This window comes from Rhizobium sophoriradicis (genome assembly GCF_025200795.1).
Lineage (GTDB): Bacteria > Pseudomonadota > Alphaproteobacteria > Rhizobiales > Rhizobiaceae > Rhizobium > Rhizobium sophoriradicis.
The window spans coordinates 342,126-397,405 of sequence record NZ_CP104155.1; the positions used below are offsets into that span (position 1 = coordinate 342,126).

General features: G+C 60.8%; 55 protein-coding genes and 2 pseudogenes (2 of these 57 cut by a window edge). 24 read left to right on the top strand and 33 right to left on the bottom strand.

Annotated features, from left to right (window positions below; genetic code table 11):
- Nucleotides 1–1,427: the 3' portion of an aspartate ammonia-lyase gene (gene aspA / locus N2597_RS30175; protein ID WP_183598120.1), read on the top strand. 1 nt of this gene lie to the left of the window's left edge; only the last 1,427 of its 1,428 coding nucleotides appear in the window; only part of the start codon is in view: it crosses the left edge, with 2 bases visible at nucleotides 1–2; its stop codon occupies nucleotides 1,425–1,427.
- A gap of 46 nt (nucleotides 1,428–1,473) precedes the next feature.
- On the opposite strand, the gene N2597_RS30180 is transcribed toward aspA, so the two are convergent.
- Entirely contained in the window at nucleotides 1,474–2,403 is a 930-nt protein-coding gene (locus N2597_RS30180) for a TauD/TfdA dioxygenase family protein (protein WP_096763553.1), read from the bottom strand.
- Between the two features lie 298 nt (nucleotides 2,404–2,701).
- On the opposite strand from N2597_RS30180, the gene N2597_RS30185 reads away from it, so the two are divergent.
- Nucleotides 2,702–3,109: a carboxymuconolactone decarboxylase family protein gene (locus N2597_RS30185; RefSeq protein WP_096763554.1), complete on the top strand. Its 408-nt coding sequence runs from the start codon at nucleotides 2,702–2,704 to the stop codon at nucleotides 3,107–3,109.
- Between the two features lie 97 nt (nucleotides 3,110–3,206).
- On the opposite strand, the gene N2597_RS30190 is transcribed toward N2597_RS30185, so the two are convergent.
- Nucleotides 3,207–4,430 (bottom strand): MFS transporter, encoded by a 1,224-nt coding sequence (locus N2597_RS30190; RefSeq protein WP_183598122.1) that lies wholly within the window; start codon nucleotides 4,428–4,430, stop codon nucleotides 3,207–3,209.
- A 121-nt stretch (nucleotides 4,431–4,551) separates the two neighbouring features.
- On the opposite strand from N2597_RS30190, the gene N2597_RS30195 reads away from it, so the two are divergent.
- Nucleotides 4,552–5,148, top strand: a complete 597-nt coding sequence (locus N2597_RS30195; protein WP_183598125.1) for a TetR/AcrR family transcriptional regulator — start codon at nucleotides 4,552–4,554, stop codon at nucleotides 5,146–5,148.
- A gap of 529 nt (nucleotides 5,149–5,677) precedes the next feature.
- Nucleotides 5,678–6,862, top strand: coding sequence for a thiolase family protein (locus N2597_RS30200; protein ID WP_183598127.1), 1,185 nt, complete (start codon nucleotides 5,678–5,680; stop codon nucleotides 6,860–6,862).
- Nucleotides 6,863–7,066: 204 nt separating this feature from the next.
- Here N2597_RS30200 and N2597_RS30205 read toward each other — a convergent pair whose 3' ends face one another.
- A complete protein-coding gene (locus N2597_RS30205) occupies nucleotides 7,067–8,209 on the bottom strand; it encodes an AraC family transcriptional regulator (RefSeq protein WP_096763557.1) in 1,143 nt (380 codons plus the stop codon).
- 521 nt (nucleotides 8,210–8,730) lie between these two features.
- On the opposite strand from N2597_RS30205, the gene N2597_RS30210 reads away from it, so the two are divergent.
- The 3 genes from N2597_RS30210 (at nucleotide 8,731) to N2597_RS30220 (ending at nucleotide 12,538) form a co-directional block, all read left to right on the top strand.
- On the top strand, nucleotides 8,731–8,931 hold the full coding sequence (locus tag N2597_RS30210) for a hypothetical protein (protein WP_010041391.1): 201 nt from the start codon (nucleotides 8,731–8,733) through the stop codon (nucleotides 8,929–8,931).
- A 398-nt stretch (nucleotides 8,932–9,329) separates the two neighbouring features.
- Nucleotides 9,330–10,562, top strand: a complete 1,233-nt coding sequence (locus tag N2597_RS30215) for an HlyD family secretion protein (protein WP_040141265.1) — start codon at nucleotides 9,330–9,332, stop codon at nucleotides 10,560–10,562.
- Nucleotides 10,544–12,538, top strand: coding sequence for a glycosyltransferase (locus N2597_RS30220; RefSeq protein WP_040111533.1), 1,995 nt, complete (start codon nucleotides 10,544–10,546; stop codon nucleotides 12,536–12,538). Before N2597_RS30215 ends, N2597_RS30220 begins: the two co-directional genes overlap by 19 nt.
- Before the next feature lie 29 nt (nucleotides 12,539–12,567).
- Here the strand turns inward: N2597_RS30220 and N2597_RS30225 are convergent, their stop codons facing one another.
- From N2597_RS30225 to N2597_RS30310, 18 genes are all read right to left on the bottom strand, one after another.
- Nucleotides 12,568–13,728 carry an amidase family protein gene (locus N2597_RS30225; RefSeq protein ID WP_183598129.1) on the bottom strand — a complete coding sequence of 387 codons (1,161 nt, stop codon included), beginning with the start codon at nucleotides 13,726–13,728 and terminating at the stop codon, nucleotides 12,568–12,570.
- A 13-nt stretch (nucleotides 13,729–13,741) separates the two neighbouring features.
- Nucleotides 13,742–14,449, bottom strand: a complete 708-nt coding sequence (locus N2597_RS30230) for an ABC transporter ATP-binding protein (RefSeq protein ID WP_077989622.1) — start codon at nucleotides 14,447–14,449, stop codon at nucleotides 13,742–13,744.
- On the bottom strand, nucleotides 14,442–16,205 hold the full coding sequence (locus tag N2597_RS30235; RefSeq protein WP_183598131.1) for a branched-chain amino acid ABC transporter ATP-binding protein/permease: 1,764 nt from the start codon (nucleotides 16,203–16,205) through the stop codon (nucleotides 14,442–14,444). Before N2597_RS30235 ends, N2597_RS30230 begins: the two co-directional genes overlap by 8 nt.
- Complete coding sequence (locus N2597_RS30240; RefSeq protein WP_077989620.1) at nucleotides 16,192–17,025, bottom strand: branched-chain amino acid ABC transporter permease; 834 nt, start codon at nucleotides 17,023–17,025, stop codon at nucleotides 16,192–16,194. The genes N2597_RS30235 and N2597_RS30240 overlap by 14 nt, the downstream gene beginning before the upstream one ends.
- 50 nt (nucleotides 17,026–17,075) lie before the next feature.
- Nucleotides 17,076–18,224 carry a substrate-binding protein gene (locus N2597_RS30245; protein ID WP_183598133.1) on the bottom strand — a complete coding sequence of 383 codons (1,149 nt, stop codon included), beginning with the start codon at nucleotides 18,222–18,224 and terminating at the stop codon, nucleotides 17,076–17,078.
- 29 nt (nucleotides 18,225–18,253) lie between these two features.
- Entirely contained in the window at nucleotides 18,254–19,099 is an 846-nt protein-coding gene (locus N2597_RS30250) for a nitrilase family protein (RefSeq protein WP_183598135.1), read from the bottom strand.
- A gap of 188 nt (nucleotides 19,100–19,287) precedes the next feature.
- Entirely contained in the window at nucleotides 19,288–19,911 is a 624-nt protein-coding gene (locus tag N2597_RS30255; protein ID WP_077989617.1) for an ANTAR domain-containing response regulator, read from the bottom strand.
- Nucleotide 19,912: 1 nt separating this feature from the next.
- Complete coding sequence (locus N2597_RS30260; protein WP_077989770.1) at nucleotides 19,913–21,046, bottom strand: transporter substrate-binding domain-containing protein; 1,134 nt, start codon at nucleotides 21,044–21,046, stop codon at nucleotides 19,913–19,915.
- A gap of 259 nt (nucleotides 21,047–21,305) precedes the next feature.
- On the bottom strand, nucleotides 21,306–22,199 hold the full coding sequence (locus tag N2597_RS30265) for an amidohydrolase family protein (protein ID WP_077989616.1): 894 nt from the start codon (nucleotides 22,197–22,199) through the stop codon (nucleotides 21,306–21,308).
- Between the two features lie 65 nt (nucleotides 22,200–22,264).
- A complete protein-coding gene (locus N2597_RS30270) occupies nucleotides 22,265–23,242 on the bottom strand; it encodes a substrate-binding domain-containing protein (RefSeq protein WP_183598137.1) in 978 nt (325 codons plus the stop codon).
- Between the two features lie 40 nt (nucleotides 23,243–23,282).
- Complete coding sequence (locus N2597_RS30275) at nucleotides 23,283–24,293, bottom strand: ABC transporter permease (RefSeq protein ID WP_077989615.1); 1,011 nt, start codon at nucleotides 24,291–24,293, stop codon at nucleotides 23,283–23,285.
- The gene (locus N2597_RS30280) at nucleotides 24,290–25,792 is read right to left on the bottom strand and encodes a sugar ABC transporter ATP-binding protein (protein WP_183598139.1); all 1,503 of its coding nucleotides are present in this window, start codon (nucleotides 25,790–25,792) and stop codon (nucleotides 24,290–24,292) included. Before N2597_RS30280 ends, N2597_RS30275 begins: the two co-directional genes overlap by 4 nt.
- Nucleotides 25,793–25,802: 10 nt before the next feature.
- Nucleotides 25,803–27,062, bottom strand: coding sequence for a TRAP transporter large permease subunit (locus tag N2597_RS30285; protein WP_183598141.1), 1,260 nt, complete (start codon nucleotides 27,060–27,062; stop codon nucleotides 25,803–25,805).
- Nucleotides 27,059–27,589, bottom strand: coding sequence for a TRAP transporter small permease (locus N2597_RS30290; protein WP_037113449.1), 531 nt, complete (start codon nucleotides 27,587–27,589; stop codon nucleotides 27,059–27,061). Before N2597_RS30290 ends, N2597_RS30285 begins: the two co-directional genes overlap by 4 nt.
- Before the next feature lie 26 nt (nucleotides 27,590–27,615).
- Nucleotides 27,616–28,623 (bottom strand): TRAP transporter substrate-binding protein, encoded by a 1,008-nt coding sequence (locus N2597_RS30295; RefSeq protein ID WP_183598143.1) that lies wholly within the window; start codon nucleotides 28,621–28,623, stop codon nucleotides 27,616–27,618.
- Between the two features lie 59 nt (nucleotides 28,624–28,682).
- Nucleotides 28,683–29,720, bottom strand: a complete 1,038-nt coding sequence (locus N2597_RS30300) for a transketolase family protein (RefSeq protein WP_183598145.1) — start codon at nucleotides 29,718–29,720, stop codon at nucleotides 28,683–28,685.
- The gene (locus N2597_RS30305; protein WP_183598147.1) at nucleotides 29,717–30,556 is read right to left on the bottom strand and encodes a transketolase; all 840 of its coding nucleotides are present in this window, start codon (nucleotides 30,554–30,556) and stop codon (nucleotides 29,717–29,719) included. Before N2597_RS30305 ends, N2597_RS30300 begins: the two co-directional genes overlap by 4 nt.
- Nucleotides 30,557–30,579: 23 nt before the next feature.
- Nucleotides 30,580–31,341, bottom strand: coding sequence for an SDR family NAD(P)-dependent oxidoreductase (locus N2597_RS30310; protein WP_183598149.1), 762 nt, complete (start codon nucleotides 31,339–31,341; stop codon nucleotides 30,580–30,582).
- A gap of 140 nt (nucleotides 31,342–31,481) precedes the next feature.
- Between N2597_RS30310 and N2597_RS30315 the strand changes: the two genes are divergently transcribed.
- Nucleotides 31,482–32,354, top strand: coding sequence for a LysR substrate-binding domain-containing protein (locus tag N2597_RS30315; protein ID WP_040111550.1), 873 nt, complete (start codon nucleotides 31,482–31,484; stop codon nucleotides 32,352–32,354).
- Between the two features lie 56 nt (nucleotides 32,355–32,410).
- Here N2597_RS30315 and N2597_RS30320 read toward each other — a convergent pair whose 3' ends face one another.
- Nucleotides 32,411–33,007, bottom strand: coding sequence for a TetR/AcrR family transcriptional regulator (locus N2597_RS30320; RefSeq protein ID WP_040141290.1), 597 nt, complete (start codon nucleotides 33,005–33,007; stop codon nucleotides 32,411–32,413).
- 104 nt (nucleotides 33,008–33,111) lie between these two features.
- On the opposite strand from N2597_RS30320, the gene N2597_RS30325 reads away from it, so the two are divergent.
- A complete protein-coding gene (locus N2597_RS30325) occupies nucleotides 33,112–34,158 on the top strand; it encodes a saccharopine dehydrogenase family protein (RefSeq protein WP_183598151.1) in 1,047 nt (348 codons plus the stop codon).
- 181 nt (nucleotides 34,159–34,339) lie between these two features.
- On the opposite strand, the gene N2597_RS30330 is transcribed toward N2597_RS30325, so the two are convergent.
- The 3 genes from N2597_RS30330 to N2597_RS30340 all read right to left on the bottom strand — a co-directional run bounded on the left by N2597_RS30330 (nucleotide 34,340) and on the right by N2597_RS30340 (nucleotide 35,833).
- Nucleotides 34,340–34,564: a hypothetical protein gene (locus tag N2597_RS30330; protein WP_010058730.1), complete on the bottom strand. Its 225-nt coding sequence runs from the start codon at nucleotides 34,562–34,564 to the stop codon at nucleotides 34,340–34,342.
- A gap of 249 nt (nucleotides 34,565–34,813) precedes the next feature.
- The gene (locus N2597_RS30335) at nucleotides 34,814–35,626 is read right to left on the bottom strand and encodes a pirin family protein (protein ID WP_183598153.1); all 813 of its coding nucleotides are present in this window, start codon (nucleotides 35,624–35,626) and stop codon (nucleotides 34,814–34,816) included.
- A gap of 75 nt (nucleotides 35,627–35,701) precedes the next feature.
- The gene (locus N2597_RS30340) at nucleotides 35,702–35,833 is read right to left on the bottom strand and encodes a hypothetical protein (RefSeq protein ID WP_280954334.1); all 132 of its coding nucleotides are present in this window, start codon (nucleotides 35,831–35,833) and stop codon (nucleotides 35,702–35,704) included.
- Here N2597_RS30340 and N2597_RS30345 point away from each other — a divergent pair.
- Nucleotides 35,832–36,317, top strand: a complete 486-nt coding sequence (locus tag N2597_RS30345) for a DMT family transporter (RefSeq protein WP_096771407.1) — start codon at nucleotides 35,832–35,834, stop codon at nucleotides 36,315–36,317. The two genes, N2597_RS30340 and N2597_RS30345, sit on opposite strands and share 2 nt — an antisense overlap.
- Nucleotides 36,314–36,754: a DMT family transporter gene (locus N2597_RS30350; protein ID WP_183598155.1), complete on the top strand. Its 441-nt coding sequence runs from the start codon at nucleotides 36,314–36,316 to the stop codon at nucleotides 36,752–36,754. The genes N2597_RS30345 and N2597_RS30350 overlap by 4 nt, the downstream gene beginning before the upstream one ends.
- 76 nt (nucleotides 36,755–36,830) lie before the next feature.
- Here N2597_RS30350 and yghX read toward each other — a convergent pair whose 3' ends face one another.
- Nucleotides 36,831–37,718, bottom strand: a complete 888-nt coding sequence (yghX, locus tag N2597_RS30355) for a YghX family hydrolase (protein ID WP_040111554.1) — start codon at nucleotides 37,716–37,718, stop codon at nucleotides 36,831–36,833.
- A 330-nt stretch (nucleotides 37,719–38,048) separates the two neighbouring features.
- Between yghX and N2597_RS30360 the strand changes: the two genes are divergently transcribed.
- The 5 genes from N2597_RS30360 to N2597_RS30380 all read left to right on the top strand — a co-directional run bounded on the left by N2597_RS30360 (nucleotide 38,049) and on the right by N2597_RS30380 (nucleotide 43,461).
- Nucleotides 38,049–39,206 carry a Gfo/Idh/MocA family protein gene (locus tag N2597_RS30360; protein WP_096771362.1) on the top strand — a complete coding sequence of 386 codons (1,158 nt, stop codon included), beginning with the start codon at nucleotides 38,049–38,051 and terminating at the stop codon, nucleotides 39,204–39,206.
- Nucleotides 39,207–39,219: 13 nt separating this feature from the next.
- Complete coding sequence (locus N2597_RS30365) at nucleotides 39,220–40,104, top strand: carbohydrate ABC transporter permease (protein WP_040141293.1); 885 nt, start codon at nucleotides 39,220–39,222, stop codon at nucleotides 40,102–40,104.
- Complete coding sequence (locus N2597_RS30370; RefSeq protein ID WP_183598157.1) at nucleotides 40,101–40,958, top strand: carbohydrate ABC transporter permease; 858 nt, start codon at nucleotides 40,101–40,103, stop codon at nucleotides 40,956–40,958. Before N2597_RS30365 ends, N2597_RS30370 begins: the two co-directional genes overlap by 4 nt.
- A 73-nt stretch (nucleotides 40,959–41,031) precedes the next feature.
- A complete protein-coding gene (locus N2597_RS30375; protein ID WP_183598198.1) occupies nucleotides 41,032–42,237 on the top strand; it encodes an ABC transporter substrate-binding protein in 1,206 nt (401 codons plus the stop codon).
- Nucleotides 42,238–42,327: 90 nt separating this feature from the next.
- On the top strand, nucleotides 42,328–43,461 hold the full coding sequence (locus tag N2597_RS30380; RefSeq protein WP_183598159.1) for an ABC transporter ATP-binding protein: 1,134 nt from the start codon (nucleotides 42,328–42,330) through the stop codon (nucleotides 43,459–43,461).
- Between the two features lie 176 nt (nucleotides 43,462–43,637).
- Here the strand turns inward: N2597_RS30380 and N2597_RS30385 are convergent, their stop codons facing one another.
- Nucleotides 43,638–44,222, bottom strand: a complete 585-nt coding sequence (locus N2597_RS30385) for a helix-turn-helix domain-containing protein (protein ID WP_183598161.1) — start codon at nucleotides 44,220–44,222, stop codon at nucleotides 43,638–43,640.
- A gap of 161 nt (nucleotides 44,223–44,383) precedes the next feature.
- On the opposite strand from N2597_RS30385, the gene N2597_RS30390 reads away from it, so the two are divergent.
- From N2597_RS30390 to N2597_RS30405, 4 genes are read left to right on the top strand one after another with little or no spacing between them, the layout of a single operon-like run.
- The gene (locus tag N2597_RS30390) at nucleotides 44,384–44,869 is read left to right on the top strand and encodes a fasciclin domain-containing protein (protein WP_009990021.1); all 486 of its coding nucleotides are present in this window, start codon (nucleotides 44,384–44,386) and stop codon (nucleotides 44,867–44,869) included.
- A 26-nt stretch (nucleotides 44,870–44,895) separates the two neighbouring features.
- Nucleotides 44,896–45,120, top strand: a complete 225-nt coding sequence (locus tag N2597_RS30395) for a DUF378 domain-containing protein (protein ID WP_009990023.1) — start codon at nucleotides 44,896–44,898, stop codon at nucleotides 45,118–45,120.
- Nucleotides 45,121–45,180: 60 nt separating this feature from the next.
- The gene (locus tag N2597_RS30400) at nucleotides 45,181–45,669 is read left to right on the top strand and encodes a TspO/MBR family protein (RefSeq protein WP_096763577.1); all 489 of its coding nucleotides are present in this window, start codon (nucleotides 45,181–45,183) and stop codon (nucleotides 45,667–45,669) included.
- Nucleotides 45,666–46,175, top strand: a complete 510-nt coding sequence (locus N2597_RS30405) for a hypothetical protein (protein WP_183598163.1) — start codon at nucleotides 45,666–45,668, stop codon at nucleotides 46,173–46,175. Before N2597_RS30400 ends, N2597_RS30405 begins: the two co-directional genes overlap by 4 nt.
- A gap of 230 nt (nucleotides 46,176–46,405) precedes the next feature.
- Here the strand turns inward: N2597_RS30405 and N2597_RS30410 are convergent, their stop codons facing one another.
- On the bottom strand, nucleotides 46,406–47,302 hold the full coding sequence (locus N2597_RS30410; RefSeq protein ID WP_183598165.1) for a LysR family transcriptional regulator: 897 nt from the start codon (nucleotides 47,300–47,302) through the stop codon (nucleotides 46,406–46,408).
- A 134-nt stretch (nucleotides 47,303–47,436) separates the two neighbouring features.
- On the opposite strand from N2597_RS30410, the gene N2597_RS30415 reads away from it, so the two are divergent.
- On the top strand, nucleotides 47,437–48,423 hold the full coding sequence (locus N2597_RS30415) for an MBL fold metallo-hydrolase (RefSeq protein WP_096763580.1): 987 nt from the start codon (nucleotides 47,437–47,439) through the stop codon (nucleotides 48,421–48,423).
- A 204-nt stretch (nucleotides 48,424–48,627) separates the two neighbouring features.
- Here the strand turns inward: N2597_RS30415 and N2597_RS30420 are convergent.
- A pseudogene (locus N2597_RS30420) lies at nucleotides 48,628–49,026 on the bottom strand (aldo/keto reductase); the annotation flags it as partial.
- A gap of 32 nt (nucleotides 49,027–49,058) precedes the next feature.
- Between N2597_RS30420 and N2597_RS30425 the strand changes: the two are divergent.
- Nucleotides 49,059–49,392 (top strand): annotated as a pseudogene (locus N2597_RS30425) (helix-turn-helix domain-containing protein); the annotation flags it as partial.
- Nucleotides 49,393–49,435: 43 nt separating this feature from the next.
- On the opposite strand, the gene N2597_RS30430 reads toward N2597_RS30425, so the two are convergent.
- Complete coding sequence (locus tag N2597_RS30430) at nucleotides 49,436–50,335, bottom strand: AraC family transcriptional regulator (protein ID WP_183598167.1); 900 nt, start codon at nucleotides 50,333–50,335, stop codon at nucleotides 49,436–49,438.
- A 169-nt stretch (nucleotides 50,336–50,504) separates the two neighbouring features.
- Between N2597_RS30430 and N2597_RS30435 the strand changes: the two genes are divergently transcribed.
- Nucleotides 50,505–51,263 (top strand): SDR family NAD(P)-dependent oxidoreductase, encoded by a 759-nt coding sequence (locus N2597_RS30435; protein ID WP_183598169.1) that lies wholly within the window; start codon nucleotides 50,505–50,507, stop codon nucleotides 51,261–51,263.
- A gap of 104 nt (nucleotides 51,264–51,367) precedes the next feature.
- Here the strand turns inward: N2597_RS30435 and N2597_RS30440 are convergent, their stop codons facing one another.
- Nucleotides 51,368–52,270 (bottom strand): LysR family transcriptional regulator, encoded by a 903-nt coding sequence (locus N2597_RS30440; protein ID WP_183598171.1) that lies wholly within the window; start codon nucleotides 52,268–52,270, stop codon nucleotides 51,368–51,370.
- 144 nt (nucleotides 52,271–52,414) lie between these two features.
- Here N2597_RS30440 and N2597_RS30445 point away from each other — a divergent pair, with 144 nt between their 5' ends.
- Nucleotides 52,415–53,407: an SDR family NAD(P)-dependent oxidoreductase gene (locus N2597_RS30445; protein WP_341356278.1), complete on the top strand. Its 993-nt coding sequence runs from the start codon at nucleotides 52,415–52,417 to the stop codon at nucleotides 53,405–53,407.
- 49 nt (nucleotides 53,408–53,456) lie between these two features.
- On the opposite strand, the gene N2597_RS30450 is transcribed toward N2597_RS30445, so the two are convergent.
- Together N2597_RS30450 and N2597_RS30455 are read right to left on the bottom strand one after the other, a co-directional pair.
- Complete coding sequence (locus N2597_RS30450) at nucleotides 53,457–54,557, bottom strand: D-TA family PLP-dependent enzyme (protein ID WP_183598172.1); 1,101 nt, start codon at nucleotides 54,555–54,557, stop codon at nucleotides 53,457–53,459.
- Nucleotides 54,558–55,280: the end of a M81 family metallopeptidase gene (locus N2597_RS30455; RefSeq protein WP_106795823.1), read on the bottom strand. Its footprint extends 753 nt past the window's final position; the window shows 723 of its 1,476 coding nt (coding positions 754–1,476); its start codon lies off the right edge, out of view; the stop codon is at nucleotides 54,558–54,560. It lies immediately after the preceding gene.

Below are 55,280 nucleotides of genomic sequence, written 5' to 3' on the forward strand. Positions count from 1 at the left end.
TGACAACATCCGAAATGACGACTATCCGCGTTGAGCACGACCTGATCGGCGATCGCGACGTACCGGCCTCGGCCTATTACGGCGTGCATACGCTGCGCGCGGTCGAGAATTTTCCGATTACCGGCCAGACGCTGAAGGAATCGGCGGATCTGATCGCATCCCTGGCGGCGATCAAGCAGGCGGCGGCTCAGGCCAATTTTAGCCTCGGCCTGCTGGATCAGGAGCGGGCCGACGCCATCATCGCTGCCTGCATCGAAATCCGCGACGGGGCGCTGCACGACCATTTCGTCGTCGATCTGATCCAGGGCGGTGCGGGAACCTCGACCAACATGAACGCCAATGAGGTGATTGCCAACAGGGCCCTGGAAATCATGGGGCATCGCCGCGGCGACTACCAGCACCTGCATCCGAACGAGCACGTCAACCTCTCGCAATCCACTAATGACGTCTATCCGACGGCGCTGAAGCTCGCCGCATGGATCGGCGTTCATCGTCTGGTCGACGCCATGGCGATCCTGCGCCGCTCGTTCGAGGCCAAGGCGGTGGAGTTCGCCGACGTCCTGAAGATGGGCCGCACGCAGCTGCAGGACGCCGTGCCGATGACCCTCGGCCAGGAGTTCGGAACCTATGCGCTGATGCTGGAGGAGGACGAGGCGCGGCTTTCCGAAGCGGTCTCGCTGATCCGCGAGATCAATCTCGGCGCGACTGCGATCGGCACCGGCATCACCGCCCATCCTCGCTATGCGGCGCTGGTGCGCGAGCGCCTGTCCGAAATCGTCGGCGTCGATCTGGTGACGTCACCTGATCTGGTGGAGGCGACGCAGGATTGCGGCTCCTTCGTGCAGCTTTCGGGCGTTCTCAAGCGTGTGGCGGTCAAGCTTTCCAAGACCTGCAACGATCTGCGGCTGCTGTCCTCGGGGCCGCGCGCCGGCTTCAACGAGATCAATCTGCCGGCGCGCCAGGCCGGCTCCTCGATCATGCCCGGCAAGGTCAATCCTGTTATCCCGGAGGTCGTCAACCAGGTCGCCTTCGAAGTGATCGGCAATGACGTGACGATCACCATGGCGGCGGAGGCCGGCCAGTTGCAGCTGAACGCCTTCGAGCCGGTGATCTTCTACAGCCTCTATCGCAGCCTGAGCCATCTGACCAATGCCTGCCTGACGCTCGAGGCGAATTGCATTCGAGGCATTACCGCCAACCGCGAAAGGCTGCGGCACATGGTCGAGCAATCGATCGGCATCGTGACGGCATTGAACCCCTATATCGGCTATCGCAACGCCACCGAGGTTGCGCTGGAAGCGCATCATTCGGGACGAGGGGTCTACGAAATCCTTCTCGAACGCGGCCTGATGCAGAAGGAGCATCTCGATGCGGTGCTGCGCCCGGAAACGCTGACCCGGCCGAGCGAGAAGCTGTCCTTCTCGTAAGGCATGCGGCGCATTTTGCTTCCGGGCGACACTCATATGTGCGCGATCACGCCGCCTTTGCTTGCGGCTTGGCAGCCTTGACGTGGGTTACGCTGCGGCGGCCGTCGATGCTGACGGGAACGTCACCATCGACGGTGGCGCGGCGCACGACCCGGTGCTGGTCGCCATAATCGTTGACGGCATAGTGCTGGGTGGCGCGATTGTCCCAGATCGCCACGTCGCCGGCTCTCCAGCGCCAGCGCACGGTATTTTCCGGAGCGGTGACGTAGGACTGGAACACTTCGTAGAGTTTTACGGAGTCGCTCTTCGACAGGCCGACAAGGCGCTGAACGAAGTTGCCGAGCAACAGCGATCTTTCGCCGGTTTCCGGATGGACACGCACGACCGGATGCTCGGTCTCGTAGATGGTCGAGGTGAAAACCTCCTCGAAATGCTTCTTCTCCTCGGCGGTGGCGCGAGGGCGCACGGCAGCATAGTCATAGGCATTGCTGTGAATGGCCCATAAATTGTCCGCCAGCAGTTTCAGCGGCGCCGGCAGGCTTTCATATGCGGCATGGGTGTTGGACCAGATCGTGTCGCCGCCGGCCGCCGGAATGACGACGCCGCGAAGCACGGAGAATTTGGGATAGGCGTCGACGAAGGTGACGTCGGTGTGCCACTGGTCGGCTCTGCCGCCGCCGCGGCTGGAATCGAGATTGAGGATGGAAGCGGTGCCAGACACCGGCCCCTGGGTTGGATGCGGCACGAGATCGCCGAGGCGGCGCGCGAAAGCTTCCTGTTCGGAATCGTCAAGATGTCCCTGATCGCGGAAGAAGATGACCTTGTGCTTCAGCAGAAGCTGGTTGATGGCTGCCACCGTTGCATCCGAAAGCTCTCCGCCAAGGCGGATACCCTTGATTTCGGCACCAACACGGCCGGTCAGCGGGACGATATCGGACTCGGGAATGATCTGATTGACGAGAACCGGATTGCTCATGGAAATCTCCTGTTGATTTGGAAGAAGTCGGCAGGTCACATGCACCCAAGGATGCATCCATTGGGCGTTCAAAATCTCAGCGCTGAAGTCGACAGGGCTATGGAACCGCATAATCTACAAAATCTGTAGACAATAATTTCTAATTTTGCCTATTTTCGTGAAACAGCCGCTTCGATTTCCTCGCCTGGCGGGAGGCTGGCGGCCATTGCCGTTTCTCCGTATCTTCCGCCGGCGGCGCGGGATCGCCGAGCAACATCATGTTTGAGGCCGTAGGTCGGCGCCCGGAAAGGAACTTTCGATGGCAACAGTGAAACTTCTGTCGGATCAAGAGGCCGCAGCCATTCCGGCCGTGCAAGCCGTGTTCGACGACATCAGGGCGACACGCAAGACCGATTTCATCAACAATTTCTGGCGTGCCCTGGCAAACGACCCCGCAAACCTCAAGCGCGTATGGGAGACGCTCAAATCGGTCATGACGGTCGAAGGCGCCATCGATCCGTTGACGCGCGAGATGATCTACATAGCGGTATCGACGGCCAATGCCTGCCAGTACTGCATTCAATCCCACACCGCAGCCGCCCGAGCGCGGGGGATGAGCGATGCCCAGCATGGCGAACTCCTAACGATCATCGGGCTTGCCGCGCAGACAAACCATCTGGCTCTCGCCATGCAGGTTCCGCCCGATCCGGAATTCGAGGTGCGATAGGAACAACGGACGATTCGCATCAAGGCGTGCGACTGCTCGCCGCCAGGCGTACTTCCACCCGCGGCGAACGAAAGCGAAGATGGGGAACTCGGTTGTATCACTCTGCAGGTTGCCTGAGCGGGAGCGGCGCCACTGCTCGGTCTCCAGTGAGACTCTGCTGCCCCATGCCTACGATCAGTACTGCAGACAAGCTGGCTGCGACCGAAACCCAAAAACCATTGCTCGGGCCGTAAGTGTCGACCACCCAGCCGGAGACGAAGGCGCCGAGCGCCATGCCGATCCCAATGCCGGTCATAACCCAGGTCACACCTTCCGTCAGCATCGATTCCGGCACGCGGCGCTCGATGAGCCCGAAGGCGGTGATGAAGACGGGTGAGATGGCGATGCCGCTCACGAAGACTGCGAAGGCGAGGAACCAGACAGAACTGCTGGCGACAAGAAGTGGTAGAGCGGTGAGCGCAAGCACGCCGACAGCGATTAGCAGTTGGCGCTGGAGGGCCAGCTTGGGGTTTATTGCTCCGATTATGAGGCCAACCATGAAAGAGCCAATGGCATAAACGCCGATGACGAGGCTGGCAGCTTCAGGCCGTCCGAGCTCTTTGGTAATTGCAACAGCGCTGACCTCAGCCGTGGCGAAGGTAGAGCCGACAAAGACCAACGCGAGCGTGATAATCTGGACCGGGCGCAACCAGATTGCCGACCGATGGTTGGTGCCCATGTCGACCGGGCGCACTTTCGGTTCTGTTGACCGCTGCACGAGAAAGGCAAAACTGCCGAGCGCCATGAAGAGAGTACTCACGATCATGCCCGCCTCCGGAAACAGCGAGACGGCCAGGCCGACAGAAAGCGACGCGCCAGCGATATAGACAAGTTCGTCCGCAGCGGATTCAAAGGCGAAGGCTGTATTAAGCTCAGGTCTGTCGCGAAAGATCTCTGTCCAGCGGGCACGCAGCATTGCTGGAATACTGGGCATTGTTGCAGCAAAGAGTGCCGAGAGGAACAGCGTCCACGAAGGCCAATCCTGGTTTGCGGCCGCGATCAGCGTCCCGAATGCTAGCACCGAGATGACGGTGGTGGGGATCAGGACGGCCCGTTGGCCCAGCTGATCCACCTGCCGCGAAATCTGCGGGGAGATCACGGCGTTGGTCAGCGCAAAGGTCGCGGAGACAGCGCCGGCGAGCCAATATTCTCCATGAGTCTGAGAAAGCATGGCGACGATACCGATCGGCGCCATCGCTATTGGAAGGCGGGCGAAGAAACCTGCAGCGGAAAAGCTTTTGGTGCCGGGCGCGCGGAAAATTTCTACATATGGATTATGCATCGGCGTGTTCCGTGTTAGAGCTAACGCCACGTGCATACGTGACGTATGCAAATGTGTAATCAAATGCACGGCGTATGTCAATTAACATACGGTGCGTATGAGAATTGGTGATGGAGGACCTATGCGCAGGTCACGTAATGAAATGATTGCTGAGACTCGGGCTAAGCTCTTGGCTGCAGGCCGAAGAGCATTTGGTGCCTCTGGTTACGCCGAAGCTTCGATGGACGACTTTACAGGTGAAGCCGGACTGACGCGCGGCGCTCTTTATCATCACTTCGGCGACAAGAAGGGACTGTTCGCGGCGGTTGTAGCCGAGATCGACAGCGAGATGACGGCCCGACTGTGCGAGATCTCTTCTATGGCATCGACGCGCTGGCAGGGCTTCGTGGATGAGAATATTGGTTACGTCCTAATGGCGCTGGAGCCGGAACTTCAGCGCATCATGTTTCGTGATGGGCCGGCCGTCCTCGGTGATCCATCGCAGTGGCCGAATGCAAACGGCTGCATCGCCGCGGTTGCCCAAAGTCTCGAGATCTTGAAACAAGAAGGGGTCATCGTCGACATCGACCCTGAAGCCGGTGCTCGCCTGATCAACGCCGCGAGCAGCAGTGCGGCGCAATGGATCGCTAATGCCGAAAATCCGGATGCCATCGCGAAGCGGGCTGTAGAGAGTTTTCGAACCTTTTTGGAAGGCCTGCGCGCCAATAAGTTTGACTAAGCTGACGCTGTCGAATCGTTGGTGCACGGCAACGAACCCGCTATCGCCCGTTCGCTGGCATTGATCACCAAGTCATCTTTCGAAGCGAAGTTTCGATAAAAAACGCCATGGGTCAGTCGGCGTTTCTCATAATGTCGGCGAGGTCGATCCCTTCGAACTACACTCGCGCAGCAGGCGCGCCGCCGTCTCGATGACCGGCTGGCGATTTTACTCCATCTTGTCTCGCGTCACCTTCATTTCTGCTCACTTCATCGTTGGCAGGAACGACCTGCGATGTACCTTGTGGCCATCAAGACGTTCGCACGTCCGCAAACCAGACAGAAATCCGCTTGACATTTTCGATTACGGGTATCATCTAATATTAATGATTATGATCGTAATCTTTACGCCCTGTTTTTCCTCGAAGCCTGACGGCCACAAATTTCCATCTGGTGAGAACGCCCGGACCATGGGCTTCCAATGAAAGTCGCCTCAGGGTCGTCGCCTGAAGGCTGCACCAACCGCGTCATCATCCAAACAGGAGAAAACTATGAGCACGCGCGACATCGTCATTGGCTATCCGGTTCGCACCGCGATCGGCACCTATAATGGCACGCTGAAAGGTATTCCGGCCACTGAACTTGGCGCGATCGTCGTTCAGGAAACCTTGCGGCGCGCCGGCCTCGAAGCAGCCGAGGTTGGCACGATGGTCATGGGAAATGTCATCCAGGCAGGCAACCGAATGAACCCAGCGCGCCAGGCCGCAATCGGCGGCGGACTACCCGTCGAGGTGCCCGCGATGACCGTCAATCGGGTCTGCGGTTCAGGCGCGCAGGCGATCCTGACCGCTGCGCTGGAGATTGTTGCGGGCGACAGCGACGTGGCCATTGCCGGCGGAATGGAGAACATGGATCGCGCGCCCTATCTGATGGATGGGGGCCGCTGGGGCTATCGCATGGGCCCCGCCCAGATCCTCGACAGCATGTTGACCGACGGACTCAACGATGCCTTTTCCGGACAGCATTCGGGCTGGCACACCGAGGATCTCGTCGAGAAGATGCAGATCACGCGCGCCGATCAGGACGCCTTCGCTGCCCGGTCGCAGCAGAATTTCACCGCCGCGCGAGATGCTGGCCTGTTCGCCGGCGAGATCGTCGCGGTCGAGGTGAAAGGCCGCAAGGGTGCGGAAAGCTTCGCAACCGATGAGGCGCCACGCCCCGACACGACGGTCGAGTCGCTTGCCCGCTTGCGTCCGGCCTTTCGGCCCGAGGGTACGATCACCGCCGGCAACGCGCCGGGGCTGAACAGCGCCGCTGCGGCGATGATCGTCGCCGAGCGCGGCTTCGCCGAGGCAAAAGGCATCAAGCCGATCGGCCGGATAGCGGGCTATGGTGTCGCCGGCGTGGAGCCGGGCATGTTTGGGTTGGGTCCCGTTCCTGCGGTGCGTCAAGCATTGGCAAGAGCGCGCTGGAGCCTTTCCGACATCGAGCGCATCGAGATCAACGAAGCCTTCGCCGCCGTGCCGATCGCAGTCGCCCGTGAGCTCGGGCTGCCCGAGGATATCATAAATGTCGAGGGCGGCGCCATCGCCCATGGCCATCCAATCGGCGCAACCGGTGCCATCCTCGTCACGCGGCTCCTACATGCGATGAAGCGGGAAGGTCTGCGCCGCGGAGTCGTCACGCTCTGCATCGGGGGAGGCCAGGGCATCGCGCTCGCGCTCGAGACGTTATAGTCATTTCGAACCGGAAAGACACATTGCCCCCGGCAGCAGAGTTCGTCGCCTGGCGGCTGGGGGCTGCAACGATTATCAACTTTGCGGTATGCAACTTTAAATTGTCAAAGTGGCGTAATCTGTCTTATGGAACTAGAACGCGTTAAGCAAACGCAGCTGCATAACGCATTGAAAAATATTCGACAATATTGGTGCGTCTCCGCATCAACGCGCGAGCGTCAGCCAATCGCCGATGGTTGTCCCGAAACGTCGCATGGAACGTGTCGCGGGGATGGCCGGGTGCTCGGTTGCTATGGTCTTTCGGACCTCGCGCGGGCTGAGGCCGAATTCATGGCTGAAGGCGCGCGTGAAATTGGCTGCAACGTCGAAGCCGGCGGCCTCGGCAATCTCCGAGATCGGCCTGATGTCGGTTGGGTTGGTAAGGTCCGCATAGGCCTGCAGCAATCGACGTTTGCGAATGTAGTTGAAGACGCCCCCGCTTGTTTCGAACAATTGGTAGAGCCGCGTCCGCGAGATGCCCAGTGCACGGCACATGACGTCAGGCGTCAAACTATCTGAATGGAGATTGAGGTGAATATAGCGATGCGCCCGCTCCATCAGCCCCATATTGCTCTGTTCCTGACCGCGATCCAAACTTGTGGACGAGGCAGCGCATGCAACGACCATATCGCCGATCGTTCGTATGATCCGCGGCACCTCCTCCACCGTCAAATTGCTGAGGTTCGCTTCCAGGCCGTTGATGTAGCTGACGAGCAATTCGGCCAGGCTGCCGGAAAGGGCGATGTTGTTGGCGTTCTGCAGAAGAGAGGCATCACGGGTCAACAGTTCATAGGGCAGGAAGACGAGCACCGCGGCTGAATCGGTCATGCGCCCGCGGTAGGGATAACCAAGAGACCTGAAAAATATCTCACCCGGGCCGGTCTCTGTTACATGCCGATTGGCCTCGGTCCAGGCCCGGCCGCTGCGCAGTACGCCGACGTTCCAATGATCGATCGGGCTCGATCGCAGCATGGCCTGATCGCGAATATAGCTGCAGGCCTGCGTGCGCTGCTGGACGATGAGAATTTCGCCGAGATGCCAGCCGGTCTGTTCCGCAAGAAAACCGTCGTCCTCCGATTTTCCGTCCGGCAGATGAACGTCGACTAGCGGCGCCATGTGTGAGCGCCAGGACTGGAACTGTTCTTTCGGCGGCAGGTCTTGCGTCGAAAATCGCAAGGGCACCAGTGCAGGCGGAACGTCCGCCCGATGTTCTTTCTGCGGGGACGGTTCACGCGGCCAGCGTCGACGCTCCAGGTGGGCCGGCCATTCCTGTCCGGCAGCGGGCTTATCTCCAGACTCCGTAGCCATCCACTCCTCCACCACGTGCATAAGCTACTTATCATATTCCCTAACGAGCAGAAATGGACGGACCGATAATTTTCAGGATGCGGCGATAACGACAATTGCCTCCTGCTCCTGTATTTAAATAAGCAATGGTTAGTTCCGAAAGACGTTCGGAATTCCAAAATTCTCACTTGCCGGTGCGATGTAGTTTCAGAGCACTGTCACCGTGAAATGACGCTAATCAAAACAAAATATGCAAGCAGAGGAGGATAGCCGTGAACTATCGGGACCATAATCGTGCGCGCTTTGCGCGAGCATCGTCAGGCGCCAGAAAACTCCCACCGGCAATCGTGCGGGTTCCCCTGCTCACCTTCATGCGAGACGCTGCTGAGGCCGGCATCGGCCAATGAGAGCGCGCGAAGGGTTGCGCGCAGCCGAGGTCATCTGTGTCAATGCGTAATGACCCGGCGTGCGCAACCCTAACCATATCCACCCACTGGTGAATTCTGTAACGCTGCCCTTTCCATGGCAGAACGGAGGCTAAGATGACCACTGCATGTGATGAGAAACAAATCGAATTGAAGCCGATTTCGAACTGCAGACGAGAAGTCGAAGTCGCGATGGTGGAAATGCTCGTCAGCTTGCAGAAACGTGGATGGTCGGCTGCGGAATTGGCATTGGAGCTTGCAGATGCCTCCGAAGATCTCGTCATGCTGATCGCGACCAAGAAGCTTCGACCGCATTAATGCACGTCGCCCGGAAGTGAGGGGCGGTTCCGGGCTAACTAATGCGCATCGCATAAAGCAAGTTTCATGCGATGCGCATTAGAAAAGATCGTGGAATTATGCTGTTTCTGTCTCGATGAGAATGGCAGCAGTGTCGCGCCGCGCGGTGATTTCCATCACCCCATCCCGTCGGTCGCGGCGCCGCCGATGGCTTAACCATGTTTCCCTGCGCCGCATCGATGCGGTGCCAGACCTACCGTCGGCGGCGTTTCATCCGGAGCTGAACCGTTTCTGCCGCAGCTTTACGACCATCACTTGTCTATAATTTTCGATGCGCTAAATTACAAGAATGAGTTGCATCCGTTTGTGCCGGCTCGATGGGGACGGATGGCTGCAAAGCGATACCTTCGGATGCCAACATGATCTGGAACCATCGCATCACGCGCATCGTTGTCGGCCTGCTGTTGCTGACACTCGTGGCGGTCGTCTCATTGCCGACGATTACCGGCTTTACCAGCCTTGATGGCACGGTGAATGCGCGGTTTGCTGTCGTTAATGCCCCAATCGACGGCACGATTGCGGAAGAACCCCTCAAGGCCGGCAGCCCGGTCAAAGCGGGACAAGCCCTCGCAGAAATCAGAAATACGCGTGTCAATCGCGCAATCCTCGCTTCGCTCGAGGCAGATCGCAACACGGCGCTTGACCGCGTCGCCGCCCTTAAAAAGGAACGGGAGGAACTCACCGCCCTACGCGAGGAATTGTCTGCCAGATTGGAAGTCTACAAGCAGACCACCATTGCCAATCTCGAACGCGAAGTCGAAATTCTCAGGAAAAAAGTCGAAGTGTCGCAAGCCCAGGATCTGGTCGCGCAGGTCGACCTGAGCCGCCGGGTGCAGCTCGAGTCTAAGGGCATTCTGACGCAGAGGCTGGTTGATGCCGCGCGGGCAGCCGGGGCTGCGACCGGCGGCGAGGTCGAAATCAGCAACCTGACTGTCGATCAATTGGAACAGAGGCTCGATGCGGTTCGCCAGGGTATCTTTGTCTTCGGCGACGGACAGAATGACGTGCCCTATTCGCGGCAGCGCGAGGATGAGGTTGTCGTCCGCATCAACGACTTGAACTCGCGCATAGCGGAAAATGAGACACGAGCGACCGAAGTTCAAAAACAGCTGGTCAAAGAGGCAGACCGTGTCAACAGCCTTGAATCCGCAACGGCAACCGCGCCGTTCGATGGCGTTGTCTGGACCAGGAGTATCGTCAGCGGTTCGAACGTCGTGCTGAACGACGAGCTGATGCGCCTCCTCGATTGTCGAGAGCTGTTTGTGGATATCCTTGTTCCCGAGGTCAATTACGACGAGATCTACCCGGGACTTGTTGCGCAGGTGCGCTTGTTCGGCCGCAGCGATATCTTCAAGGGCACGGTCATTTCGGTCAGAGGCAATTCGGCTTCGGTCGAGGCCGATTCCTTTGCCGCCAGTTTGCCGCCGTCGACTCAACGCAATGCCCGCATTCGGGTCCGCCTCGATCCATCCTTCATGAATAACGACTTTGCCAACTCCTGCCAGGTAGGGCGCACAGTGCAGGTACGGTTTTCCAAACGCGGCATCAACCTGTCCAACTGGGTCAAAAGCCTGTGGTTCAGTATCTTGTAGCGCTGGTTCCGACCTTTGTCGTTTTGGCCTTCTTTTTCCTGGGGCCGTTCAATTGGTCGCGCGATCACAGCTGGACACGCGCGGTGACCTGCGCGTTCGTCGCAGCATTCGCATTGCGATACATGTTCTGGCGCTTGACGGAGACAGTGCTTCCCTATCCCAGTGACGGTCCGAGCATCTACTGGGTCTGGATCCTCTTCATCGTCGAGGTTCTGGCCTGCTTCGAAGTCATCCTTTTTCTTATATTGATGAGCCGCTATGTCGACCGGAGCGCCGAAGCGGACAGGCTCGGCCGTGTTTTCTTCGCGCGCGACAAGCGTGAGCTGCCGACCGTCGATGTTTTCATTCCCACCTATAACGAGCCGCTCGACGTGCTCGAGCGAACCATCATCGGTGCCCGCTCGCTGGATTATCCTGCCGACAAACTGAATGTGTATGTGCTTGACGATCAACGCCGCGACTGGCTGAAGGCCTATTGCGAGGAAAAGAACGTCATCCACGTCACGCGCGGCGACAACAGCCATGCCAAAGCAGGCAATATGAACAATGGGCTAAAGGTCAGCTCGGGCGAGTTTATTGCGATCTTCGACGCCGATTTTGTTCCCTATCGACATTTCCTTCGCCGGACGCTGCCCTTCTTTTCCGATGAAAGCATCGGCATCGTTCAGACACCTCAACATTTCTTCAATGTCGATCCGGTGCAATCAAACCTCGGCCTGGAGAATATCTGGCCGGACGAGCAGCGCTTGTTCTTCGACGAGATCGCGCCCAGCCGAGACGCCTGGGACGTCAGTTTCTGCTGCGGGTCATGCTCGATCGCCCGCCGCAAGGCGATCGACGCAATAGGCGGATTTCCGACGGAGTCGATCACGGAAGACCTGCTGACCACTCTTTCGATGCTCAACAAGGGCTACAAGACCCGCTATCTGAACGAGCGGCTATCGATGGGACTGGCCGCCGAAAACCTGACCGGCTATTTTGTGCAGCGCGAACGGTGGTGTCAGGGGGGTATTCAAACCCTCTACCTGTACAACGGCCCTCTGCGCGGCCCGGGATTGACGCTCTTTCAACGGATCATGTTCCTGCCGGCATCATGGCTGGTGCAGTATCTGGTCCGCTTCACGATCTTGCTCGTCCCCATCGTCTATCTCTGGTTCGGCCTGCTCCCGCTCTATTTCACCGATATAGCCGATTATGTCTCGCATCAGGTGCCGCTGCTGGCGGCGTATTTTCTGCTTATGCTGTGGATCACGCCGACACGCTATCTGCCGGTGGTTTCCAGCGCCGTCGGGACCTTTGCGACATTCCGCATGTTGCCGACCGTGGTCTCCAGCCTGGTGAGACCGTTTGGCAAGCCGTTCAGGGTGACGCCAAAGGGCAGTGGCAACGAGGCGAACCAGTTTGACCGCTACAGCTTCGCCTGGATCGCAAGCATAATGACGATCACCGTCCTCGGTCTGCTGCTCAACATCGTACCGGAAACGTCGCATGTACAAGGCCAGTTTTCGCCGGTTGCGGCCTGCTGGTCAGGGATCAATATCCTCGTCCTGCTCATCGCGTCGCTCATCTGCTTCGAGAAACCCCGGCGGCTGTTTCATGCGTTCAAGCTCGATGAACCCGCTGTCGTAGACGATGTCCCCGGCCAAATCGTCAGCCTGGCACTGGACAAGGCGGTCGTTGCAGTCCCCAGCATGGCCAGATTTCAATCCAAATCGGTGACGCTGAAATTCGCCGGCTTCGCCCCGATCCAAGCAGAGCTGCGACAGGTCACCCAACGACGGAGTAGCATCAGTCGCAGCGGCGACAAGCAAGCCTATTACCTGCACCTCTATTTCGAACTCAGCGGCGCAGCGCGCGACAGCATGATTATCAAACTCTACACCGGCCGATATTCGCGGGACATTCGCGACATCGACAAGGTTGCCGTCTCCATCAATCTGCTGTTGCGGTCATTCGGGCGAACGCGCACGTTGTAGCGCGGCTCATGAGAGCGTTCGTGCCGTCTTTACTCAGCGCGTAGACGCCTGGCCACATTCATAAGCGTGCTATCGCCGCTCCTTACGCCCAATAGGGAAAGCGAACCGTTTCCCGCGCAATTGGCAATTGGAAAGGCCAACTGTGGGCAGCCGCTGAGGCCCGAGAGACACAGAAGCTTGATACAGGCGGAACGAAATGCGGCAAGACTTTCCGGTTCGGCATCGCGATTTGGCGGGCTCATGGCCAAGGTCGGAAGAGCGAGGACGAGATTTGCGCCGAGCAATCGGTCGATCTCTTGGGAAAAGTGCTTGGCAATCGCACGCGCCTCGCGCACTTGCCCGTCGTCGAGGCGAGATCCTGACAAAAGCCGCGCGGCAATGTCGGGCGCAATGGCCTCCGGAGCCTGCTCGACGAGCGTTTTATTGCTTTCCCAGGCCTCGCTTTGGAGGATGATGGTGAACGCCAAAGCAAGATCCGCGAGGCTGAACGAGGAGATCGCACCTGTCCTGCGGATAGGCATGGCCGCCGATCGGAGACTGGCGACCATTTTGTCGGCGACGCTGCTGTCGATGGTTTCGAAGATATCCTCGGCAATGACAATAGATTGGGGTTGGTCATTTGCCGCTGGCGTGCCGACGGCGCTCATGACCTCGGACATTGCTTCCAGGCTTCTCGTCACGAAGCCCGGCGCATCGAAGCTTGGCGCCAGCGGACGCAATGCCCTGTCGTCGAGGCTTCCATGGGTCGGCCGCCAGCCGATGAGGCCATTGACGGCGGCAGGCAGCCGGATGGAGCCGGATGTGTCGGTTCCAAGGCCGATATCCGCAAGGTCAGCGGCGACCGCGACGGCTGAGCCCGACGACGATCCGCCGGGAATGAGGGTGGGATCGCGTGGATTGATCGGCATCCCGAAATGGATGTTGCCGCCGATCAGCGAATAGGCAAGCTCGTCCGTTTTGGTTTTGCCGACGAAACAGGCGCCGGCATCGAGAAGTTTCTGGACCAGGGGCGCCGTCAATGGCTTGATGCCGGAGGCGGCGAGCACCGCGGCACTACCGGCCGCGGTCGGATATCCGGCAACATCGAAAAGGTCCTTGACCGCCAGGCGCAAGTGGGAAAGCGGACCGGTTGCCGCGTGCCCGACATCTGCATCCGGATAGGGCATGAATGCATTCCACCGATCCTGCATTTGCCCCGGCTCCCTAAATCTTCAGATGCTGCAGCACACGAGCGCGGCTCTCTGGACGATTGAGGTTTTCGTCTTCGATTGCCCCGAGTTTGAGAATCGCCCAGCGGTCCGCCACCGAAAGGGCGAAATCCAGGTTCTGTTCGACCAGCAGGATGGTCGTGCCGCGTTTCTCGCGGTCGTCCCTCAACGCCTTGGCGATGTTCTGGACGACGGAGGGCTGCAGGCCTTCGGAGATTTCGTCGATCAGCAGCAGCTTTGGCTGCAGCATCAGCGCCCGGGCGAGGATCAGCATCTTCTGCTCCCCGCCCGAAAGCGTGCCGGCCTTCTGCGCCAGCCGGTCCTTCAGGAACGGGAAATAGCCGTAGACCCGCTCCAGGGCGGGTGCCAGATCCCGATCGCCTTTAAGCGCCAGGCGCAGATTGTCGCGGATCGAGAGATCCTGGAACAGCGGCAGTTCCTGAGGGGCATAGCCAATGCCGGAAGCGATCAGCTCGGCGGGCTTTCTGTCGGTGATAGGGGCACCATCGACCTCGATCTTGCCTTTGCCGACACGCAAGAAGCCGAGGATCGTCTTCAGCAGCGTGGTTTTGCCCATGCCGTTTTTCCCCATGAGGGTGAAGATCTCGCCGGGCCGGATGGCGAGCGACACGCCGTTGACGACATCGACCGCGCCATATCCGCTCGATACGCCGCTGAGCTTGAGTTTGAACGCCTCAGCCATGAGCGCCTCCTGCGTAGATGGTGCGAACCGTTTCGGAATTGACCACGTCATTCACCGTGCCGTCGAGAACGAGCTTGCCCTGGTGAAGGACCACGATGCGGCTCGATATTTCGCGCACGAAATCCAGATCGTGTTCGACCAGGATGGCGGCGAAACCCATCTGGTCCGTCAGCTTTTTGAGTATGGTGCCGATGGTCATGCGCTCGGTCTTGGTAAGACCCGCGGTCGGCTCGTCGAGAAGAATGATGCGTGGCTCCAGAGCGACGACCATCGCCAGTTCGAGAGCCTGCCTTTGACCATGCGACAGCAGCGAGACCGGCTTTTCCAGCATATCGGCCATGCCGGTCAGCGTCAGGATTTCGGCCGCCGCTGCCGGCAGCATGATCTCGGCAGCCGATCGCATCGGGTTGGGTCTCTCGCGGCTGAGACGCGCCATCTTCAGGCATTCGCCGACGGTCATGCTGTCGAAGATGCTGGCGACCTGGAATTTGCGGCCGACGCCGAGCGCGACGATCCGTTCGGGTGCACAACCGGCGATATTCGTGCCGATGATATCCACTTGACCTTCGATCTGCTCGGTACCGTCCGACAGACAACGCATCAGCGTGGTCTTGCCGGCTCCGTTCGGGCCGACCAGGCTGACCAGTTCTCCAGCGCCGATCTCAAGGTCGATGCCCTTGAGGACGGAGAGGCTGCCATAGGACTTGCCGAGACCGCGGATCGACAGAAGGCTGTTGCCTGCCGAGGCAGCCTCCTTGGCGACGATGCGAGTGGGTAAGGACGTCAGTGAGCTGCTGGAGTTTGCGGACTGCAGGAAACGCGTCACAAGCGAGGCTAGGCCGCCCGGCAAAAGGATGATCATGATGACGAAGAGCGCACCGACGATCAATTGCCAGAGGAAGGGCAGATCGCCCGAAAGACTGGCGCTCAGATAATCGATGCCGATTGCACCGAACAAGGGCCCGATAATCGTTCCCCGGCCACCGAGCGCCGTCCAGACGACGAGTTCGGTTCCGAAAACGAAACCGGTATTCTCTGGCGCGACGACACCGGACGCGTTGGCATAAAGGAAGCCCGCCAAGCCGCATACGCCGGCGAGAACGCCGGTCAGGACGATTTTTAAGCGGGCCGGGTTCATGCCGAGATAGGCGACGCGGGCTTCATTGTCGCGGATGGCGATGAGCAGACGGCCGGCGTCCGAGCGGACAAAGACGATGGCAAGAGCGGCCAGCACCAGCAGGCAGGCGCCCGCCAGGCGGAAATAGCCGGGAAGCCCGAGCGGGAGGGTTTCGTAACCGACAAGGCCGCTCGACGAACCGGTCCAGGTGCCGCCGGAAAAGACGAGTTGGGTGACGACGATCGGCACCACCAGCGAGATCACGGTGGCATAGAGCGGTGTCGATCCGTGATAGAACGACAGCCAGCCGACGGCGAGGCCAAGCAGGAGCGGAACGAAGATGGCGGCGGCAAGAGCGACGATGAAAAGGCCAGGGCTTGCGCCGACATGCGTGAGAACCATGGCCGTGGCATAGGCGCCGACGCCGAAAAATGCCGCCTGCCCGAAGGTGAGAACGCCTGTATAGCCCCAGAGCAAGTCGACGGTGATCGCCAGCATGGCGTAAATCATCGAACGCGTCAGCACGTTGAGGCCGAAGCGGCCGAGAAACATCGGTCCGAAGACGATCAGCAGGAGAGCTGCGAGCGCCAACGCCAGAAGCAGGACAAGCCGGAGTTTCGATCGATTAGGCACGGGCAAATCCTTTCGGACGTATGCGCAGTGTGACGGCGCAGAGGACGGCCACGGTGATGCCGCCGAGAATCGGACTGAGATAGATGCTGACGAGCACCTGAGCGGCCCCGAAGATGAGGCAGGCGGCGGCAAGCGCGGCAAAGGAAGAGCCTGCGACCATCACCAGCATGAAGGCGCCGGTCAGCCAGGCGACGCCCATATTGGGATCGACGCTGGTCAGCGGCGCGAGCAGCACGCCGGCAAGGGCCGCAAGGCCAGTGCCGATCATGAAGGTCGCGAGCCGCACTTTTTCGGTATCGATACCGAGTCCGCGCGCCAGCGTTTCGTTCATGATGACTGCCCGGGCTGAAAGACCAAGCCTTGTGCCATCGAGCAGCAAGGTGAAGCCGAGACCCAGGGCGAGCGCCGCGACGATGGCGAAAAGACGATAGGACGAGTAGCCGGTGCCGAGGAGATCGAAGGTGCCGGGCAAGAGCGCCGGCGTGAACTGCACGTCACGGCCAAACCAGAGCGTGATCAGCTGGCCGATGACGATGCCAAGGCCCCAGGTTGCAAGAATGGCATCGAGCGGGCGGCGATAGAGCGGCCGTACGATGAACCGTTCGGCAACACCGCCGAGGATCGCTCCGACCAGGAAGGCGAAGGGAATGGCAAGCCAAGGATTGAGGCCGAACCCGCTGACCACGACAGCGCAGTAAGCCCCGATCGTCAGCCATGCGCCATGCGCGAAATTGATGATCTTCAGCACGCCGAAGATCGCGAGCAGCCCGGCGGCAACGATGAAGAGAATGGCCGCAGTGCTGACGATATCGAGAAAGAGCGTCATTTCTAGAACTCCGATGCTGGAGGCGGGGCGCCTGCCCCGCCACGCTGGTTTCAGAGATTCGGGCACTGATCGCCGGGATCGACGTCCTTGAAGCTATCGACGACCGCTACGCTGCCGTCGTCCCTCACCTGCCCAAGATACATAGTCAGCGGCGCATGGTGCTGCTTGTTCATCGAGATCTTGCCGCGCGGACCGGTGAAGGAGACGTCGGGAAGGGCTTTGAGCACGTCCGCCGTATCGGTGCTGCCGGCCTTCTCGACGGCTGCCTTGTAAAGGTAGATCGCCTCATATTGCGGCACGGAAAGGTCGTTCGGCGTGCGCAGTTCCTTGCCGAACTTCTTTTCCATGGCCGAGAGAAAGGCCTTGTTCTCGGGGCTATCGATGCCGGTGACGTAGGATGCGGAGAGAAAGATGTCCTTGGCATCCGCGCCCATGCTCTTGGCGGTGCCTTCGTCGACCGCGAGATTGCCGTAAGGCAGGGTGACGCCAGATGAGCGCAGCTGCTTGGTCAAGGTCACGTTCGGTGCGCCGCCGGCCGTTGAGGTGATGATGGCATCGGCGCCGGAGGAGCGGACCTTGGAAATGATGGCCGTCCAGTCGCTGCCGTCCATCGGCAGATATTCTTCGCCGACGACCGCTCCGCCGGCTTTTTCGATATAGGCCTTGGCGAAGGTCAGCATGCCGCGCCCGAAGGCATAATCCGATCCGATCAGGAAGAACTTCTTTGCACCCTGTTTGCCGATGAAATTGTCGACGACAGGCGGCACCTGCTGTTCTGGAACCCAGGCATCGACGAAAAGATTGGCGTTGCAGGATTTGCCTTCGTAGAACGACGTGTAGATGTATGGCACGTCACCCTTGGAAACGATCGGCAGGCCGGCATTGCGCGCAGCGCTCGTCTCCATGGAAATGATGACGTTGACCTCCTTCTGGAAAACCAGGGAATCGAAGGCCTTTTGCGCGCCGGCAGCACCTGACGCGTCGTCGGCGATCTCGAGTTCCAATGGCCGCCTGAGAACGCCGCCTTTGGCATTGATTTCTTCAACGGCGAGTTCCGCAGCCTGGACGACGGACGGCGCAACCACGCTGTTTGCGCCCGATAGCCCGACCGGCACGCCGATCTTGATTGGATCCTCGGCGAAAGCTGCCGTGGCGAATGCCGCGGATGCCAGTGTCAGGATGATGGTTTTCATTTGCATTTTGTTCCCCTTTCTTGAGTGGGTCGATGTTACCCGTAGACATCGGCTCGGCGATCGCCGAGCAGATGGTTGAAGCTGTTGAGCGTGCGGGTCTCCGTCACGCTCGACAGATCGATTTGCGCAAGGAGGATTTCCTCGCGATCGGCACTGGCCGGACCGGATATCGGCCAGCCTTGCGGGCCGACGATAAGGCTGCGGCCAATGAAGGACTGGCCGCGCTCGACGCCGATCCGGTCGGCGCAGGCGATGTAAAGACCATTGGTATGGGCGGCCGCCTTGTGCAGGATATTCGCCATCGGTTCGGCCGCACTTTCCGCACTCGCCATCGGCACCCAGTTGGTGGGCACGCAGACCAGTTCCGCGCCGGCCAGCGCCAACTCGCGAAATGTTTCCGGAAACCAGCCATCGTAGCAGATGGCGATGCCGATGCGGCCGAAGGGCAGGTCGAATACCGGCAGCCCAAGATCACCTTTTTCGAAGAGACGGTTTTCGTTGTTCCACAGATGGAGCTTGCGGTATTTGCCGATATATCCCTCGGGACCGCAGAGGAGAGCGCTGTTGTAAAACCGGTCGCCATCCTGCTCGGCAATGCCGCTGACGAGGTAAAGGCCAAGCTCCTCGGCAAGGCGGCGGAGCGTCTCGGCACTCGGGCCGCCGGGCACCGGGCCGGCCAATGCGGCAACCTCTTCGCTGTCACGGAAGCTGTAGCCGCTATCGGCGAGTTCCGGCAGAACGACGATCTCCGCGCCCTTGGCCTTCGCCGCTCTCGCCAACCGCTCTATGGCCGCAAGATTATGGCCGCGATCACCGACGATCGGTTCGAACTGGACGGTTGCGACGGTTACCGTCCGCGCGGTTGAGGTCTTGACGCTCAATCTAGTCTCCAAACGCAAAAAACCTCTGGCACGGAATTCAATCCGTGGACCAGAGGCTACATAGCCATGATGTGAATGCGGCAGCCCTGCCGCTGAGCAAACCCGCTCGTTATCTTTAGGCTTGCACGAAAGAATGTAACCGTCAAGCCGCTTTAGCAGGCATTTTCGAAGCGTTCAAATGCTGCTACTTAAGGCTGATTTTTTGCACCGATGGAAAGTCCGAGGCTTTTCATCGTGTCTTGCGCGGCAATGATGGATTCGGCGATCGTCGCCATCGGAACGCGCTTCGACGTCGCCTGATCGCGCAAGAGCTTGTAGGCCGCCTCCTCGTCGAGACCGTTCATGGCCCGCAGCGCTGAAACCGCTTTTTCCACAAGCCGACGGCTTTTCAACGTTTCCTCAAGTTTTTGCACCTTGCCGGCGAGGCGTTTTTCGTAGCTTTGGCGATAGCGTGCAAGCGCAAATTGCGTCAGGATGCCGAGTGGCCGCAGCGGTTTGCTGATCACGCCGTGAGCGTTGAGATCGATGATGGCCTGGAGGGCGGTCGGGCTCTCATATGTCACGATGGCGATGATTGCCGTCTGCTGGAGGTCGATGATCTCAAGCGCGTGCTCGACATGCACATCCTCGATATGCAGGAAGACGGTGTCTATGTCGGGAGGCAAGGATGGCGGAAGCGGCCAGGTCGCCCGGACCTCGCAGCCAAGGCGCTTGAGGTGAGCGATCAGCACGTTGCCGTCCTCGTCGCGCGGATGGACGACCAGAACGCGTGCGCGCCGCAGATCCTGAACGATCCTGCTCGGTCCTGCCATCTCAGGCCTCCAACCAAACGTCTTCGAACCGCGACGCCGTCAGATACGGATCCGGCCGGACGGGGCCGGGCGCCTGCCAGGCAATGTCGAAAAGCCCGTCGGCCCGCGCCACGCCGATGCGGGGATGCAGCCAGAGATGACGGGTATCGGTGTCGAAGTTGATCCGGCCCTCTGGAGCAAGAAAGTCTTCCAGGAGAATTTCTTCGGAAATCCGATGGGTATCGAGCGAGCCGGCCCGGGCAAGCGCACGGGCGAAGAGGTGAACTTGAGCATAGGCCGGCTGCGACCAGACGCTCGTGGTGAACTCCTGGCCGAAACGGGCTTTGAATGCGCTTACGAAGCGCTCATTCGCCTCGTTCTCGACCGTCTGGAAATACGTCGCCGAAAGAATATGACCGGTGCAAGCGTCGGCGCCGATCTCACGAATCTCGCTCTCGGCCATGGTCAGGCTGGCGATCGGAACCTTCTTGCGATCGATTCCGGCTTCGGCATACATGCGGTAAAAGCGCTGCGCAGGCCTGCCGACGATCGTCGAGAAAATGGCGTCGGGCTGAAGACGGACGATATCGGAAATAACCGAACGCAAGGTTTGTTCGTCGGCATGAAGAGGAAGGTATCGCTCGCTGACGACTTCGCCGCCCTTTGCTTCTACCACATCGCGCATCACCCGATTGGATTCGCGCGGATAAATATAATCCGCGCCGACGAAGAGGATCCGGCGTCCATGGTGGCGGAGAAGGTATTCTGCGAGCGCGAAAGTATTCTGATTGAGGGTGGCGCCGGTATACACCACATTCTCCGAATATTCGAAACCTTCATACATCGACGGATAAAACAGCAGTCCATTGTGCCGCTCGACGATCGGCAGCACGGCCTTCCGGCTGGCCGACATCGAGCCACCGAAAATGATGTTGACGTCATCGTCCGCCAGCAGGCGCCGTGCCAGATTGCGATAAGCGGTTTGGTCCCCGCCTGGATCATAGGCGATCGGGACAATGGGCTTGCCAAGCACGCCCCCGGCCGCATTGACTTCCTCGATCGCAAGCGCAGTGCCAAGAAAGTGCTCGGTTTCCGTGACTTCGCTAATTCCGCTTCTGGAAAACAGCACTCCCACCCGCCATTCGGAGCTTGTCATCTTTGCCTTTTCCGACATGTTGGAGGTTCGAAAGCGGTGAATGCCTCAGTTCCACGCCTTCGACTTCCATACCCTTAGTGCTTTTTAATGGGATGCTGCAAGCGGGTACCACGCAGGTTGCTGTTCCAATGGACGGAGACGGGACGACATCGGAATCCGGCCCGGAAATCGCGGTACAAATTTTGCTGAGTGCAACCCAACGAATGTCGGAAACCATCGACCCCTATCTATGGCCGGTCCCCATTCTCATACACCTGCATCAAATCCGATATAGGCGAGCGGCGTTATGATGAAAAAGGGCAAGCTGCTCGTCGCCGGTATAGTTCGCCGTGATCACCTTGAAAGCGTCCATGATCTTGTCGTAGCTGCCGAACAGCTTGTCGACCGGGAAGTTCGAAGCGAACATGCACCTCTCGACACCGAACGTTGCAAGCGCCTCCTCCACATAGGGTCTGATGCTTTCGACCGTCCAGGTCCAGTCGCCCATTCCGAGGCCTGAGATTTTGCAGGCCACATTGGGTGCCTGCGCAAGCATGCGCATCCCACTTCGCCACCCCTCGAAATGGCTTGGGCCGTCAACCTGCATGCCTGTGTGGTTCAGGATGATCTGCACGTCGGGAAAATCGCGGGCGAGATCGAGAAATTCTTCCATCTGCCAGTAGTAGAGCTGAAGGTCGAAACTGAGATCCCGTCGGGCAAGTTCCTTGAAGCCCCTGCGCCATTCCGGCGTGCGGCTAACGCCAGCTTCGGTAAGATAGGTCTTGGCGGGATCCTGGTGATAGTTCATCGACTGCCGGATGCCGCGGAAGTTCGCGTACGACATGTGCTCGTCGAGCAGATCGGCGACGTCGGGCTTGCGGAGGTCCGCATATCCGACGATGCCGTGAGGAAAACCATGCTTGTCGGCCACGCCCTGCAGCCACCGCGTCTCACCGGCCGGATCCTCAGGATCGTATCCAACGTCAAGATGGACTGCCTTTACGAGGTTCTGATTTTTGGCGTCGGCCAGAAAGTCGTCGATGAGGTAGGTCTTGTTGATGGCGGTATAGTCGCCGAAGGCAGACGGTTTCACGCCGTCCGACAGCCACGGATAATAGTTGTTGTCGAGATCCCACAGATGAAAATGCGGATCGATGATCGGGAGGTCTTTCATGCCTGCGGCCCTTCAAGAGATTGCCGAAAAGGACGCCGGCCAGAACAGCCGGCGTCCGAACCACCTTAGTTGGCGGGCGGGAACACCCGTGCGATGACGGCCTTCGCTTCCGGCGCGTCGACCTTATCGGCCGTCACCAGCGGCATCACGAGAGCGAGGTCTTTCTTGACCGGCGCACCGGAAAGCGCGTTGAACACCTGCTGAGTCCCGTCGATTCCTTGTCCGACCGCCTCCTGGAAGAAGATGCCCTGGATCGCGTTCGACTTCAGCAGCGAGATCGTCGTCGGGCTGCCGTCTGCAACCGCAATGCCGACCTTGCCGGTAAGACCGCGGGTTTGAAGCACTTTCGCGGCACCTGTCCCGGCCTCATCATACATGCCGTAAATGGCCTTGATATCAGGATGGGCGGTGAGCATGTCATTGGCCTGCGTGACCGCCTCGTTGACGGTAAGCCCCCTGGTCTCCAGCATCTGCGCCAGATCGCAGCCGCTCGCCTTGAACGCCTCTTCCGCCCCCTTCAGATATTTCTGGGCATTCTCGCGATCCTGCGGCAATGAGAGCATGCCGACCTGGTTGCCGCCGCGGTCCTTGGCAAGCTTGCAGACGAATTCGCCCTGCGCCTTGCCGGTCTCGTAATTGTTTGCCGTAACTGACGACGTGTAGTCGGTCTGGCCGGGCTGCGGGCCGATGCCGGCGAACGCGATGGGGATGTTCTGCGATTTCAAATAGGCGAGGAGCGGCGGCGTGCTCGTCGAGCTCACGGGGCCGATCACGATCGCATCGACGCCCTTGGTCACGGCGGTGCGGGCATTATCCATCTGCTTGGCCGGCGAATTTTCCGACGTGTACTCGACATAGTCCATGCCGAGTTCCTTGGCCTTCTCCTTCACGCCGTAGCCGACCCACTGCCAGTAGGAGATGTCAAGCGACGGCGCCAGGTACGCCACGGTCTTCTTTTCCTCAGCTTGGGCGGCAGCCGAAAGTGAAAGGGCCACCATTGCAATGCCGGCAATCAACCTCACTGCGTGTTTCGTGCTTTTCATTTTCATTCCTCCTCCAAAGACCGGCTTTGCCGGGTTGATGTCAAACGGCCCCCCGCCGCGACTTGCTGAAGCGGTCGATGAGGACCGCGATGAGAATGGCGGCGCCGGTGACCGACCCCTGCCAGAAGCTGTTGATGCCGATGAGATTGACGCCGTTCTGGATGACGGTGATCATCAGAGCCCCCAGTACCGCGCCGACCGCGGTGCCCGTGCCGCCGAGCAGGCTTGCACCGCCGATTACGACCGCCGCTATGGCCTGGAGCATCAGGCTTGATCCCGCCGTGGATTCCGCGTTGAGAATGTAGGAGATCGTCAGGAGGCCGGAGAACGACGCGAGCAACGAAGACGCGACATAGGCCATGAATTTCGTGCGCTTGACCGGGATGCCGAGCAGATAGGCTGCCGTCGAACTGCTGCCGACGGCATAGAACCAGCGGCCCGCCACCATCTTCTTCAGGAACAGCTCGATCGCGATCAGGAGGATCACGCAGAAGAGGATGTAATTTGGAACGCCCGGTATCAGGCTGCCGCTGTTGAGGAGCCAGAAGTCCGGATCGCCAATCGGCATCGAGCGCCCGTTGGTAACGATGAAAGCGAGCGAGCCGGCAACGGCAAAGGTGATGAGGGTTACGACGAACGGCGCCAGGCCGGCGATCGTGACGAGGAAGCCGTTGATCGATCCGAAAACAAGTCCGACGACGAGACCGATCAGGCTTGCCGAGATTCCGCCAAATCCATTTGCCATCGCCTGCGCGGTCACCATGCCGGTCAAGGAGAAGACCGAGCCGACGGATAGGTCGATACCGCCGGTGATAACGACGAGCAGGACGCCCAGCGACATGATGATAAGAGGCGCACCGGCCTGCGTGATATTGGCGAAGTTGCCCCAGGTGAGCGCCTGGGGAACCTGCGAGCCGACCGCAAGGGCCAGCAGCACGATGGCCAGAGCGATCGCAATCTCGGTCCTGTAGGCGCTAAAAAGGCTTTCTCTCTGTCTGATTTGTTTTGCCGGCGCCTTAGTCGGCGCGATGTGTGCCCTGGTCCCAGTCATGCGGCCATTCCAGTCAAGGTAACAAGTTTCTCTTCACTGAAGTCATCGCGGTCCAGCACGCCGGCACACCGTCCCTCGGTGTCGAAGGCAATGACGCGGTCGCAGACTTCCAGCAGTTCGACATTTTCGGTGGACCACCAGATGATCACTGTCCCGGACGCGGCCATCTGTCTGATGAGTTGATAGATCTCACGCTTGGTTCCGATATCGACGCCTCTGGTCGGCTCCTCGAGGACCAGCAGCCGGGAGGGCACGCCCAGCCAGCGGGCAAGCAGCAGCTTCTGCTGGGTGCCACCGCTCAGCGTGCTCGGCAGATCCCAGACGGAACCGGCCTTCACCTTCAAGGCCTTCAGCAGATCGAGGCATTCGCCCCCTTCAGAGCCGCCGGCGAGGAGCGCGCCTCTGGTCACACGGCGAGACGCCATCACGTTATCGATGATCGGAAGACTGTGGAGGACGCCCTTGTGTGCCCGATCGCCGGTCACATATCCCGCTCCCAGGCGGGCGGCTTTGCGCGGCGATCGGAGCTGGTCCGGCCATCCCGCACGCGCAACCGTCCATCGCTTCTTCCGGGCGGCGCCTGTCAGCGCTTCGATCAGTGCCGCCGGTCCAGCCGGTGCGCCGGCCACGCCGAGCACGGTGCCCGGCAGCAGTTCCAGTCTGAAACCTGCCTCCTCGATGGCAATAGTGTCCGTCGCAGCGGAGGCGTCCGACCGGTAGTCGGGCCGCGGCGCCCGTTGCGGTGCATGAGAGGCTGCCACCTGCCCCATCCTTTCGATGATGCCGGCGTCCGTCAGCTCTTCCATCGGCTGGCGGTCGACCACTGTGCGGCCGTCGCGGATGATCGTGCAGACATTGGCGATCTGCCTGATCTCCTTCATTCGGTGCGAGACGAACACGACCGACAGACCGGTATCCCGGGTCAGCCGCCTCAGGACCGCAAACAGCCTTTCCGTCTCAAGAGTTGTGAGATTGGCAGTCGGCTCGTCGAGGAGGATTAATTCCGCACCCGAAGATAGAGCCCGGGCAATTTCGACCATCTGACCTTCGTGGAGGCTCAGGCTGCCCACCAGCCGGTATAGAGACTTGCCGGCGAAATCCTGGTCGATCATCCTCAGCGCATCGTAGGCCTGTCCCGCTGCGGCCGCACGCCGAAACAAGCCCGCACCTCTCCTTTGATGCGGCAGGGCAATGTTTTCGGCGACGGTCAAATGCGGCAGGAGCGCAAGTTCCTGGTGCACGACCGCGACCTTCGCCCTGCCTTCGGCCTCGCTCCGTTCGCTGCCCTCGCTGTCGAAGAAGCGGATCTCTCCCTCGTTGCGCGCGGCCGCGCCCGTGATGATCTTGATCATCGTCGACTTGCCGGCCCCGTTGCCGCCAAGCAACGCATGAACCTCCCCTCGCGCAACGGAGAAGTCGACGCCTTTGAGGACCGGGGTCGCACCGTAGGACTTTGTAAGTCCTCGGACGGTGATGACGTTCTTGGACGTTTCGCTCATCGGACGCTCCTCAGTAGATCGTCAGCGCCGGCACGAAGCTGACCGCCAGGAGGAGGAGCATGGCCATGCCGAAAAACGGCCAGAGCTCGTTGGTCGTGGTGCCAAGCGGCGCCTTTGCGATCGACGACGAGATGAACAGGGTCGTGCCGATCGGCGGCGTGTAGAGCCCGATCCCGAGGTTGATCACCATCATCAGGCCAAGCTGGACCCGGTCAAGACCGATGGAATCGGCCAGAGGAACGAAGATCGGTCCGAGCAGGAGGATTGCCGGCGGCATGTCGAGCGGCATGCCGACTACCAGCATGATCAGGTTCATCATGAGAATGATGACGATCGGGCTGGAAATGTGCGTCGAGACCCATTCGGCCATGTGCTGCGGAGCCTGATCGAATGTCAGCACCCAGCCGACCGCCGCGCTGCCCATGATCACGAGCATGACGACGCCCGTCGCGACGCCCGCCTCCACCATGTTTTCGCAGAAGCGTTTCCAGGTCAGGTCACGGTAGAAGAGGATGCTGAGCAGCAGCGAGTAAACGACCGACAGCACCGAGACCTCTGTCGGCGTCGCCAGGCCGGAACGCAGACAGACGATGATCAGGATCGGCAGCAGGATTGCCGGGAAACTTTGCACTGCCAGCCGCGCCAGCTCGCGCTTGCGGACCTTCACGGCCTCAATGGCATACCCTCGCCTTACTGACACGTACCAGCAGACGAACACGAAGCTCGCCGCCATGATCAGCCCCGGAACAATGCCGGAGATGAACAGGTCGCCAACGCTGACGCCGCTGATCAAAGCGTAGAGGATCATCGGGATCGAAGGCGGGATGAGAACGTCGATGACAGCGGAGGTCGCGTTGTTGGCGGCGCAGAGCGCCGGCGGGTACCCATGCTTCTTCTGCCAGGGGATGAGGACGGAGCCGAGCGCACTCGCATTCGCCACGGCCGAACCGGATACACCGCCGAACACGACCGAGGATACGACCGTGGTCGAAAGCGGTCCGCCCCGCCACCGCTGCATCGCGCGAGAGGCGAGTTCCAGCAGCTGACGCCCCAGTTCACCGCCAAGCATCAGCGTGCCGGCAAGCATGAAGAACGGGAGCGCAAGCATCGGGAAAGACTGGGTCTGGTCGTAGACCTGCTGGGCGACGACAGAGAGCGGAACGTAACCGTTGAACAGGACTCCAAGTCCCGCTGCAATGATCAGCCCATAGCCGACGGGGACGGCGAGGACCATGAGGATGCAGAAGGAAATAATCATGACGAGTGTCATAGCGCGATCTCCTCGGGCTTGATCTCGAGGCGGTGATCCCAGCCCAAGCGAAGAACGCGGACGGTCGCGGCGATGGTGACGATGGACACCAGCACCGCGCCGATCGACAGCGAGTAATAGCCGATGCTGTTCGGAAGCTGCAGAACGGGGCTGTGTTCTGCCCCGGCGATCTCGGCCACCACGGTCGCCTGATATGCCAGCACCAGAAATGCGGCGACGCTGATCGCGTTCGCCACGATCAGCGCCGTCGTTCGAGCACTGCCGTCGAGCTTTTCGTAGAGCCATTCGACGGCCATATGCCCGCCCGCATGGGCCGCAATGATGATTCCGGCGATGATGAACCATGGAAACATCAGCATCGGCAGCTCCTGGGCGAACGACAGTCCCCCGCTCGCCGAAACGTATCGAGCCACGACGTTCGCCGTGGTGACCACCGTCAGCGCGATGCCGCTGACGATGATGACCAAACGGGCGAATAAGACGATGATACCGGCGACCAGATCGACGGCTGAATAAAACCTGCTCATGGGGCCTCCGGATCGTGAGAGGAGCCTCAGCCCCTCGCAGCCGCTTCCACCTGGGTGACAAAATCGCCGAAAGGCTTCTTCTTCCAGGTGTCCGCGACGGACGCGGTTGCCTTGACGAAAGCGTCGTGGTCGACGTCCACCACCTCGACGGCGGAGTTCTTCTTGAAGTTCTCGAGCACTTCAGCGGCCTTCTCGCTCGAGAGCTTCCGCTGCAGAGCACCCGCCTCCTTTGCCGCGGCCTTGACCGCCTCTAAATCAGACCCCAAGCGGGCCTGCGCGATCTTCGACATCAGGAACGGAGTGGATTCCCATTTGTGAGCCGTCAGGCTGATATACTTGTTGACCTCGTGAAGCTTCGAACTCTCGATATTGGCGAGTGGATTCTCCTGCCCGTCCACGACGCCCTGCTGCAGGGCGATGTAGAGCTCGCCGAAGGCGATCTGTTCGGTGCCCGCTCCAAGCGCCTGGAAAATGTCAATCGTCATGGGATCGGCCGGCGTCCTGATTTTCATGCCCGCCAGGTCGGCAGGCGAAGTCACTTTGCGCTTCGAGTTCGTCAGGTGGCGGATGCCGTTGTCCCACCAGTCCAGGGGAACGACGCCCACCGCCTCGAACCGCTTATTGAGTTCGGTCCCGACCGGGCCATTGAGCACGGCCATCGCCTTGTCGGTGTTTTCAAACAGGAAGGGTAGGCCGAGCGCGCTGAGCTCCGGTACGATCGCGGATGTGGCGCCCTGGCTGTTGGCCGTGAAATCCAGCGCGCCTGTCCTGAGACTGGTGAGCATCGCGGAGTCGCTGCCAAGCGTCTCGGCGCCTGCGACGTTGATCTGGATACGACCTTCGGTCTTCTCTTTGACGAGTTCCGCGAACTTATCCGCGGCCACGGTTCTGGGATTGCCGGGAGCGGCGCCATGGCCGAGCGTCAGGGTCGTGGCGGCAGCGCTGGCGGATCGGCTTGAAAGCACGATTGCCGGGGCCGCAAGCGCAGCAGTGGCGGTCGCCAGGAAAAATCTTCTGTTCATCTGCAAGCTCATTTCATCCTCCATCACAAGCTTGTTTAAACGGCCGGCGTCTCCTCAACCGGCCAACGTCGTCAGGTCGAGAGCCAGGCCTTGACCGCCTCCGTCACCTTGAGGGTCGACAGGCCGTATTGGTCATGGAGCGTTGGCAAGGCGCCCGCCTCCAGGAACTGGTCGGGTAGGCCGATCTGGCGGAAGGCCGGCGGTGCGACGCCGGCACGCAACAGCGTGCCGGCGACTGCCTCTCCAAGGCCGCCAATGAGAGTGTGGTTCTCCGCCACGACCACCAGCCGCCCACCTTTGCGGCACTCGGCGACGATCGTCGCCTCATCGAGCGGCTTTATGGTCGGGACGTGCAGGACGGCAGCGTCGACTCCGTCGTTTCGAAGCTGTTTGGCAGCCTCGAGCGCGCGCATCGTCATCAGGCCCGACGAGATGATGAGAGTGTCCTTGCCATCACGAAGGAGCTTGGCCTTGCCGAGTTCGAATTTGTAGCCGTATTCCTCCAGAACCAGCGGAACGTTGCCGCGTAGCAGGCGCATGTAGACCGGCCCTTTATGGGCGGCGATCGCCGGAACCGCTTGCTCGATCTCGCTCGCGTCGCACGGATCGACGATCGTCAGGTTCGGCATGCCGCGGAACATTGCGAGATCTTCCGTGGCCTGGTGGCTCGGCCCATATCCCGTCGTCAGGCCCGGAAGGGCGCAGACGATCTTCACATCAAGCATCTCCTCGGCAATTGCCAGGCAGATGAAGTCGTAGGCCCGCCGGGAGGCGAAGACGGCATATGTCGTCACCCAAGGCTGAAAGCCTTCGCGCGCCATGCCCGCCGCCGACATCATCAGCAGCTGTTCCGCCATCCCCATCTGGTAGAAGCGGTCGGGATGGGCAGCACGGAACACATGAAGGTCGGTGTATTTCGCAAGGTCGGCGGACATGCCGACAATACGCTCATCCTTCCGCGCCAGGGCGGCAAGCGCGTTGCCGAAGGGTGCCGGTCTGGTCCGCTGATCGGGACCGGCGATCGATGCGATCATCGCCGACGTCGTCAGGCGGGGCTTGTCAATGCCGCTTTCAAGATGGGCAGGCCGGATGTACTTCGAGCGCCTCATGCTTCCACTCCCGCATCGATGATCCTGAGGGCCTCGGCCCATTCGTGGGGTTCGACGCGCAGGAAGTGGTTTCGATCGCGCGCCTCGAGGAAGGGCACCCCCTTCGCCATCTTCGTGTCGCATATGATGATGCGAGGCTTGGGCTCGGCGTGGTGACGAGCGGCGTCGAACGCCTTTACGAGCGCATCGATATCGTTGCCGTCGACCCGCTGGACGAACCAGCCGAAGGCTTCGAATTTGGGGCCAAGCGGTTCGAAATTGAGCACGCCGATCGAGGGGCCGTCGGCCTGCATCTGATTGACGTCGACGATGCCGATCAGGTTGTCGAGCTTGTAGGAGCCCCCCGACATCGCGGCCTCCCAGGTCGAACCTTCATCGAGTTCGCCGTCGGAAAACAGATTATAAACAAAGGAAGAGGACTTCTTCCGCTTCAGCGCCAAGGCCATGCCGACCGCGATCCCAAGTCCGTGTCCGAGCGATCCGCCGGTGATTTCCATGCCAGGCGTGTAGGCGGCCATGCCGGACATCGGCAGCCGGCTGTCATCCGTGCCGTAGGTCTCCAACTCGTCCTCGGGAATGATCTTGGCTTCGATCAGAGCTGCGTAAAGCGCGATCGCATAGTGGCCGATCGACAACAGGAACCTGTCGCGGCCTTCCCATTCCGGATCTTCCGGCCGGTAGTTCGTGGCGTGGAAGTAGGATACGGCAAGGACGTCGGCGACGCCGAGCGCCTGGGCGATGTAACCCTGCCCCTGCACTTCCCCCATGCGCAGTGCGTGACGGCGGATGCGCCGGGCGCGCTCTGTCAGGCTGATATTGTGGCCGATCTGGCTCATGTCGGTGTCTCTCCAGATGGACCTCAGTGGATCAGCATGCCGCCGTTGACGTCGATGACCGCGCCGGTTACGTAGGCCGACAGATCCGAGGCGAGGAACAGGTAGATATTCGCGACGTCGGCGGCCTCTCCGAGCCGGCTCAGAGGGATGCCCTTGATGATGTCGGCGCGCATCTCATCGGTGAGCTTGCCACCGGTGATATCTGTCTGGATGAGGCCGGGCGTGACGGAGTTGACGCGAATGCCGGCTGGACCGAATTCGCGAGCCATCGCTTTGGCGAGGCCGAGCACACCTGCCTTGGCTGCGGAGTAATGTGGCCCGCCGAAGATGCCGCCGCCACGCTGTGCCGAGACAGAGGACATGCAGGCAATCGATCCGCCACCATTCTCGCGCATGTAGGGGATGAAGGCTTGGCTTAGGAAGAGTACGCCGGTCATGTTGACCGCCACGATCCGCTGCCAGTCGGCTTCGGTGATATCGAGCGTGCCGACCGGCTGAGTGATGCCGGCATTGTTGATGAGCGCATTTACCGAACCGAACGAAGCGATCACCTTGGATGCGGCATCGGCGCAGGACGCCTTGTCGGCGACGTCGCAGCGCAGGCCGACATGGTTGCCGGACTTGACGCTCGGCAGCGCCGCGGCGGCGTCCTCAGCGGCGTCGGCATCGATATCGAGGACGGCGACGCGGGCGCCATGCTCGGCGAAAAGCTGCGCCGTTGCACGGCCGATGCCGCGCCTGCTCGCCGCGCCCGAAATGACCGCGGTCTTCCCATTCAGTAGCATGTGATCTCCTCCCGATGCGTCCCGAGCATCTGGCAAATCTTCGACAAGTCAGTTGGCTTGCGGGATCGAAACTGATCGAGTTGACGCCGTTCGACAAACGCGAAGTTTACAACGGTGGGTGAATCTGGTTCACTAATCCGATGTTACAGATGGCCTCACTTTCTGCGGTCCGCATCTTTGAAGCCGCAGCGAGGCTGGCGTCTTTCCGCGCTGCAGCCGAGGAGCTGCACCTGTCGCCCAGCGCCGTAAGTCACGCCATTGCAAAGCTCGAGCGTGACCTTGGCATCTCGCTCTTCGAGCGAAGCACGCGAAAGGTCACCTTGACTCTGGCGGGGCAGACGCTCCTCTCCCATGCCTCCAACGCCTTTGAAGAGCTTCGTCGCGGTGTTGAGATGATTTCATCCAACAAGACCCACCTGCTGCGGGTTCACTGCGCGCCGAGCTACGCAGCGCAGGTGCTCTCGGCACGTCTTCCAGACTTCCTGGGCAAAAACGAGGGGGTTGAGGTCCGGGTGGCGGCAAGCACAAACTACGCGCGTTTCGTGGACGGCCTCTTCGATGTCGACATCGTTTACGGCGAACCATCGAACAGAGAAGATTTGATCGTCGTGCCGCTTGGAGAAGAGATCATTTCTCCGCTGTGTTCTCCAAAGATGGCTGAACGACTGAAAAACCCGCGCGACCTGGCGCGTCTTCCCCTCATCCGCAGCGACCTGAAAAGGATTCAGTGGATCGACTGGTTCGAACTCAACAATCTCGGCCCCCCGCCGCTGCCCGCCATGAGCTTCGATAGAAGCTTTCTGGCAGTCGACGCCGCGGCGAACGGGCTGGGGGTGGCGTTAGAGTCCAACACTCTGGCAAGGCGCGAGCTGGACAGCGGGCGTCTGGTCCGCCCGTTCAGCAACAGCCGCGACAACCGCTACATCGGCCATTACCTCGCCTATCCAAAAGCCGGCAGCCAGCGGCGGCTGTCAAAGGTGTTCGCCGATTGGTTAACGTCGCAGACCTTTTGAGAAAAATATTTGTTCGTCCCTAAAGAGGCTGAGCGTCAAACCATCTCTCTGGGGAATCAATTGCGGCCGGCGGCGATCAGGGCGTGAGCGGCATCGCGGAGCAAACCCGTCGCCTCGCCGGGTTCGAAGACCTGCATGCTGACAAATGCGCCGTTGATCAGCACCGCGAGTTGCCCGGCAAGCCGGTCGGGCGCAGCAACCGCCAGTCTCCCGGCGATGGCCTTAAGGCGCCGCCGCATTTCGCGCATATGGGCCTCGGCGACCTTGCGGGCGGGGTGACCGGCTTCCGGAAATTCGGCAGCGGTGTTGATCTGCGGGCAGCCTCGGTAATTGTCCCGTCCGACCCTTTCGCCGATCCATTCGAAATGGGCGTCGAGTTCGGCCAAAGCGTCATCCGCATGCCGCTCGGTTACTCGGTCCCAGGTGCTCCAGAAATCCAGGTCCTCGCGCTTGAGAAAGGCGGCAATCAAATCGTCCTTTGTGCCGAAATGGCGGTAGAGACTAGTTTTGGCGACCCCAGATTTTTCCACCACCAAATCGACGCCGACGGCGCGGACGCCGCGCCGGTAGAAGAGTTCCGATGCCGTCTCGAGAATTCTGTCCCGGACCTCGTTCACGGCTGGGGCAGGTGCGTTCGCTGTGCTTTTCGTCATTCGCTTATCTCCAATTCAGCCACACTAGCAGAAAACTGGTTGACACGCTACAGAGCTGTATTGTTTTGTAAGCAACAGACAGATCTGTAGCGCAGGAGAGAACAATGACCATGCATCAAGCCGCCATCATCAGAACACCCCAGGCCGCCGTCGCGGTTTTCGGCGCGAACGGCCATACCGGCCGGTTTGTCGTCACCGAACTGATGCGGCGCGGGTTGAAACCGATTGCGATCGGTCGGACTGCCGGGCGATTGGCGGAAGCGGGTTTTCCGGAACGTGGCGTCGAATGCCGCGAAGCAGCCATAGAGGATGACGCGGCGCTCGACAGGGCACTCGCCGAAGCGGCGGCGGTGATCAACTGCGCCGGCCCGTTCATCGAGACGGCTGACGCGGTCGTGCGTGCCGCGTTGCGCGCCGGCATCCACTATCTCGATATAACGGCTGAACAGCCGAGTGTTCAGGCCACGTTCGACCGGCATGGGGCTGCGGCCGGAAAAGCAGGCGTAGCCCTCATCCCGGCCATGGGATTTTACGGCGGTCTTGCCGATCTGCTGGTGGCAGCCCTGATGGACGAATGGCAGGATGCAGACACTGTCGAAATCCGGGTCGCGCTCGACAGCTGGCTGCCCACGAAAGGCACGCGCGTAACCGGCGAGAAGAACAGGACACAGCGCCTCGCCGTCAGCGGCGGAGAGCTTCGGCCCGTCCAACAGCCACCGGCGGAGAAGGCGGCCGTTTTGCCGGCGCCATTCGGCCGGCAAACATTCGTCGAGCTGCCATTTTCGGAAGTACCGCTCATCGCCCGCCACGTCCGCATCAGGGAGCTGCACACCTTTCTCAGCACGACAGCCCTGCGGGATGTTCGCGATCCGTCAACGCCCCCGCCCCAGGCCATCGATGAAACCGGGCGTTCGGCGCAGCGCTTCGCCGTCGAAGTGATCATCACGCAAGGCGACCTGCGTCGCCGGCTTCTCGCCCAGGGACAGGACATCTATGCGGTCACGGCGCCGATCATCTGCGAAGCGGTCCAGCGCATCCTGTCGGGCGACATCCGCGACACCGGTGCAAAGCCACCGGCTGCCATTTTTGATGCTGGGAGTTTCCTGCAGGCGCTCGGCTCGAATCTGCTGGTTGAGACATCGGAAACCTGAGGTTTCCGCATAATCGGGGGCGTTGCTTCACAAATCCTGAGCTTTCCGCGAGAGATCGCTCAAAAGCGGGTGGCGCGCTCAGGCCGCAAAAAATACTTCCGTCCCGCCTGATATTGCGGGACCTCAGAAGCAGAGACAGGTAGATCTGCCGCCATGACCGGAGCCGCCACTCCTAACGAGCTTACTGGCCAGATTGTTCGTCCAGAGTGGAAAGCGCGTCCTGCAGCCTCAGCGCAGCCAGTGCCTTCGTTGCCTCATCAGGGGACCATCCGGCCTCCAGCGCTGCTGAGAGAACGAGCGATTCCGTTTGAAGTTCGAGCTTCTCATACAGCGGTTCAATGGCCTCGCGTGCGGTGACGACGTGCTGGTCGGGCGGCGTGATGGGTGTCGCAGCAACCGTGGGCATAATGCTCCTCCTTTTGAACGCTAAGGTTCGAAACCCAATTGCAGGCATGCTTGTTCCGCTTACATCGCATTTTTAGCCGTATCACGGCTGACGGAAACTGTTGCGAAACTCTGGACGGTCGCAACGTCGTCCGCCTCGGCGTCTCTGGGGCGCAGCGAAAATCTTCGCTCGATGTGAACGAAACTACAGGCTACCGCACAATTGGCGAAAGCGGAAGCGACTTGCGGTAATCATTGAACAAGGGCGCAGCTATGAAGAACGCCGCCATAGCTGGCGAAATCTCCGCCATTTCAGAAATGCGCGAATGAAGATGGCCGGCGGTATCTTCCTGTGGTCGCCGACGGTCCCCTGCCTGGCGATCGGCGCGTTCGGGTCGAGCAGAAAGGCGACCAGGATGCTTGCGCTCTTCGCCTCTGCTTCGATCTTCCCGTCGGACAAACGAAGCCCCTGCTCGCCTTCGGTAAAGCTCTGTCCGTCGGCGATGACGGCGCCGCTGAAGACGTAGAAGTAGAGATCCCGCCCTTGCCTCCCCGGGAATTCCACCCGTGCGCCCGCGTCCAACCGGATGTCGAAGATGTCGACGGCGCTACGGACATAAAAGGCGGCGCCCTCTCCTTCCGGGCCGACCAGATGTCGCCACACATTTGCCGTGGCCGCGGGGATCGGGCCGTATTGAATGTTCGGCGAAAGATCGGCGGCGCGGGGACGAACGAGGATCTGCAGCATGCGCAGCGGCGGGTCGGTGACCAGCGTCTCCTCGGAGTGCCAGAAGCCTGTTCCGGCATTCATCACCATCAGATGATCGCCGTCGACCACCAGCCGGCCGGTGGCCTTGTCGTCTTGACGCATGACGCCATCGGGGACCCAGGAGACGATCTCGTCGTCGCGATGCTCATGCATGGCGATCAGGCGGCCGGGGGCAAGGATGGATTCGACGACCATGGCGAGAGGGCCATGGCCGTGATCGCTCGGTTTCGGCTTTAACCATCCCGGCATGTTGACATGCGCGACGAAGCCTCCCGCATCCCGCACCACGAATGTCCGTTTGCCCTTAAGCAGCATCGCGTCCTCCATGCCTGCAAGGCTGTGACGACACCTACTCTCCGCTGGGAAGATGCGTGAGAACGCCTGCTGCCATCAATCGAACAGGTGCGCCGCGGGGGCCAACAGGCAGGTGGTGGCAATCGTCTTGCTGACGATGCCGATGAATGGCCTTAGTGGCAATCTGAAAACATCCGCCGTAATCGATTCGCTGACGGGATCTCCCATGACCATCGACGCCGCCCGAACTCCGCATCCGATCTATTTTGCCGGCGCTTTCGCCACGGGCGGGCTCCTCACCTTCATGGTGCACCTCAACGGCGAGCTGGCACGCTATGGCAATCCGCTGTTTTCCTCCTGGACCGCGCACGGCACCGGCATCGTCGCCGCCGTCATTCTTCTCCTGCTGGTCCACCGGCGGCGCAGGCCAAAGCTGCAACAGAGCCTGCGCGCGCCTATATGGGCCTATTTCGGCGGCATTTCCGGCGCGGCAACCGTCATGCTGACTTCGATGACGGTCAACTCGCCTCTCGGGCTGTCCGGCACCCTGGCGCTCGGGCTCGCAGGCCAGGTCGTCTTCAGCGTCGCGGCCGACAGCTGGGGACTGTTCGGCCTGCCCAAGCGCCATCCCGATAGACGCGACATTGCTGCGCTCGGCCTCGTCGTTGCGGGGGCGGCACTGATCATCTTGTTCGGGCGAGGTGCGGCGTGACGCTCTTCATTCTGCTTGCTTGCCTCGGCGGCGTGCTCGTCGGCCTCAGCCGTCAGCTCAATGGACGATTGAGCATCTCGACGACGCCGCTGATCGCTTCCTTCTGGAATCACGCCGTCGGCTTTGCCGTCCTCACCGGGCTTGGGCTCTTCGTCGGTGGCCTGCTTCCTGCCGGTGCTGCCGAGGCGCCCTGGTATGCCTATCTCGGCGGTCCGCTCGGCGTTGTCTTCGTGGCGGCCGGCAGCTGGGCGATTGCGCGGATCGGCGCCGTCAATTCGGCTCTGCTGATCATCGGCGGGCAAATGGTGACGGGGGTGATGTTCGATTATATCAGCGCCGTGCCCGGGTCCTTCTGGGCGAATGCCGGCGGAATTCTTCTCATCATCGGCGGAATGATGGTCAGCCGGGGACGGCGCAAGGTCGACCGCCCGCAGTAGCTGGACGCGACATTTTGCCGGGCTGGTGCAGCCCGGCGGGGATGTCTTCTCCCCGCCGCGTCAGATCGCTGTTTTATCAGGCAAGGTATTTGGTGAACCAGTCGACCGTTCGCTGCCAGGCGAGCTTGGCGGCCGCTTCGTCGTAGCGCGGCGTGGTATCATTGTGGAAGCCGTGATTGACGTCGGGGTAGATATGGGCCTCGTAGGTTTTTCCGGCTGATTTCAGCGCCGCTTCATAGGCCGGCCAGCCTTCGTTGATGCCCTTGTCCAGCCCGGCATAGTGAAGAAGCAGCGGCGCCTTGATCTTCGGCACGTCCTCGGCGCGCGGCTGCCTGCCGTAGAACGGCACGGCGGCGGCAAGCTCGGGATAGGCGACCGCCGCAGCGTTGGCGACACCGCCGCCATAGCAGAAACCGACGATGCCGACCTTGCCGGTGGTGAGATCATTCTTCATCAGAAACTCGACCGCCGCGAAGAAGTCGTTCATCAGCTTTTCCGGATCGACCTTCTGCTGAAGCTCGCGCCCCTTTTCGTCATTGCCGGGGTAGCCGCCGACCGAGGTGAGGCCGTCGGGCGCCAGCGCAATGAAGCCGGCCTTCGCCACCCGCCGCGCCACATCCTCGATATAGGGGTTCAGGCCCCGGTTCTCGTGCACGACCACCACGGCGGCGACTTTGCCGGTGGCGTTTTTGGGGCGGACGAGATAGCCGCGGACATCGCCGTTTCCTTTCGGCGAGGGATAGGTGATGTATTCGGCTGATATATCCGGATCGGTCGCTTCGACCTGGGTCGCCAGCGCATAATTCGGGCTCAGCGACGCCAGAATAGCGGCCGCGGTCACGCCGCCGACGGCGAATTTGCCGGCCCGGTCGAGAAACTCGCGCTTGGTGATCTTCCCGTGCGCGTAATAATCGTAGAGTTCGAGCAGTTCCTGTGGGAAATCCTTGGCTGTCATGCGGGTCATGATGGCTCCTCCTGGACGCGGGTTCTCACAGCATCCTACACAGGTAAGCTCCCGGCTCGTTTCAACATTTCGCGAGTTTCGCGTGAGCTTGCCGGCACAATTGCCGTCAGTTGCAATCATGCCCTTTCTTCTGCGCCTGGGCTCCTACGATGCACCTGTTCCCATTCGGCGCCTCCGCATCCCTGCCGTTGACCGCGCTGATCGAAAGCCGGCTGCCGATTATGAAAATCAATTTCATGCTCGCGGCGTGATGCCCGTTTTCTATTGACGCCTCCGGATTTTTGTCCCAACTTAAAGAAAATAAATTACTTAATCGGGAACCTGATCGGCATGAAAGTGGGAATCATCGGGCTCGGATTCCGGCTCGGCTATCTCGGCTATGTCTTCAAAGCGATCGATAGCAGCTTCGACATCGTCGGCTATGTTGATCCGGATCCCGCCGGCCTTCCCGGTTTGACGGAAAAGGGCATTTCGGCCGGCAAGGCCTATGCTTCGCCGGAAGAGCTCATTGCCTCCGAAAAGCTCGATCTGCTGATGATCGGCTCTCCCAATCATATGCATCTCGATCATATCAGGCTCGGGCTTCAAGCCGGCCTCAAGGTCTTCTGCGAAAAGCCGATCGTCACGACAATCGCCGAAAGCATCGAGCTTGCCCATCTGATGGCGAAGTTCGGCCATGAGCGGTTGATGGTCGGCCTGGTGCTGCGTTATTCCCCGCTTTATAAGGACCTGCGCGCCATCCAGGCCGAGGGCAAGCTCGGCCAGATCGTCTCGATCGAGGCTTCCGAACATATCGAGCCCTATCACGGCGCCTTCTTCATGCGCGACTGGCGCCGCTATGAGCGCTATTCCGGCAGCTTCATGCTGGAAAAATGCTGCCACGACCTCGACCTTTATAATGGTGTCGTCGGCGCAAGGCCGGAGCGGGTCGCCAGTTTCGGCGGCCGCAAGAGCTTCATTCCGGCCAATGACCCGGCCCGCGAAGGCATCAACGACCTCGAGCTTTTCCATCGCAAGCCGAGCGGCTGGATGGGATCGGACAAGGTCTTCGACAGCGATGCCGATATCATCGATTACCAGGTGGCGATCGTCGAATATGAAAATGGCGTCGGCATGAACTTCCACACCAATCTCAACGTGCCCGACCAGTTCCGCCGCTTCGCCATCATGGGCTCGCGCGGCATGGCCGAAGGCGATTTCGTCCGCGGCTATCTCGACGTGCACGAGCAGTTGACCGGCAACAAGATCGTCGAAAACACATATGCCGCCACCGAGCTCTCGCAGCATTACGGCGCCGACGAGCAGATGGCAAGCGACCTCTTGGAAAGCGTGCGCACCGGGCTCGAGCTGCCCGTGTCCACGCTGAACGCGCTCGAAGCCGGCATCTTGGCGCTGGCGATGGACGAAGCGAGGATGAAGAAATCGGTCGTCGACCTGCGTCCCATCTGGGACCGCTTCGACGAAGCCCTTCACGCCAGAGCGGCTTGAGGACGGCGGCAAGATGAGTGTCCAAAGAAGCGCCTTCATCTTCGCCTGGATCCTCCTCCTTCCGGCCGTTCTCTATGTTCTCGCCATCGTCGCCTATCCCCTCGTCGATACGTTCATTCTCTCCTTCACCGACGCGTCGCTGCGAAAGACCACCAATTGGGTCGGCTGGGTCAATTACGAGAAGATCTTCAACGCCACATTTGCCGAGGTCATCCTCCGCACCTTCATCTGGACCTTCTTCTCGGTCGCCCTGAAAATGGTGATCGGCACCTTCGGCGCCTGCATGCTGAACGCCGCCGTGCCCGGCCGCTCGCTGTTCCGGCTGCTGACCATGCCGCCATGGATCGTGCCGATGGCGATCGGCATCTTCATGTGGGGCTGGATGTATAACGGCCAGTTCGGGATGATCTCGGGCCTGTTGCAGCGTTTCGGCCTGGTCGACGGTCCGGTCGCCTTCCTTGCCTATGGCAACACCGCCTTCTGGGCGACCATCGTCACCGATGTCTGGATCGGCGTGCCGCTGGTGACGATCTATTTCCTGGCGGCGATCCAGTCGATCCCGAAAGACCTCTACGAGGCCGCCTGGACCGACGGCGCCGGCCGCTGGTATCGCTTCCGCCGCATCACCCTGCCGCTGATGGTTCCCGCCATCATCACCATGTCGATGCTGTCTTTGATCGCAACCTTCAACTCCTTCGATATTATCTGGATCCTGACGCAGGGCGGCCCGAGCGGCGAAACGACGACGATGATCATCGATACCTACCACACCGCGATCGGCTCGAAGAAGTACGGTGAGGGTGCGGCGCGCGCGGTGCTGATCTGCATCTTCCTGTCGCTCTTCTGCTTCGCCTATTTCCGCGTCACCCGCCACCTCAACCCGGAGAAGCGCGCATGAGCAGTGCTGCCATGATCGACCGTTACCGCTGGTGGGAGATCGTCCTGATCTATTGCGGCATCGCGCTGTTCCTGTTCTTCGTGCTGGCGCCTTTCTTCGAAGGCTTCATGGTGTCGCTGAAGCCGCTTAGCCAGCTCTTCTCCTCGCCCTACCGCTTCTGGCCGGAGAACGGCTCGTTCGAAGCCTACCGGACGATGTGGATCAGCGTGCCGGGCTTCGGGCGCTATATCTTCAATTCGTTCTTCATCTCGACCATCGTCACGCTGATCGTGCTCTGCCTCGTCATCCCGGCCGCCTATGCCTTCGCCAAGTTCGAATTCAAGGGCATGGGGATCCTGCTCGGCGCCTTCCTGACGGTGAACATGTTCTCCGGCGCCGTGCTGTTGATCCCGCTCTTCCGGCTGATGCGCAGCATGGGCGTGCTCAACACCTATCTCGCCATGATCGTGCCGGGTGTCGCCTTCCTCATTCCGTCGGCGATCTGGCTGCTGCGCACCTACATGATCCGTATCCCGCAGGAACTCAACGAAGCCGCCTATATGGATGGCGCCAGCCACTTCTACACGCTTCGCCGCGTCATCCTGCCCATTGCGATGCCGGGGATTATCGTCGTCGCCATCACCACCTTCATCGGCGCTTACGCCCAGCAATTCATCTTCGCGCTGACCTTCAACTCGAAGACCGAATACATGCCCTTGCCGGTGGGGCTCTTTGCTTACTTCGGCAAGCAGGAGGTCATCTGGAACGAACTGATGGCGGCTTCCTTTGTCGGCATCGCGCCGGCGATGGTCGTCATCTTCTTCCTTCAGCGTTACCTCGTCGGCGGGCTGACCGCCGGTGCGGTGAAACAATAAGAGCAAAAACGAGTGAACAGCTAACAACCAAGATGGGAGTCACGACGTGAGTATAACAATCAAGACAGGCCTTATGGCCCTCGCCTTGCTCGGTTCGACGGCACTGACCGCAGTCACTGCTGAGGCAGCCGACAAGGAAATCAGCTGGATCTATTGCGGCGACACGATCGACCCGGTCCACACCAAATACATCAAGCAATGGGAAGAAAAGAACGCCGGCTGGAAGATCGCGCCCGAAGTCGTCGGCTGGGCGCAGTGCCAGGACAAGGCAACGACGCTTGCCGCCGCCGGCACCCCGGTCGCGATGGCCTATGTCGGCTCGCGCACGCTGAAGGAGTTCGCCCAGAACGACCTCATCGTCCCCGTGCCGATGACCGAAGACGAGAAGAAGGCCTATTATCCCCATATCGTCGACACGGTGACCTTCGAGGGCAACCAGTGGGGCGTTCCGATCGCCTTCTCCACCAAGGCGCTCTACTGGAACAAGGACCTCTTCAAGCAGGCCGGGCTCGATCCCGAGAAGCCGCCGAAGACCTGGGCCGAAGAAATCGAGATGGCAAAGACCATCAAGGAAAAGACCGGCATTCCCGGCTTCGGCCTCGTCGCCAAGACCTTCGACAACACGATGCACCAGTTCATGCATTGGGTTTACACCAACAATGGCAGTGTGATCGATGCCGACGGCAAGGTGACGCTCGACAGCCCTGAGGTTCTCGCCGCGCTGAAGGCCTACAAGGACATCGTCCCCTACTCCGAAGAAGGCCCGACGGCCTATGAGCAGAACGAAGTCCGCGCCATCTTCCTCGACGGCAAGGTCGCGATGATCCAGGCCGGCTCCGGCGCGGCCGACCGCCTGAAGAAGACGCAGATCAGCTGGGGTATCACCACCCTGCCGCTCGGCCCCAACGCCAAGGGCCCGGGCACGCTTCTGATCACCGACAGCCTGGCGATCTTCAAGGGTTCGGGCGTCGAGGACAAGGCGATCGAGTTCGCCAAGTTCATCACCTCGCCGGATGTTCAGTCGGAGTACGAATTGCAGGGCGGCGCCGGCCTCACCCCGCTGCGTCCCTCGGCAAAGGTCGACGAGTTCGTCGCCAAGGATCCCTATTGGAAGCCGCTCATCGAGGGCATCAGCTATGGTGGTCCCGAGCCGCTCTTCACCGACTATAAGGGCTTCCAGAACTCGATGATCGAGATGATCCAGTCGGTTGTGACAGGCAAGGCCGAACCGGAAGCCGCGCTCAAGAAAGCTGCCGGCGAAATCGAAGCCTTCAAGTAAGCCCCGCTGAAGCTCCCTGGGGTCGCGGCATAAGCCGCGGCCCCTCCAACTATCGAATGTGCGACGAAGACCGCCGGCGGAGACAGATTTTTGGGACAGCTCCTTCTCAACAACGTTCAGAAATTCTACGGCGACTACGAAGTCCTGAAGGGCGTGCAGCTCGAGGTGAAGAACGGCGAGTTCGTCGTCTTCGTCGGCCCGTCCGGCTGCGGCAAATCCACCCTGCTGCGGATGATCGCCGGCCTTGATGCGACGACAGCGGGCGACATCGTCATCAATGGCGTCAGGGTCAACGACCTGCCGCCGGTCAAGCGCGGCATCGCCATGGTGTTCCAGTCCTACGCGCTCTATCCGCACATGACGGTGTTCGAGAACATCGCCTTCCCGCTGCGCGTCGAGAAGATGGAAGAGGCAAAGCTCAAGGCCAAGGTGGAAAACGCCGCGCGCATCCTGCACCTCGACCAACGGCTGCAGCAGAAGCCCGGCATGCTCTCCGGCGGCCAGCGCCAGCGCGTCGCGATCGGCCGCGCCATCGTGCGCGAACCGAAGATCTTCCTGTTCGACGAGCCGCTCTCCAATCTCGACGCGGCGCTGCGCGCCGACATGCGCATCGAGCTCGCCAAGCTGCACCGCCAGCTGAAGGCGACGATGATCTATGTGACGCACGACCAGGTCGAAGCCATGACCATGGCCGACCGCATCGTCGTGCTCGACGCCGGCAATATCTCCCAGACCGGCGCGCCGCTGGAGCTTTACCACAAGCCCGCCAACCAGTTCGTCGCCGGCTTCATCGGCAATCCGAAGATGAATTTCCTGCCCGTCACCTGCAAGGGCGTCAGCGCCGCCGGCGTCGAAGTCGATTATCTCGGCCAGACCGCCGTTCTGCCGGTGACGCCGCGCGACGGCATGGCCGGCAAGACCCTGACGCTCGGCATCCGGCCGGAGCATATCCAGCTGAACGGCGGCGACATCGTCTTCACCGTCACCCCGACCGTCATCGAACGCCTCGGCGCCAATACGGTCGCCTATGCCTCACTCAACGGCGAGGCCGAAAATTTCTGCGCCATGCTACCCGGCAGCGTCGGCATCCGCCCCGATGCGCCGGTTGCGACCGGCATCAATGCTGCCGACTGCCATCTCTTCGACGAGGCGGGCATTGCCTTCGAGCGGCGCGTGGAGCTCACGGAGATCGATATGAATGTGATCAATCCGACGGCGGCATGAACTGGCTCTGCTCGAGGCATCCCGTAGATCATCGCTGCTGCCTATCGCGGACATTTGCGAGGATGGCTGCAATGCTCTCTCATCTCGGCCGTTGATTAGCCCGACCTCGATCCAGACATCCTCCACCCAATGCGGCCCATGAATGGGATTTCCGGGAGTACGCAGCCAACGGCCGCCTAAGGAGAAATCACAACAAGAGCGCTGGAAATTCCCTCGCCTTCCCGGCGGTAACTGTGCGGAACGCTTGAGTCAAAATAGATGGCGTCGCCGGCATCCAGCGCCGTCTCCTTGCCGTCCACATTGACGACAAGCCGACCGCTGAGCACGTAGATGAACTCAGCACTGCCATGTTGATGCGGCTCCGAGGGTGGCGAATCGATCGGGAACTCGGCGTAGAACGCCTCCATGCGGCGGTCAGCAGCGGGATAGTCCAGGCTTTCGAAGAAAAAGGCAGGGCGCTTTTCGCCCGGCGGGCTTGGAAGTTTGAGACGCTGCTCCTTTCGAACGACCGCGATGAGCGGCTCCTCCTTGTCGGCTTTGAAGAAGTGATCGAGGCCGACCCCAAAAACCATGGCGATGCGAAGCAGCGTCGGCAACGTAGGAAACATCTGCCCGCGCTCGATCTTCGAAAGCATCGCAGGCGAGAGCCCTGTATGCCCCGCCAGTTGCACCAGCCCCAGCTTCTTTCTCAGGCGCAGTGCTTTGATACGAGGGCCGATCGCGTAGCGCTGAAGCTCGTTGGAGAGCGTGTCGGAAAGCACGTCGTAAACTCCTTTTCGTTTCGGGAAACTAACACGGCGGCAATTTTCACCACAAGAAAATTGTGTTTGTCCTCACGAAAATTTGAGTGGCAATAAAACCGATGTTCTCCAAATGAAAATGGTGAGGTGCAATGGGCACCCGTCATCGAGAGGAGAATGACATGAAAATGAAGAGCCTTTTGTTCGCTGCAGCGATGGTGTTCGGCAGCAGCTTCAGCGCAGTCGCCGCGGAGAAGGATGTTGTCAATACTGCCGTGGAGGCAGGTAAATTCAAGACGTTGGCGACCGCGCTCGAAGCGGCAGGCCTGGTCACCACTCTCAAAGGAGCAGGTCCGTTCACGGTCTTTGCTCCGACCGATGAAGCCTTCGCCAAGTTGCCGGCCGGTACCGTCGAAAGCCTGTTGAAGCCGGAGAACAAGCAAAAGCTCACCGAGATACTCACTTACCATGTGGTCGCGGGGAAGGTCATGGCTAAGGACGTGGCCGGTATCGATGAAGCGAAGTCGGTCAATGGCAAAATGATCGACATCGACGTCGATGGCTCCACAGTCAAGGTCAATGACGCCGCCGTCACCTCTGCCGACATTGCTGCCTCGAACGGCGTCATCCATGTCATCGACAAGGTGATCATGCCGCCGGAAGGCTGACCGCGTCCTCGATCTGGAGAACAACCATGAAGATCATCAACATTGTCACGCTCACCCTCCTAGTCGTAGGCGGGCTGAACTGGGGTCTGGTCGGGCTATTTGGCTTTGACCTTGTGGCCGCCATCTTCGGGGCTGGCTCGGCTCTCGCCCGGATTGTTTACATCCTGGTGGGGCTATCGGCGGCCTGGCAGGTCATACCCCTGTCTTCTGCAATGGGCTCCGGCGAGTTTGCCGCTCGCCAGAACCGATAGGATGTTCGGAGGGACCCGCTTACAGCGTGGGCGGTTCCCTCCATTTTTTGGCGGATGGACATGCATTCCCTCCTTGTGCTGGTCGCCTTCCAGGTCGCGAGCTTTGCCGCGGCGGCTACCGGTGTGATGTTCCGGCCAGGCGACTGGTACAAGCAGCTCGACAAGCCGGATTGGCGCCCGCCGGATTGGCTGTTCGCCCCGGTCTGGACGGTTCTTTATGCATCGATCGGATTGTCGGGCTGGCTCCTATGGCGAGAGGCAGGCGTTACTGGCGCAGCACTCCCGCTCGGCGTCTATGCAGTCCAACTTCTGCTCAATGCTGCGTGGTCGCCGCTCTTTTTTGGACTTCACCGACCCGGGCTAGCCGCGGCGGAGATCATGCTGCTTTGGGGTGCGATTCTGGCGACAATCATCCTGTTTTACCCGGCGAATGCGGCGGCTGCCTTGTTGCTTGTTCCTTACCTTATGTGGGTGAGTTTTGCAGCGGCACTGAACCTCTCGATCTGGCGGCGCAACCGCTCGAAACCACTATCGGAGGGCGCCCGATGAAGGTGCGGTGGCTCGTCGTGAATGATCGGATGCAGCAAGGCTACCGATACGCTCTCGCTGCACCAATCGGCAGCAAGTTTCATCCCGATTTCCGGCCGGAGCTGACACCCGCCGAGATGCTTGCGCTTGGCGTGTTCGGCGGCAAGTACATGACGGATTGTCGCGGCGAATTCCCGGAAAGTTGGTTTGCAGAGGCCCGTCTGTCGTCGCTGCGAAAAGATCCGTCGCTGAATTGCTTCGGGGTCGACGCCAGCCAACCGCTCAGCGTCTGGCGGGCCAAGGGATGGATACACGCTGACGATCCGCGTGGCTGGTTCCAGTGGTACTGCCGCTATTACCAAGGTCGCCGCATGCCCGGCGAGGACGAGCGGCAGATCGCCCGTTGGAAAGCCATTCGCCGCCATGTCGCTCAGCTTCGCCGAGCCTGCGAGCCTGGAGATTGCTGGTGCCGGCCGCGTCAGCGCCAGGCTCTGATGCATTGGGCATATGACAGCCGCTCGATTTAATAATCCATTTGCTGCTGCAGGGCATCGCCAGCGACGCGTGCAACTGACCGATATGGACGAGATCAACCCGGCGGCGGTCCGAACGGTTCGTTCGGCGCCGGCGGATCGGCCTGGCCGAATTGACTCGCGTGGCGCTTCCACGGCCAGGACGCCGCCGGCTGCGGACTTCGGTCGTATGGCTGCATTGCGCCGCTCGATCAGTTCTCTACGACGTCGACGCGACGGGTGCTCTAGTACGCCATCTGCGCGCGTAGGCGCGGCACGATCCAGTCGAGGAAGCAGCGCACCTTCTGCGACAGGGGATCGGCTGGTCCATGCAAAACGTTCACCGGCAGCGGTTCCGGCGCGAACTCCGTCAGTAATTCCTGCAGAGCGCCGGAGCGCAGCTGATCGGAAATCTGGTAAGATAGGACGCGGATAATGCCGATTCCTGCGAGTGCAGCCTGAACGGCCGCCTCCGTCGTGTTGACAGCGAGTTTGGGGCGCGGCTCGATGCTGAAGGCTGGACCGTCCCGGCGATAGCGCCATTCGGGCGCGGTCGCAAAGCCCTGGAAGCTGATGCCGTCATGTCCGACTAGCTCTTCCGGCTGACGCGGGACGCCTCGGCGCGCGAGATAGTCGGGGCTGGCGCAGATCACCCGGCGGACACTGCCGACGCGCGTTGCGATCAGTGCACTGTCCGTCAGGTGGCCAATTCTAAGAGCCACGTCAACCTGCTCGTCCGCCAGATTGATCTGCCGATCAACCAGCGTCAGGCGCAGATTGATATTGGGTTGCTCCTTCAAGAATTCCAGCGCGATTGGCAGCAGATGACGTTCGCCGAAAGCAACAGGTGCGGTCACATGGAGCCCACCACGCAGCGCGCCATGGTCGCCGCTCGCCTGCCGCTCCGCCGCATCCAGCTCATCAAGGATACGCCGCGAGGCGGCGACGAAGGCGCGCCCCTCCTCGGTCAGCGAGAGGCCCCGGCGAGTGCGCAGCACCAAGGGCACGCCGAGATGCCTTTCAAGATCGGCGACCTTACGGCTGACCGTGGCAAGCGGTGCATGCAGTCGCCGCGCCCCGGCAGAAAGGCTGCCAGCGTCGACCACCGCGAGCAGCACCGTCATCGCGTCAAAACGGTCCATCCAAATCCTTCCGCAATCTGGGAGGAAAGTTCCCAAAATGGCAGGATACCCTACTGTTTGTGGATGTCATAGCTTCACCTTCGTTCAAGGGCGCTGCCCGGTTCCCCATATTCCAAATGATCAGGAAGGACGTCATGCCCAAACTTTCGCGTCGTGCCTTTGCAAGCGCTCTCCCTCTCGGCCTCCTCGGGGGAAGCCTCCTCGGCGGAGGAATGATTGAAGGCTCGTCTGCGCTTGCCGCGACACTGGATACCGGTAAAGCGCCGGTCAGTGTTACGCCGCTCGCGCAGATCCGCATCGGTCGTTTCACGGTAACGGCGTTGACGGATGGGTATGCGGATATGCCCTACAATTATTTTCCCGGGCGCACCGCGGCGGAGGTTGAACAGGCGGCAGTCGCACAGTTCACCGCTCGCGCCAGCGGAGTGCGGTTCCTCTTTAATCAGTATCTCGTCGAGGATGGCGAACGCCGCATCCTCATCGACGCCGGTGCGGCAGGCTCGATCGGGCAAACCGGCCGATTGCCGCAGGCGCTCGCCGCGCTCGGCTTGCAGCCCGGCCAGATCGACGCGGTAATCGTGACGCATATGCATCAGGACCACATGGGCGGGCTGGTTCTCGGAGGCAAGAACAACTATCCCAACGCGGAACTCTATATAGATCGGCGCGACGTCGCCCATTGGACCGATCCGGCCAAGCGCAGCGGCGCGCCCGATTATCTGCAGACCAGTTTCGAGATGGCCGACGAGGTCGTGCGCCTCTACCCAAGACTTCAGACGATTGACGGAGAGCGAGAAATCGTGCCGGGCGTCTCGATCGTCGACCTGACCGGCCATACACCCGGCCATATCGGCGTGCGGGTCGAGGATGGCGGACAGAGCCTCATCATGGTTTCGGATATGATCTTTCCCGTCGTTCATCCTGGGGCGACCGATGTGTTCTTCCTGTTCGAGCAGGATCCTGCCGCGGCCAAGTCGATGCGCGACCGGTTCTTTCCTCGCGCCGCTTCGGAAGGCGCCCTCATCGCCGCCACGCACATGCCCTTCCCAGGGCTCGGCCGTGTCGTCGCCGACCGTGGGCAGATGCGCTGGCAGGTCGCGGACTGGGGTTTGCAGAACTGAGGTCCGCTCCGGCGGTGGTCTCGGCAACGAAGGCTTAGACGGCGGTAGCCGATTGCGGCTTCGAAGCCGCCCCCTCGGATGTCTGCACGCACCAGCGGCCGCCGCCGGTAGCGATTCGACAAGCACCGCGTGCGGCTTGTTGCCGGAGAAATGCGCCGACGGATCCCGTCGCGCGATTGGCGCGGCGCGACTGTTGAACTGCGGTCAGGCGGGCACGGGCGCATTCGCCAAGATGAGTTTGCTTTCGCGCAGTTCATTCCAGAAAGACTTGGGAATGCTGACCTTCATCGGCTGGATATTCGCTTCCACCTGGCCCGGTGGCGGAGACGATCGAGGGTGCGGCGGCAAACTGCAGGGCGGCGGTGCGGATGTCGATGCCATGACGCCTCGCGACTTCGGCGAGGCGCGCACGTTTTTCGACCACGCCAGCAGGCAGGTTCTCGCTGAAGTGATAGCGGTTGCGACCACCGAGAAATCCACCGTTCAAGGGAGTCCCGACGGTGACCGTGATGCCCTTGCTCGCCAGAGCGGGAACGTCTCGGTTAACGCTTCCTCGTGATCGAGGATGCTGTATTGGCAGGCAAGAAGGACAATATCGGGCGTCGCTGGTTGCTGCCATCACCGCTGCTTCCGGAGGATACAGGACGACCGGCGTCGTGCGTGCGCTGGAGTGGCTCAAAGCCAATTACACCAGGCCCTTGCGGGTCGAGAAGCTTGCAGAGCTTGCCGGAATGGCGACCTCTACCTTCCACCATAATTTTCGAAACCTGACAGGGGACAAGCCCGCTTCAGTACAAAAAGACCCTGCGTCTTTATGCAGCCCGCAATGTCATGTTGACCGACCGCATGGACGCCAACAGCGCCGCAATCCGGGTAGGCTATGAGAGCGTTCAACAGTTCAGCCGCGAATATTCCAGGCTGTTCGGCGCCCCGCCGAGGCGCGATGTCAAGAGGCTTCGCCGAAATTGATTGCCTGCATCCAAGTTTGGTGGAGAACGCCGTTCAAGCGCGCTCAGTTGGTCAATGCGGCATCGATCTGTTTGCGCATCTGGCGGATATCGCGGGCGGGCGGCGCGCCGAACTGTCGGAGGTATTCGCGGCTGAATTGGGATGCGCTCTCATAGCCGACCGCGAAGGCGACGGCCGAGGCGTTATAATCGCCTCCGAGCAGCAGCCGGCGGGCCTCCTGCAGGCGAAGTTGCTTCTGGTATTGCAGCGGGCTGAAGCCGGTGATCGCCGAAAAGTGCCGGTGCAGGCTCGCTCGGCTCATGCCGCTCGCCTCGCACACGGCATCAATCCGCAATGGCTGGTCGTGATTGTCCCTGATCCATGCAATGGCGCGGCGGATGCGGGTCAGCGGCCCCTCGGGCTGCGCGATCTGGCGGAGAAGGCGCCCCTGCGGGCCTTGCAGGAGACGATATAACAATTCCCGCTCAACCATCGGCGCGAGAACCGGGATGTCGGCGGGCCTGTCCAGCAGCGAAAGCAACCGGAGCAGCGCATCACGAAGCTCGACCGTCATCGGATTGATCGACAGACCGAGCTGCTCGCCGTCGCTCTCCCGCTTGGGCGGCATGGCAGCGGCCAGTTCTGCCAGCAAGGCGGGATCGAGTGTCAATGAGACGGCGACATAAGGGCGATGCTGGCCGGCGTCCAACACCTGCCCCATCAGCGGCAGATCGAGGGCGCTCACCAGATATTGCGAACTGTCGTAGCTCAGAAGGCTGTCGTTGAAGGCGACGCGTTTGGAACCCTGAAGAATGAAGCAAACCATCGACCGATAAAGGCAGGGCGTCTCACCGGTCGGGCGATCGCCGACCAGCAGCTCGACGCGCGGGATCGGCGTGAGCAGCGTATCAGGCTTGGCGTGGCGCAAGGCGATCTCAAGATGCTGTTCGAAGACTTCGGTCATTCCGGGACTATGTCAGTAGCTTTGGCATCGAGCAAGCCGGTTGAGACAATTGGGCAAGATGTTGATCCGATCAGGCGGGTTTGGGTGACGGCTTGTCGCTACCTTTGAGAAGCAGGCGGCGCTCATCGTGAGCGGCCGTTCGCCGAACAATCTCTCTCGAAGGCAGAACATGACCAACAGAATCGCTCTCATCACCGGCGCCAGCCGCGGTCTCGGCCGCGCCATGGCGCTCCACCTCGCCGACCGTGGTGTCGGCATCATCGGCACCTACCGCACCGGCGCCGCCGAAGCCGATGCGTTGAAGAATGAAATCGAAGCAAAGGGCGGCAAGGCCGCCATGATCCCGCTTGATGTGACCGACACGTCGGGCTTTCCGCTTTTTACCGAAGCAGTGGCCACGGCGCTGGACGGCACCTTTGGCCGCCAGCAGTTCGACTATCTCGTCAACAACGCCGGCATCGGCGTATTCGCCAATTTCGGGGAGACGACGGAAGAACAGTTCGACGCTCTGGTGGCGACACATCTGCGCGGTCCGATCTTCCTCACCCAGAAGCTTTTGCCGCTGATCCAGGACGGCGGCCGTATCCTCAATGTCTCTTCCGGCTTCGTCCGATTCACCCTGCCCGGCTACAGCGTCTATGCGGCAATGAAGGCGGCGACCGAGGTCCTCACGCGCTTCATGGCCGTCGAACTGGGTGAGCGCAGGATCCGGGTGAATGTCATCGCTCCCGGCGCGATCGCCACCGATTTTGGCGGCGGCGCGGTGCGCGATAACGAGGCTGTCAACGCTTTCGTCGCCCAGGGTATCGCGCTCGGCCGGGTCGGTCTGCCGGACGATATCGGCAGCGCTGTCGCCGCAATCCTCTCCGACGACATGGGCTGGGCGAACGGCACCTGCTTCGATATTTCGGGTGGCCAGATGCTGTAACTGCGGCCATGGCTGCGCAAGGAGTGCGTGGAGCGTTCATCGTACCGAGGCTTATTGCCTCGGTACACTGAATTCACGGCGAACCGCAATCCATCAAGCAAGCGTTAGGAATTTGAAAGGTCGAAACGTTTGACGTGATCAATGAAAGCCCGCAGGTTGGGATGAACCTGGGAGCGCTGCGGATAATAGAGATAGACTCCCGAGCTGGTCCCGGTGAACCGGCCGAGGATCACTTCGAGCTTGCCGCTCCTCAGCTTGTCGCTGATCGCCTCTTCGGGACTATACACCACGCCCAGGCCCGCGACAGCCGCGTCGATTGCCTGTAGCACATCATTCAAGATCAGCGGCCCCTTCACCTGGACCTCGAACTCCTTTCCGTCGCTCTCGAATTCCCACCGGTCGTAGACGCGGCTGCCGGCACCCGCACAGATGCACGGATGCCCCAGCAGCTCTTTCGGATGCTCCGGGCGCCCATGTTCCGCGAAGTAGGAGGGTGCGCCGGCAACAACCCAGCGAACGGGACCGAAGAGTTTAACGGCCACCACGTCTTTTGCCAGGATGTCGGAGACGCGGATCCCGGCATCGAAGCCCCTCTCGAAGATGTTGGTGGCAGCGTTTTCGAAGAAGATTTCCACCGTCACATCGGGGTACTTCTTGATGAAGCTCGCGACCGCGGGCTTGAGGAAATTCGGGTAAACCGTCTGCGGGACATTCAACCGTAAACGACCTGCGGGTTTGTCGGCGGCATTTCCCGCGTCGCTCATCGCGGCCAGGATCGTTTCCAGCGCCGGCCCTGCCTGTTGCAGCAACTTCTCCCCGGCTTCCGTCAGGCTCGTCGCTCGCGTGGTTCTTGTCAGCAGGGTGACGCCCAGACGCGCCTCCAACTGCCGGATGGTCTTGCTGATGGCCGGCGGAGAGATCCTCAGCGCTTCGGCTGCCGCCGAGAAATTCCGCTTCTCGGCGACAAGGGCGAAGGCCAGCAGACCATCGAGCTGATCCTTATCCATTATGAACTCCTGGTTAATGACGCATCAACCAGACTGCCATTTTTGGAAATTTTAGACCAGCGTAATCTCCCGCCAGTTCTCGGAGGCGTAGCGGCTCAGGCGCTGCGCCGAGGCATGTTGCAACCCTACCGGAGGTGCAGACCCATGAAACAGCACACTGACCACGGACTTGAAGCCGATGCTCCCGCAATGCCGGACCGTCGGAAATTATTTGCCGCAGGCCTCGGCATTGCCGCAGTCTCTATGCTGCCGCTGACCGCCGCCAGAGCCCAATCGGCGGCGACGGCAGCCGCTGCAACAGCGGCAAAACCAGCAGGCGTGCAGCGCCGCAAACTCGGTTCACTGGAAGTTTCCGCCCTCGGCATGGGTTGCCAGAACTTTGCCGGCATGTACGGCCCGCCCACCAACAGGCAGGAAGCGGTCCGGATCATCCGCGCGGCTTACGAGCGGGGCGTGACGTTCTTCGACGTCGCAGAAGTCTATGGACCGTTCCTGGGCGAGGAAATTACCGGCGAAGCACTGTCGCCGATCCGTGATCAAGTCGTTATCGCCACCAAGTTCGGGTTTGACATCACGCCGGAAGGTCAGGAGCTGCAGCTCAGCACCAGCCTTGGTGGCCCCATGAACGTGACCCGCGCCTTTCTGCCGGCCATGCGCAAGCAGCGCTCGGGCAAGATCATTTCCATCTCTTCATCAGCCGGGCTCATGGGCTTCGAGTTTAGCTCCGCCTACTCGGCTTCCAAATTTGCCCTTGAGGGCTGGATGGACGCTCTGCACGCCGAAGTCAGCCCGTTCGGCATCCAGACGATGATCGTCAATCCCGGCTTTTTCCGAACGGAACTGCTCACTGAGGCATCCACCAATTATGCGGCGCCGACGATCGAAGATTATGCCGAACGCCGAAGCCAGCAGACTGCGTTCTATAAAGGACAGAATGGCAAGCAGGGCGGCGATCCCACCAAGCTCGCACGTGCCCTGATCACGCTCTCGGCCCAGGACCAACTCCCACAACGTTTCATCGCGGGTGCTGACGCCATCCAGGTTGCTGAGCAGAGGATAGCCTTCCTGCAGCAGCAAATCGAGACCTACCGCCAGCTGTCGAACTCGCTCGCAATCGGCGAATACAGCAACGGCTAAACCGTCAATCAAACAACCGCAACGGCGTTCGGCACCGCCGGAGCCGCCCCTACCAGACGAGGCCGCGGGCCGCGACCTCCTCGACGCGGGTCACCACGCCGCCGCGATGAAACACCATCGTGTCGAACAGGTTGGAAACCACGCAGGTGTGGTTCGGGATGATGAAGAGCTTTTCGCCGATCTGCGGCCGAGGGCCGGAGCAGGTTGAGAGATCGATGACGCCGTGTTCTTCCGAGAGGCTGGTGATCCGCGCCTGGGGATAGCCGACGATCAGGCCGTAATCGCTGAAGCCCTGGAGGTCCGAGGTCAGCGCCTTCGAGCCGGCGTCGATGACGGCGCGGTCGGCGGTCGGGCGGGAGACGACGGTGGCGAGCACATGCATGGCGCAATCGTCCTCGGTGCAATGGCCCATGCGCACCATCTGGCGGTCGTTATAGATATAGGTGCCGGCGCGGTGTTCGGTGGCGGATTTCACGAGATGCGCCTCGAACAGGCTCGGCGTTCCGCCATTGCTGACGATCGGGCAGGCAATGCCGTCCGATTGCAGGCGCTGCAGCGTCTCGACGATGAAGGCCTCGACGGCGGCGGCCGATTGCGGCTTCGGATAGGTGACGATGCCGCCGAAGGTGAGGCCGTCGGCAGCGGTGATGCGCCTGGCGAGCGAGGCCGCCTCATCCGGCGTCTGCACGCCGCAGCGGCCGCCGCCGGTGTCGCATTCGACCAGCACGGTCAGCGGCTTGTGGCCGGAAAAATGGGCGGCGAGCTCGTCGACCGTCACTTCGCTGTCGGCGACGACCTTGAGGGCTGAAATGCGCGCGTTCAGCCGGGCGAGGCGCTCGAGTTTCTGCTGTCCGAGGATGTTGAATGTGATGAGGATGTCGTTGAAGCCGGCTTCGGCGAAGACTTCCGCTTCGGTGACCTTCTGGCAGTTGATGCCCTTGGCACCGGCGGCGACCTGGGCGACGGCGAGCGCCGGGATCTTGTGCGTCTTGATATGCGGGCGGAAGTTCAGCCCGTACTCGTCCATATAGGATTGGACGCGGGCGATATTGGCGGCCAGCCGGTCTTCGTCGATCACGGGGCGCGGCGTCGAGAGATCGGCGATCCGGTCCCCTGCCCTGGCGACGACGGCAAAGCTGCGATCAGGCATTCAGGCGGCTCCGCGTTTTAACCCATGTGGATCGGCCACGATCGGCCAAATCGTCTTCGGCGCCCGCCGGTACGGCGTCGTCGCCGGATTATTGGGATAGGGCGTTCCGGCGGAGCAGTAAAGGATTTCCGCGGCGATCTTCGAAAAGGAGGCGAAGAAATGATTGGTGGATTTGATCACCAGGATCTTCTGCTTGGTCGGGTCGATGCCCATCACCGAAAACAGGCTCGGATCGAAGCTCTGGGCGCGCGTCGAATTGAGGATGATGTCGATGCCATCGAGAACGATATGGGCGGCATCGCCGAAGGGCGCCAGGCTCTCGCCGAACTGCATCTCGGCATTCCTCACCAGCCTGACGACCTTGACCGTGCCGTCGATCGGATTGCCGGTGCCGGGCGCCGATTTGGCGCCGAAGCGCAGCGGAATATCCGCCCCCTCGCCCGCCGCAAAACAGATCTGCACCGCCATCGGATCCCAGATGGTGCCGATTGCGGCACTCCTGACGCCGCGGGCCATCAGCTCGCCGAGGATGACGGTCGCATCACCCGCTGTGCCGCCGCCGGGATTGTCCCAGACATCGGCGATGACGACGGGCCATGCGGTGGCGGCGATGGCGCGCGAGACGGCTTGCCTCTCGTCGATCTGCGGCACCATGAAGGTGCCGCGCTTGGAAAAGAGTTCGAGGCCGAGCTCGCGCGCTAGGGCGGCGCCCTTTTCCGGCCT

What these genes read in the sequence shown, in the direction of transcription:
- N2597_RS30180 (WP_096763553.1), bottom strand. Translation starts at nt 2,403, where the DNA reads ATGAGCAATCCGGTTCTCGTCAATCAGATCATTCCCGAGTCCGATATC.
- N2597_RS30185 (WP_096763554.1), top strand. Translation starts at nt 2,702, where the DNA reads ATGGCAACAGTGAAACTTCTGTCGGATCAAGAGGCCGCAGCCATTCCG.
- N2597_RS30190 (WP_183598122.1), bottom strand. Translation starts at nt 4,430, where the DNA reads ATGCATAATCCATATGTAGAAATTTTCCGCGCGCCCGGCACCAAAAGC.
- N2597_RS30195 (WP_183598125.1), top strand. Translation starts at nt 4,552, where the DNA reads ATGCGCAGGTCACGTAATGAAATGATTGCTGAGACTCGGGCTAAGCTC.
- N2597_RS30200 (WP_183598127.1), top strand. Translation starts at nt 5,678, where the DNA reads ATGAGCACGCGCGACATCGTCATTGGCTATCCGGTTCGCACCGCGATC.
- N2597_RS30205 (WP_096763557.1), bottom strand. Translation starts at nt 8,209, where the DNA reads ATGGCTACGGAGTCTGGAGATAAGCCCGCTGCCGGACAGGAATGGCCG.
- N2597_RS30210 (WP_010041391.1), top strand. Translation starts at nt 8,731, where the DNA reads ATGACCACTGCATGTGATGAGAAACAAATCGAATTGAAGCCGATTTCG.
- N2597_RS30215 (WP_040141265.1), top strand. Translation starts at nt 9,330, where the DNA reads ATGATCTGGAACCATCGCATCACGCGCATCGTTGTCGGCCTGCTGTTG.
- N2597_RS30225 (WP_183598129.1), bottom strand. Translation starts at nt 13,728, where the DNA reads ATGCAGGATCGGTGGAATGCATTCATGCCCTATCCGGATGCAGATGTC.
- N2597_RS30230 (WP_077989622.1), bottom strand. Translation starts at nt 14,449, where the DNA reads ATGGCTGAGGCGTTCAAACTCAAGCTCAGCGGCGTATCGAGCGGATAT.
- N2597_RS30240 (WP_077989620.1), bottom strand. Translation starts at nt 17,025, where the DNA reads ATGACGCTCTTTCTCGATATCGTCAGCACTGCGGCCATTCTCTTCATC.
- N2597_RS30245 (WP_183598133.1), bottom strand. Translation starts at nt 18,224, where the DNA reads ATGCAAATGAAAACCATCATCCTGACACTGGCATCCGCGGCATTCGCC.
- N2597_RS30255 (WP_077989617.1), bottom strand. Translation starts at nt 19,911, where the DNA reads ATGGCAGGACCGAGCAGGATCGTTCAGGATCTGCGGCGCGCACGCGTT.
- N2597_RS30260 (WP_077989770.1), bottom strand. Translation starts at nt 21,046, where the DNA reads ATGACAAGCTCCGAATGGCGGGTGGGAGTGCTGTTTTCCAGAAGCGGA.
- N2597_RS30265 (WP_077989616.1), bottom strand. Translation starts at nt 22,199, where the DNA reads ATGAAAGACCTCCCGATCATCGATCCGCATTTTCATCTGTGGGATCTC.
- N2597_RS30270 (WP_183598137.1), bottom strand. Translation starts at nt 23,242, where the DNA reads ATGAAAAGCACGAAACACGCAGTGAGGTTGATTGCCGGCATTGCAATG.
- N2597_RS30275 (WP_077989615.1), bottom strand. Translation starts at nt 24,293, where the DNA reads ATGACTGGGACCAGGGCACACATCGCGCCGACTAAGGCGCCGGCAAAA.
- N2597_RS30280 (WP_183598139.1), bottom strand. Translation starts at nt 25,792, where the DNA reads ATGAGCGAAACGTCCAAGAACGTCATCACCGTCCGAGGACTTACAAAG.
- N2597_RS30285 (WP_183598141.1), bottom strand. Translation starts at nt 27,062, where the DNA reads ATGACACTCGTCATGATTATTTCCTTCTGCATCCTCATGGTCCTCGCC.
- N2597_RS30290 (WP_037113449.1), bottom strand. Translation starts at nt 27,589, where the DNA reads ATGAGCAGGTTTTATTCAGCCGTCGATCTGGTCGCCGGTATCATCGTC.
- N2597_RS30295 (WP_183598143.1), bottom strand. Translation starts at nt 28,623, where the DNA reads ATGAGCTTGCAGATGAACAGAAGATTTTTCCTGGCGACCGCCACTGCT.
- N2597_RS30300 (WP_183598145.1), bottom strand. Translation starts at nt 29,720, where the DNA reads ATGAGGCGCTCGAAGTACATCCGGCCTGCCCATCTTGAAAGCGGCATT.
- N2597_RS30305 (WP_183598147.1), bottom strand. Translation starts at nt 30,556, where the DNA reads ATGAGCCAGATCGGCCACAATATCAGCCTGACAGAGCGCGCCCGGCGC.
- N2597_RS30310 (WP_183598149.1), bottom strand. Translation starts at nt 31,341, where the DNA reads ATGCTACTGAATGGGAAGACCGCGGTCATTTCGGGCGCGGCGAGCAGG.
- N2597_RS30315 (WP_040111550.1), top strand. Translation starts at nt 31,482, where the DNA reads ATGTTACAGATGGCCTCACTTTCTGCGGTCCGCATCTTTGAAGCCGCA.
- N2597_RS30320 (WP_040141290.1), bottom strand. Translation starts at nt 33,007, where the DNA reads ATGACGAAAAGCACAGCGAACGCACCTGCCCCAGCCGTGAACGAGGTC.
- N2597_RS30325 (WP_183598151.1), top strand. Translation starts at nt 33,112, where the DNA reads ATGACCATGCATCAAGCCGCCATCATCAGAACACCCCAGGCCGCCGTC.
- N2597_RS30330 (WP_010058730.1), bottom strand. Translation starts at nt 34,564, where the DNA reads ATGCCCACGGTTGCTGCGACACCCATCACGCCGCCCGACCAGCACGTC.
- N2597_RS30335 (WP_183598153.1), bottom strand. Translation starts at nt 35,626, where the DNA reads ATGCTGCTTAAGGGCAAACGGACATTCGTGGTGCGGGATGCGGGAGGC.
- N2597_RS30345 (WP_096771407.1), top strand. Translation starts at nt 35,832, where the DNA reads ATGACCATCGACGCCGCCCGAACTCCGCATCCGATCTATTTTGCCGGC.
- N2597_RS30340 (WP_280954334.1), bottom strand. Translation starts at nt 35,833, where the DNA reads ATGGGAGATCCCGTCAGCGAATCGATTACGGCGGATGTTTTCAGATTG.
- yghX (WP_040111554.1), bottom strand. Translation starts at nt 37,718, where the DNA reads ATGACCCGCATGACAGCCAAGGATTTCCCACAGGAACTGCTCGAACTC.
- N2597_RS30360 (WP_096771362.1), top strand. Translation starts at nt 38,049, where the DNA reads ATGAAAGTGGGAATCATCGGGCTCGGATTCCGGCTCGGCTATCTCGGC.
- N2597_RS30365 (WP_040141293.1), top strand. Translation starts at nt 39,220, where the DNA reads ATGAGTGTCCAAAGAAGCGCCTTCATCTTCGCCTGGATCCTCCTCCTT.
- N2597_RS30370 (WP_183598157.1), top strand. Translation starts at nt 40,101, where the DNA reads ATGAGCAGTGCTGCCATGATCGACCGTTACCGCTGGTGGGAGATCGTC.
- N2597_RS30375 (WP_183598198.1), top strand. Translation starts at nt 41,032, where the DNA reads ATGGCCCTCGCCTTGCTCGGTTCGACGGCACTGACCGCAGTCACTGCT.
- N2597_RS30390 (WP_009990021.1), top strand. Translation starts at nt 44,384, where the DNA reads ATGAAAATGAAGAGCCTTTTGTTCGCTGCAGCGATGGTGTTCGGCAGC.
- N2597_RS30395 (WP_009990023.1), top strand. Translation starts at nt 44,896, where the DNA reads ATGAAGATCATCAACATTGTCACGCTCACCCTCCTAGTCGTAGGCGGG.
- N2597_RS30400 (WP_096763577.1), top strand. Translation starts at nt 45,181, where the DNA reads ATGCATTCCCTCCTTGTGCTGGTCGCCTTCCAGGTCGCGAGCTTTGCC.
- N2597_RS30405 (WP_183598163.1), top strand. Translation starts at nt 45,666, where the DNA reads ATGAAGGTGCGGTGGCTCGTCGTGAATGATCGGATGCAGCAAGGCTAC.
- N2597_RS30410 (WP_183598165.1), bottom strand. Translation starts at nt 47,302, where the DNA reads ATGGACCGTTTTGACGCGATGACGGTGCTGCTCGCGGTGGTCGACGCT.
- N2597_RS30415 (WP_096763580.1), top strand. Translation starts at nt 47,437, where the DNA reads ATGCCCAAACTTTCGCGTCGTGCCTTTGCAAGCGCTCTCCCTCTCGGC.
- N2597_RS30430 (WP_183598167.1), bottom strand. Translation starts at nt 50,335, where the DNA reads ATGACCGAAGTCTTCGAACAGCATCTTGAGATCGCCTTGCGCCACGCC.
- N2597_RS30435 (WP_183598169.1), top strand. Translation starts at nt 50,505, where the DNA reads ATGACCAACAGAATCGCTCTCATCACCGGCGCCAGCCGCGGTCTCGGC.
- N2597_RS30440 (WP_183598171.1), bottom strand. Translation starts at nt 52,270, where the DNA reads ATGGATAAGGATCAGCTCGATGGTCTGCTGGCCTTCGCCCTTGTCGCC.
- N2597_RS30445 (WP_341356278.1), top strand. Translation starts at nt 52,415, where the DNA reads ATGAAACAGCACACTGACCACGGACTTGAAGCCGATGCTCCCGCAATG.
- N2597_RS30450 (WP_183598172.1), bottom strand. Translation starts at nt 54,557, where the DNA reads ATGCCTGATCGCAGCTTTGCCGTCGTCGCCAGGGCAGGGGACCGGATC.